This window comes from Paenarthrobacter sp. YIM B13468 (assembly GCF_042788025.1).
Lineage (GTDB): Bacteria > Actinomycetota > Actinomycetes > Actinomycetales > Micrococcaceae > Arthrobacter > Arthrobacter aromaticivorans.
Genome location: NZ_JBHZPI010000005.1, coordinates 57,672 through 115,342, shown reverse-complemented (window position 1 = coordinate 115,342; position 57,671 = coordinate 57,672). Strand labels below are relative to the sequence as shown.

Below are 57,671 nucleotides of genomic sequence, written 5' to 3'. Positions count from 1 at the left end.
TCACTGAGCACGCCAAATCCCCGGATAACTCCTTCGGGGCCAAAGGGCTGGGAGAGATTGGTCTGATTGCGGCAGGGGCGGCCGTAGCAGCGGCTATAGATGATGCCATTGCTGACGGCACACATACCGACCGCTTGCCCGTCACCCCGGAGCAGATTTTCACACGCTGTCAAGGTTTGAACAAAGCAGACCAATAACTTGTGTCTTCCGCCACTGGGACGGGATCGCGGCATTAACGAAACTGATCAGACAACAAGGTGGTTGTTCTCACACTCTAGGAAAGGTCGACTGATGACCAAGGTACGACACGTATTTGCATGGCGGGTTGCCGAAGGCAGTAGCCAGGATGAAATCGTAGAAATCCTCAACACGCTCCCCCCGCGTCTGAATTTCATTCAGGGATGGGAGATTGGAACGCACTCGGGTGACCCTGGAGACAACGGGGCCCCTTGGGATGGTGTTCTCATCTCTGATTTTGCGAACTGGGCAGATTTGGACACATACTCCACAGATCCCTTCCACCTTGAGGTGGTTGCGACCCTTATGCCGATGTTTGCTGACAGGGCAGTAGTTGATTATCAGATCGAGGAAGCCGTATGAGTAATAAGGCCAAGGTGACGGTCAGTAAAAGCCCTTGGGGCCCCAATGACGAGCGAGGAGCACTCAATCTGCTCAGCGATTCGGTTCGGGCGGACGTTCTGCAGCGTGCAAACCCTTCCCGGGTTTATGACCTGAGCGTCGACTACTTCGTTGGGATGCCCAGCTTCCAAGGAGCCGGGGACCCCAGCTACCAGATTTTCATGAGTCACACCCCACAAGGGACGTTAGTTGACAACCTTAACCATGTGGGTGACGACATCAACAGGCATGTGTGTTACTCCGGCGACGTCGTGTTCATGTACACACACACGGGCACGCACATTGACGCTCTCAATCACTTCGGAATTGACGGGGAAATCTACAACGGATACAAGCCTGAGGAGCATCTCGGAAGCCGGACCTGGACCAAAGCCGGCGCGGAAACCATTCCCCCAATCATCACGCGGGGCGTGTTGCTGGACATCGCTGGCCTGAAAGAGGTCGACTGCCTGCCTGACTCTTACGCCATTTCCGTAGAAGACATAAAAGCGGCTCTCGACAAGTCCGGGCTGACGCTCCAGGCCGGGGATGTTCCGTTTGTGCGCACAGGACGTATGCGCTTTTGGCCGGATGGAACCAAAACTCTCGGCAGCCCTCCTGGACTTAGCTTGGAGGCCGCGCGCTGGCTTACGGATCAAGAAATCTCGGCAATTGGTGCAGACCAGGAATGCGTCGAAGTGGGCCCGTCGCAGCACGAGGACAACTGGCTGCCAGGACACACGCACTTCCTGGCGGAGGCAGGTGTGCCGATGGTGGAACTTCTGAATCTTGAGGAACTGGCAGCCGACGGAGTGGATGAGTTCTGTCTTATCGCTGCTCCCATTCGTCTCCGAGGAGCCAGCGGCGCCCCGATGCGTCCGCTCGCCATGGCACTAAGGCCCAAAGCATGAGCGCAACTACTGAACGGATCGCCATTGTCGGCGGATCAATATCCGGCCTTACAGCTGCTTTGATGCTGAGGAACGCCGGCATCGAAGTCGACGTTTACGAGCGATCTCCGCAGCCTCTTTCGGGTTTCGGAACCGGCATCGTTGTCCAGCCAGAACTCGTTCGTTATCTTCTCGAACAGGGCATTGAGTTGGACTCCCTGAGTGTTCCCTCGTCGTCTATGGAGTATGTGGATGCGCTTACCGGAACCAATTTCGGGTCCGTCCCGGCGGAGTGGCGATTCACGAGTTACGACTCTGTGTATGGGGCTTTGTACAAGTTGTTCGGTCCGGATCGATACCACACCAGCAAGTGTCTTGTCGGGCTGGACCAAGACTCCGACTCGGTACGAATGCGCTTCTCGGACGGCACCGAAGCTGACGCGGACTGGCTGATCGCCGCGGACGGTGGAGCTTCGGTCGTCAGAAAGCGGCTTTTGGGGATTGAGCCCAAGTATGCCGGATACGTAACCTGGAGGGGTTTGCTCCAGCCGGGTGAAGTTTCGGACGAGGTGTGGGACTACTTCAATGGAAAGTTTACCTACGGACTGCTCGAAGACGGTCATCTCATCGCCTACCCCATCCCCGGGCGGGAGGAAGCGGAGTCAGCGCGCTTGAACTTCCAGTGGTATTGGAATGTTGCCGAGGGCAATGACATTGATGAACTCATGACGGACATCCGGGGCATTCGCCTTCCGACGTCCGTACATAACAACTCTCTGAACCCTCGGAGCCTTCGCCAGTTCCACAGCAGGGGAGAAGGTCTTTTCGCACCTTTCCGCGCCCTCGTTCTAAATGCGCCCTCTCCCTTCGTAACGGTTGTGGCGGATGCGACGGTAGACCACATGGTTCACGGCCGCATTGTGCTGATTGGAGATGCAGCTGTGACTCCTCGTCCACACGCTGCCGCTGGCGGCGCAAAAGCATGTGACGACGCACGAACAATCGCGGAAGTGTTTGCGAAAAGTGACGATTTGCCCGAGGCCCTCCAAATCTGGGAGTCACGGCAATTACGCCAAGGCAATGGCTATCTTCAGAAAGTACAGAAAATGGCGGCGGCTCTGCAGCACGGTGGGTCCTTTGAACCGGGGAACCCCGCCTTTGCCTTCGGTTTGCCCGAAGTAGACACAAATACCGTTCTCGATAATTTTTAAGGAATCCATTATGGAGATGACCAACTCATTCAATGTCCCCGTCCCGCCCGAGGAGGCATGGCCCGTACTGCTGGACCTCCAGCGAATTGCTCCCATGCTTCCCGGAGCATCCATCACTAGCGTCGACGGTGATGAGTACGAGGGGAAGGCTAAAATCAAGGTCGGTCCTATCACGGCCGAATATGTTGGTGTCGCTCGTTTTATAGAGGTAGATGAAAAAGGGCGGCGCGCAGTCATCGAGGCGCGAGCTAAGGATGCGCGCGGACAAGGCAACATGAAGGCGACTATCACCGCACGCCTTGAACCCGAAGCTAATGGATCCACCGTAATCGTGGAAACTGAGCTCGACATGACAGGGAAGATTGCGCAATTCGGGCGGGGCGTCATTAACGAGGCAGCGACGGCTATTCTCGGAGTTTTTGCTCAGCGACTCGCTGTAGAAATGGCGAATGGGAGTGGGCAGGCCACTGGCTCGCCTTCGGAACTCACCAAGAGCGAGTCAGGTACCGGCACGGATCTTCGACGCACACCCCAGGCAGAGCCGGAAGCATTGGACCTTATTAAACTTGCTAAGGAATCACGGGCAGGCAAGAAGGGCCCGTCGGTGGAGGCACCGAGCCAGAATGTGGGTCCGTGGCTTCCCGCTATCGTTTCCGTAGTAGCAGCCTTGATTGCGGTCTTTGCTGCGGGCGTTGCGACCGGACGGACCCGAAGGTCCTAGATCAGATGGATAAAAAGGAACAGGCACGGAATACAGGCCACCTCACAGTGGCTGCAGTGCAGTTAAATTTTGACTCTGCAGAACCGCTCCAGGACAGGGCTTCGCGAGTGGAGCGTCTGGTTTCCAGCGTTGAGGATGCAGATCTGATTGTGCTCCCTGAACTGTGGCTACATGGCGGATTTTCATATGACACTTGGCGCGCTGACGCCATATCGCTCAAAAGCGAGTTACTTGTTCGCCTATCCGAACTTGCTAAGCGCAAGAAGGCATGGTTGCACGCCGGATCATACATAGAAGCAGGTGAGGGCGAAGCCGCAGGGAGCATGTGGAATACCTCTGTTCTGTGCAACGATGCCGGCGTCGTGAAAGCGACCTACAGGAAGATCCACCGCTTCGGTTTTTCTGATGGGGAACCAAAGCTCATTGCGGCGGGCGACACGCCCATTGTTGTGGATGTTCAAACGGAAGCTGGTATGGCTGCAACAGGGCTCAGCACCTGCTACGACCTTCGCTTTCCGGAGTTGTATCGCCACCTGTCCACTGAGAATGTTCTACTCAACTTGATACCGGCGTGTTGGCCGCTTTCACGAGTGGAACATTGGAAGGTCCTGGGTCAGGCTCGAGCCATCGAGAACCAGTCATTTGTCGTGCAGTGCAACATGACAGGGGTCGATCAAGGTATTGATCTCGGTGGAAACAGCCAGATTGTCGATGCAAATGGACACATCATTGCACGAGCTGGGCGTGAAGAAACTGTTATTCAAGCCTCGCTCGATGTGGACGCGCTACAGGAATTCCGGCGCTCGTTCCCTGTTTTGAAGGATCAGCGGGCAGACATCTGGGACATCCGTGGCAAAGGCTTGAGAGAACGTCGGCTCTCCACGTTGGCCAAGGCTTCTTATGGACGTTAGTCCTTCCATGGTCTGAAGATGAGGTCTGGACTGCATCTTCTTTCGGCGCGCGCCGGAGGGTAACTCCCCAATGGCGCGCGCCGGGGTCAGGAGCCAAGCTGTGGAAAGGGTAAAATCAATATGCAAGGCGGACGAATGAGCAACCCAATAGTCAGTCCCCAAAGTCCCAGGGACATGGCAGCGCAACTTAGAGCGGTCAATTATTTGGCCGATGAGGGTCTATCCACCACTGCTTTCCTGGCTGTGGCCATGAAGCGACCTCTGCTGTTGGAGGGTGCGCCTGGAACCGGGAAAACCGCTTTGGCTGAGGCTCTGGCCAAAGCCCTTTCCATCCCGCTGATCCGCCTCCAGTGCTATGAAGGAATTGAATCCACTCAGGCGCTCTATGACTGGGATTTCTCACGCCAGATTCTCCATTTGCGCTCACTGGAGGCCGCAGGCTCGACAGTGAATCCGGACGAGCTGGAAAAGTCGCTCTACACTGAACGGTTCTTGCTGCCCAGGCCAATTCTTCGGGCCCTACAGGGAGGGCCTTCGGTCTTGCTGATCGACGAGGTCGATCGTGCCGATGATGAGTTCGAAGCCTTTCTTTTGGAAGTGCTGGCATCGAACCAAATCTCAATACCTGAGCTGGGCACTATCACAGCACGCGTTCCACCGTTGGTCATCCTCACTTCGAACCGCACGCGTGAGCTTCATGAGGCACTCAAACGCCGTTGTTACTACCACTGGATTGAACATCCTGGACCTGCCCGTGAACTGGAGATCATCAGGACCCGCCTTCCAAATGTGGACGAGGACCTGGCGCAAAAAGTTGTCGAGGTAGTCCAGTCATTGAGGAATCAAGGGCGGCTCAGACGATCCCCGGGCGTCGCCGAAGCTCTGGACTGGGCACAAGCGCTGAACCATCTCGGGGGCCTGGAGATCGATTCCGACACTGCCGCTTTGACCATTGGCGCGCTTTGCAAGGACCAAGATGACCGTGAAGTTGTTCTTGAATCCTTGAAATCCGTGTTCCCGACCTAACCGTGGTGGTCCGCAAATGAACTCACAAACCGGCTTAAGGGTGTTTTACGGTTTCATAGGTGCACTACGAGATGCTGGCATGACCATCGGTTCCGACCAAGCCCAACTGTACCTGCAGTCTCTAAGCGCGGTTGATCTTCAGCGCAGGGATGAGGTGTTTTGGACCGGCCGTGCAAGCCTGTGTCGGCGCCAGTCCGAATTCGAGACGTACGACCGTGTCTTTCGCATGTGGTTTTCAGCAGTTCTATCGCCTCCGCTGTCTTTTGAGGAATCGACAGTGGCGGGCCTGCCTGAAACAGCGGACGGGGAGAACGTTGATTCGGAAAATGATCAGCAAATAGCTCTGGCTAGCCGGGAAGAGGCACTCCAGCACCGGGATGTGGCCTTGATGTCCATCGAGGAGAAGCAGTATATGGCGCAGGCCTTCGCTGGCCTACCTATAAAGACTCCCAAGAGGCGATCCCGCTATGCGCGGACTCACCGCCACAAAAGCATAGATCCAATCCACACTGTCAGAGACCAACTGAGGAGGGGCGGAGAACCCAGTCCTCTGCGGTACAGGCGACGCACAGAGCGGCCCAGGAGGGTGGTACTGATTGTTGACGTATCAGGGTCCATGGAGGCCTACGCCGACAGTTTCCTCAGGTTCGGCCACCGGCTCCTGGCTCACGCACCCCACACAACGGAAGTGTTTACAATCGGAACCCGCCTGACCAGGGTTACACCTGCTTTACGACATCCGGACCCCGAGATTGCACTGATTGATGCTGGCCTAGTGGTGCCCGATTGGTCAGGTGGCACCCGTCTGGGGGAGGCAATGAAGGCCTTTATCAGGATATGGGGACAACACACGATGCTGAGGAGATCCGTGGTCGTGATTGCAAGTGATGGATGGGAACGCGGCGATCCGGCGGAGCTCGCAAGTCAGATCTCAAGGCTCCGGGGATTGGCCCATAGCATCATTTGGTCCAATCCCCATAGGGGGAAGCCTGGATACGCACCCATACAGGGTGGCATTAAGGCTGTTCTCCCTCACATCGACGCATTGGTCGCCGGACATACTCTGGCCGCTTTTAGAGAACTAGCAGATCGGATAGCACATGCGTGACGTCATAGACGCGGTAGCAGATTGGACAGAACGGGACGAGACTTTTGCCCTTGCCACCGTGGTCAGGACCTCCAAATCTGCACCTCGACCGCCAGGCGCGGCCATGGCTGTCGGCATTAACGGCGAAGCAGTCGGTTCTGTTTCCGGTGGCTGCGTCGAGGGCGCTGTTTACCACATCGCCCAAGACGTCATCGGGGACGGTACTCCGGTACTGCAGAGCTTTGGGTATAGCGACGACGATGCCCTGGCGGTCGGGTTGACATGTGGCGGAATAATTGACGTATTCGTCGAGCGCATCACTCCCGAAGAATTTCCGGAGCTGGCTGACGTCATCCATGACATCCGAAACGGCAATCCAGTGGCCATCGCAACGGTGGTGGAACATCCCCAGCGTGCAAGGATCGGAAGCCGACTTGTAATTTGGCCGTCCGAATCTTCCGGAACACATGGCAGTTCAGAACTTGACCACGCAGTCATCGACGATGCGAGAGGCCTCCTTGCCTCCGGTGAATCCGGGGTGCTGATGTATGGGCCGGAGGGCGAACGGATGGAAACGGGGGCAAAAGTATTTGTCGCCTCTTACCAACCGAAACCTCGGATGATCATTTTCGGCGCAATCGACTTTGCTGCCGCTGTAGCGCGGGCAGGGTCGATGATTGGCTTTCACGTAACAGTTTGTGATGCGCGCCTTGTGTTCGCCACGCCGGCAAGGTTTCCTGCCGCTGACGAGGTAGTAGTGTCATGGCCCCATGTTTATCTACAGGAGGAACTAAACAGAGGGACTATAGACAACCGAACCGTCATCTGCGTCCTGACACACGACCCAAAATTTGACGTGCCTGTCTTGGATATCGCCCTACGGCTCGAAGGTCCTGCAAAGCCGGCCTACATCGGCGCCATGGGCTCGCGCAAAACCCATGACGACCGAATTAGCCGTCTTCAGCAAGCCGGAGTTAGTCAGCGGCAGATCGCGGAACTGCACAGCCCGATCGGGCTTGACCTTGGCGGACGGACGCCCGAGGAAACGGCTGTGTCCATTGTGGCGGAAATTATCGCTGAACGCTGGACCGGCACTGGGCGTCCGTTGCGTCAGCTACCTGGCACTGTGCATTCGCACTCCCTTTAGTTGACTTGAGAATTCATGGTTGGAAATAAGCTGCAAGCCAAACCAATCGTTGCCCATAAGCGAAAGGACTACGTCGGTGCCTGAACGGACCATCGATCCGACAACTTCAACGGAATTCCAAGACAACGATCGCTGTGGCCTGGAAGAGCTTCGACAGGGCGAGCGAATCAATGCTTGGGAAGGAAACGTCTTGATCAGTGCCGGCGTGGTGGACCTTGCCGCACCCTCACTTGGGATTGTCTGGATCCAGCAGGATGGTCTGCGTGAGAGGAAACTTATCCTTTGCCAGAATTATGACCTCCACCGTGGACCCGCGGGCCAATGGGACCTATTTGTTGACGACGAACCAGTAACGGACTCTTCTTGGACGACGTAAATCCACGCAGAACAACGGGCGTGCTGCTCGCCGCTGGGTCGGGAACCCGTCTTGGTCGGGGACCAAAGGCCCTGCTATCGCTCCACGGACGCCCACTCGTAGAGATTATCGCCGCCAAATTGCTCGCGGGCGGCTGTCACGAAGTCTTGGTTGTTCTAGGATCAGACGCATTGGCAGTCAGAGAGAAAGCAAGCCTCGATCCCTACCGGACTTTAATCAACCCCGAATGGCGCTCCGGCATGGGCAGCTCCTACCTTTACGGCGAAAATGCTGCACGAGCTGAAGACCACCTGCTCTTAGCGCTGGTGGATCAACCAGGACTTACTGAAGGCATCGTGAGTCGACTGCTGGATGTCCATCGGCAGGGCCGGATAACCGCAGCAGCCTACCTGCATCCCCACCGTCGAGACGTACTTCTAAGAGGACACCCGATGGTAATTGATGCAGAGCTTAGAAAGGCTGTTAGCAGCACTGTCGTTGGTGATGCCGGTGCCAGAGCATATATTCGGGATAATCCCGGGCTTATTGACCTGGTTGATTGCAGTGATCAATCAACGGGAGAAGATATCGATACGGTAGAGGCGATGTATCGCCTTCTTCAGACCTGAAGCGTTCCGATTGCTTGGAACGTTTCGTGATTCAGGTACCCGTCCAAAACGCACGCAGATCCCGGGACTTCGCGATCGAGGTAACCGAGACGATGGGAAGACGGACTCGCTGATGTCATTGCTAATCAGGTTGGTTCGCATGGTCGAGAGCCTGTTTCACGATCAGGATGCGTGCTGTGCTAACTGCCACCATGGCCCGTACAACGTCGAGGCGCGATGGGGTTGGTTGGGCGCCATGACCGACCTTCCGCCGCCAACGTCGAAGCAGTGCACTCGCGAGGATCAGGAAGGAAACAGATGTCAGTGCATTAATGAGGGTCACCGGGGATATTTATGAGCCCATGTCAACTTCGGCGGCCGACAGGCCAGTGCCAAGTATGACTTCGGACGAAGCCCGTGGACAGTTCTGTGTGACATGACCGACGGGCCTGCACGAAGCCAGCTCCTGATCGTGAGTGTTTCAGCGCCGGCGCCACGAGCGTCCGCAACGTCCTCGGCAAACGAATGCAGTAGTGGTGATTCTAGGAGTACGCCGCCTGCACCGGGAACATATTGTTGGCCGCCTGATGACGAGCCTGCCCACAAGCAGGCCCTCGCGACCAACGCTGAGCCGCGAACTGCCGAAGCTTATATTCACTAGCGGTGTTTGCTTCTGCCCTTGCGATAGGGCGTCGGGAACCTCCATCGGTGCTACCGTCGTCACCGCGAATCAGTCAGTTTCCGGGATGCTGCAGAACCTGCAGGGCTCCGCTTCGCAGCCCAAAGTATCGACATCAGGGACAGGACGCATGTCCCGCTGGCGACCGGGCGAAACCAAAAGAGTGGATGCTGGGAGCTCGTTTAAACCGTATGGATTCATGGCTAGCCTTCCTTCGTATGCGCTCACTTTTTTGTGGGCGAGGTCTGGAGCGAGCGTGGAAAGCAATTGACATCTGGAAACTGCCTAAATGCCCTAGTAATGCCGCAGCATTTTCATGCTCTGTTGCCGGGCAGCTAGCCGCAGCCTTCTGTCGGCCCGCTCATTCATCGACAGTAGACGGTTCCCAGGCGGGCGTCATGATGGTAGTTGTCATAACGGAGCTCCTCCTTTATCTGATTCTGCTATGCAGGCTGACGGACAAGCAGATCCGTCATGGACGGCGTCTGGTCGCCGGTTCAGAGCGTTGTCTTAAATGATGTCGTCCGGGTTGGCCCTACATTATTTCCACGGCGTAGTTCACGCCGAGCCGCTCGTAGCTCAAGGTCTGTAGACCGGGAGACTCCTACTCATGGGACACGCTTGAGACTTGAGGTTGGGACAAGCAACCTCATGGTGCGCCTAGTTGCACAGGCTCGCCCCAGCCTCACCAAGGGCCCCCGGGGGCGGAGGGCCCGCCGACTGCTACAGGCCACAGCAGCTCAAGTGTTCAGTTGTCCAAATAGGGCTAAATATTGTTACTGCTGAACAGTTAACGGGTGCCCTACGTCAACCGTAATGTGTATCACATTATCAATGGCGGACGTTCAACGGCCAACGATCGTCTATTCGCAGCGGCCCCGCAGAGGGAACCTTCCTCATCCGGGGCCAGTCTCTGACCTTTAGTAGGGAATGTTGGCCGCATTCCCAGAATCTGAGGGGGCTCCGGCTAGGCAAAACCAGTCGTGTTGTCCTACTCCGTATCTGAGGCAGACACAGCCAAAGCAACCGCAAATCAAGCAAGACCGCTTCCTTGGCGGTGGCAACAAGCATCAACCTATTCAGATCGTCGAACCGCATTCGACTTTATAGCTTGAGCGTCGGCGCTAATTGCCCGATCGACTCGAAAGGCATACCGAATTGAAAACTTCTCCTGATGAATCTGGAGTATCAACAGGTGCTTCAGCCCCGGTGACTGAAGACATCGCCGACGCTGACCTGCAGCTGGGACACCTGTCTGGAGCGCAGGTCATGGGGCTTTCTGTCGCCTCGTTTATTCCGGCAGTAGGCCTCTCGGCCGTGCCTGCATTTCTTGCCGCCTACTCCGGGCGGTCATCCTGGCTTGCCATGGCAGCATCCGTCTTGGCATTTACGATCATTGGCCTATTTGTGAGTGTCTTTGCACGACGATTTATTGGGACTGGTTCCCTGTATTCGTACATTCGGCATGTTTTCGGCACGTGGAGCCCGCTGGTCATCGCTGCGGCCATGATTCCGGGATACCTAGTCGCAATCATGACGCTGGTGCTCTCGGTGGGGCTGTATGTTGGCAGCTTCTTGGTATCTGTCGGTGTAACAGACGCAGCAGGCCCTGGCATTCAGCTGGTGATTGTTGTCGTGGCCACCTTGATTGCCATGGCCATTGCCTTCCGTGGGATCGATGTATCGGTTCGGACCAGTGTAATTCTCACGATTGTCTCCGTTCCTGTCATGGTGATCATCACCATCGCGACGGCTCTCCACGGGAATTTGGATCTGGCTGGGCAGTTTAGTCTCAGTGACTTTACGCCCAACAGCTTCCTTCAAGGTGTAGCTATTGGATCGGCATTCTTTATCGGATTTGAGAGCACCGCCGCCCTCGGCGCGGAAACGCGCAACCCCACTCGCGCCATCCCTCGCGCCATTATGGTGATCCCTGTGGTCTTGGGGCTGGTGTACCTCGCTGCAACAGTGATTCAAGTACCCACTCTCGTCGACGCCGCCGACAAACTTGCGCTGGGAATTTCTCCAAACGCCGTGCTTGCGGAAGCCGCAGGCGTGGGCTTCCTTTCCAACGTCAGCGATCTGGTTCTCGCCGTTGCCGTGTTTGCAAGCCTCATTGGCTTCTTCAACTACGGATCACGTGTGGTTGTCAGCGCTGCAGCAGACGGCCTCATGCCATCGGTTCTGACAAAGGTCAGTAAGCGTTATAAAAGTCCGGTAGCGGCGATCGCGTTCATCGGAATTCCTTCACTGATCGCGCCTGCCCTGCTGATCTGGGCCACATCGTCAACGCCCCTGGAAATCTACGGCTACATGGCGACGCTGTTGGTCTACTTCTGGGTGATCCCATACTTCCTGATCTGCATCGGCGGCGCTGTTCTGCTGAACCGAAGCAAAGCCCGGAAGTCCGTCATTATCAATCTCGGGGCAGCCCTGGCGGCTATCACGGTCCTTTGGTTGTTCGTCAATGGAATCTTGAATCCGGGACCCGCTCCGCTGGATGCTCTGCCTTACGTCATGGTGGGCACTTTCGTGGTGTTCCTGATCGGCTTCGCTGTATCAGTTCGATCCGCACGGAACACGCGAACCATTCAGTAGGCCTTGATTAGCTGCGTGCTCCGGCAACGCCGCATATGGACAAGCTGAACCCGGCACTGCCTGACATCAGGCACTGCCGGGTTCACCCTAATTCCCTTGCAGTACTAGGCGGATGGTTGAAGCCTTCTGACGTATCGCCACGCCTTCAGTCTGGAACGCCTTCTCACTGTGTGCGCATGACTCAACGGCAACCTTCTGGCGGTGATACCCGGTCGATGAAACCCGTGGGGAGCTCAGGATTCAGCTACAAGGTTAGACGCGAGTATGAAAAGAAGACATGTTTTATAAATCTTGAGTATCGAATGACCCATCGTCCACACGTAATGTTGTGGCAGGACGCAGATGTGGATGTCGACGTAGACGCCCGAGGCACTTTCAAGTCCTTCCTTCCCATTGGGAAGACGTCCATTGTCACGATGTCACCCACTTAGGAGTTCCCCATGGAACACGCACAACCCCACCAAGTCGTACTCTCACTTAGTTGTGAGGACACCATCGGCATCGTTCACGCCGTCTCAGGGTTTCTGGCAGCCCACGGCTGTAACATTCTCGCCAGTCAGCAGTTCGACGACGCTCCAGAGAACCGATTCTTTATGCGGGTACAAGCAACTTGTCCTTCTGCTATATCTATTGGAGATCTGAAGAGCGCATTCCAGGCAACTGCCGCCACATATGGCATGTCGTGGACGTTGGTCGATGCCGCTTATCGGCCCCGGGTAGCACTCCTGGTCTCCAAGGCGGAGCACTGCCTCAACGATTTGCTCTTCCGCTGGCGAACCGGACAACTCAAGGTGGACTTCCCCTTCATCGCGTCCAATCACACAACGCTTCAACCGGTCGCAGAGGCCAACGGTATTCCGTTCATCCACATCCCCGTGACCCCCGAAAACAAACACGAGGCTGAGGCGAAGCTGCTTGCCCTCATAGGGGAGCATCGGGTGGATCTAACCGTCCTCGCTCGCTACATGCAAGTCCTCAGCGTCGACCTGTGCCGGGAACTCGTCGGCAAGGCCATCAACATCCACCACTCATTCCTGCCAGGATTTAAGGGCGCCAAACCCTACCATCAAGCATTTGAACGTGGAGTCAAGTTGGTGGGCGCCACAGCCCACTACGTGACGGCGGAACTGGATGAAGGACCAATCATCGAGCAGGAGGTTCTTCGTGTCGGGCACGACTTCAGCCCTGCCCAACTCGCCGTGACAGGCCAAGACGCCGAACGATTGGCTCTATCCAGGGCGGTCCAGTGGCATGCAGAACAGCGGGTTCTGCTTAACGGTCAGCGGACCGTCGTATTCAACTAACCACGTTCTAACTGTGTCCACGAGGCACCCACCTGAGCAGAAACGAGGTCCAAAAATGGACAGGCTTGTTGACCGTGCCATCAGTGCCGGAGTATTTACCGATTCATCGCGAGACTCGTTACCGTCCCGAGTCCGAACCGTTGTCGTCGGCGGAGGTATCGTCGGTGCGAGCATCGCGTACCATCTCGCCGCCGCGGGGGAGACTGACACGTTGCTGTTGGAAAGCAACGTTCTGGGCAGCGGAACTTCTTGGCATGCAGCCGGTCTGGTCACTGGCGCCCGGGGCTCAACGACCATGACAAAACTGGCAAAGTATGGTTTGGAATTCTATCGAGACCTCGAGCAAATCTCGGGTATCGATGTTTCATTTCAGCCCTCCGGATCACTGAGCATCGCCCGCACTCCCGGACGCGTCGATGAAATCCTTTACGCGAAGGACGTCGCCGAACAGCAGGGCATCCGAACCGAATGGCTCTCAGAGGAGCGTTATAAGGAGGTTTGGCCCCTGGCGAGCCACGACGGAGTTTTGGGAGCACTGCTGCTCCCTGACGATGGTCACATCAATCCCGGCCACGCGACGATAGCTTTCGCGAAGCTTGCTCACGGACTCGGAATCCAGATTCGAGAGAACGTAGTTGTTCAGGAAGTACTCTGCGAGGGGGAACGGGTAGTAGGCGTGCTGACGGACCAAGGGACTGTTCAGTGTGAACGGGTGATCCTGGCCTGCGGTCTTTGGACTCGTGATCTCGCCGCAAGAGCAGGCGTTGTAGTCCCCTTATTCGCCGCCGAGCACATCCATGTGCGGACGAATGAAATTAGTGGAGCCTCGCCGGAACTGCCCGTATATAGAGACTTGGACAATAGCTATTACATCCGACACGAAGCCGGGCGGCTTCTGGTTGGCGCGTTCGAGCCCGACGGACTTCCGCGCTCATCCGAGGAGATCTCGGGGGAAGGATTCGCCGAATTCGATCCCGACTGGGATCATTTTGCTCCGATTCGGAGAAAGGCCGAAAACGTCGTGCCTGCACTCTCGAAGGCTGGATATGACCGATTCCTGAATGCTCCCGAAAGTTTCACCCCGGACGCGAACTTTGCCGTCGGGGAGACCTCTGAGGTGGCCAACCTGTTCGTGGCCGCAGGATTCAATTCACAAGGAATCATCTTCGCCCCCGGAGTCGGCAAAGAAATGGCAGAGTGGGTTATTACGGGAACGCCCGGTTTTGACTCTTCCTCCGTTGATGTTCAGCGCTTTTCGCGTCATCAAAATAACCGGAGATACCTAAGAGCTCGTACGAAGGAAGGCCTCGGCCGGCTATACGGGATGCACTGGCCCAATCTCCAGATGGAGACAGCCCGAAACGTCCGTCGCACACCACTGCACAGCCGGCTAATGGAGCTGGGGGCCTGTTTCGGTGAGGTCAACGGCGGTGAACGGGCGAACTGGTACGGCGAACCGGGCTCGAGGCCGGTTTACGACTACAGCTACGGACGACCGGCCTGGTTCGACCGAGTCGCAGAGGAACACAAGGCAGCCCGTGAGGGAGTCGTTCTCTTTGACCTCAGCCCGTTCGCCAAGTTCGAGGTAGTCGGGCCGGATGCGCTGGAAGTGTGCCAGCGGGCAGCGACCGCCAACGTCGATGTGGAGAACGACAAGTCCGTTTACACCCTATTCCTCAATGACCGTGCTGGGATTGAACTTGACGGAACCATTACACGCCTCGCTCACGACCGTTTTCTCGTCGTTACGCCTTCATTCACCCAACAAAAAACGCACGCATACCTGAACCGAACCGCACGAGGCAAAGCAGCCTCAATCTTCGATTGCACGGCATCGCTGGCGACAATTGGTGTCATGGGACCAAAGTGCAGAGAACTCCTCAGTAGGGTTTCGCCCGAAGACTGGTCTGACGAAGCCCAGGGATATACGCATGGCCGCAGGGTCGAGATAGCCGACGGCTATGCCTACAGCTTGCGGGTCAGTTTCGTGGGGGAGTTGGGCTACGAGTTGTACCCGAGTGCTGACTTGGCCGTAAATGTCTTTGACGCGCTATGGGAAGCCGGCCAAGACCTTGGCATCAAGATGGCCGGATATCACGCCTTGGATTCGCTACGCAGCGAGAAAGGGTTCCGGCACCTGGGGCACGATATTGGCCCCATCGACGATCCCTATTCCGCGGCCCTGCGCTTTACTGTTGCACTGGACAAGCCAGGCGGCTTCGTTGGTAGGGACGCGCTGCTCAAACTCGATCCGGCAGCCCCGGCTCACCGGACGGTGTATGTCGCGCTGGACGACCCCGATCCCGTATTCGTCCACGATGAGACGGTTTACTGCAACGGAATTCCCGTTGGGCGTATGACGAGCGGAAGCTACGGACACACGCTGGGCAGGGCGGTCGGTATTGCCGCTATCGATCCAGACGCTGACCTCTCGGGCGTTTTTGAGGTTCGGTGCAAAGGCGTGACCTACGGTGCCAAGGTTTCACGGCGTCCATTCTATGATCCTCAGGGCCTACGGCTCCGGGGCTAGTGGTATTGCGGTTTGCCCATTGAGGCCCGACGGCCCAATAGGGCAAAGACTGTGTGGAGAGTTGCGGAACCCAGGATCAAGGAAAGGAATGTTGGGTGACAAACAGATTGCTGCAAGATAAAACCATCACAGAAAATGCCTGCCAGGTGTTGGATGGCAGGGCCACGGCCCGCACCATCAAGGCAGAGCTCACGCGGCGAGTGGCGGCGATCACTGCCCAAGGCGCTTCCGTTGGATTGGGAACCGTCTTGGTCGGTGACGATCCAGCCAGTCGATCCTACGTGGCGGGAAAACACCGGGACTGTGCTGAGGTGGGAATCAAGTCAGTCCGACGTGATTTGCCGTCAACGATCTCACAAGCGGAACTGGAAGCTGTTCTCGAAGAACTTAATTCGGACTCAAGCACGACTGGCTACATAGTGCAGCTCCCCCTCCCGTCTCACCTAGATCAAAATGCTGTACTCGAGAAGATTGCACCTTGGAAGGACGCCGACGGGCTCCACCCGACGAATCTTGGGAAGCTCGTCCTCAACGTCGGCGATGAACTCAGGTCTCCTCTTCCCTGCACTCCGCACGCCGTCGTGGAACTGTTGTCCCGTCACGGGATCCGGCTCAACGGATCCGAAGTTCTGGTCATCGGTCGTGGACTCACAGTCGGGCGTCCTCTTGGGCTCCTACTAACACGGCGAGACATCAACGCGACGGTGACGTTAGCCCATACAGGATCAGCCGATCTTCCCCGATTGATGAGACGCGCCGATGTAGTTGTAGCTGCGGCCGGCGTGTCAGGCATCGTCCAAGCCGATCACTTGAAACCAGGGGCGATCGTGCTGGACGTTGGTGTTTCGCGAGCAGTTGATGAAGCCGGAAGATCTATCCTCGAAGGTGACGTGGCCCTCGATGTCGGCAGGGTGGCTAGTTGGGTTGCACCCAACCCCGGTGGGGTAGGACCTATGACACGAGCGATGCTTCTCTTCAACGTAGTGCAAGCCGCTGAGCGAAATCTTCAGCAATCCACTTCAGCGCCCTCGGTCGTGGTCCCTTTATCTCCGCAGTCTTCTTGAGGTGGAGCATCCGAGCCGCACGCAGCGGCCGCTTCGAGATGGCTGACAGTGTTCCGTCGACGGCGGCTGTTGTGCGGGTATAGAGAAGGCACCGATGGGCCGGGATCATCGTCCCTTTTTAGGGATTCCGAAGTGAGCTGCATTCCGTGCTCAAGGCTGCAATCCATCACTAGGGGTGGTGCCGGGCGGTCATTTTGGCTAGTCGCCGCCTCTGGATTGACCACAATATGCCCTACCCGGCTATGACCGTCAGCGTGACGTATCATGCATGGGCATGGGTGGCGCCACAATAATGGCAATACTTTCTGTAGCCTTGTTTGATGAGCCCTCATAGGGCAAACGGGACTCGGCTTACTGTTCATGATCGCCGACTTCGTTGTCGTGAGGCCGGTTCCCACAGGGTCAAAATGGACAAAGGAAGACAATCGTCTGGGGATCTTCTCAAAGATCGCTGATTTTGCTCATGGCGTTGGATACTGGCCAGGGCCGGAGGGGTACCCATCCACGAATTAGCCGTAGCGGCAATGCGCTAACGTTTTGGGTGCCCGCTGACTCCTCCCACCATCTAGATGATGATGTGGTGGTTCACAGTCCCTAGCAAGGATTTCGTAGGTGCCCGGCTAGTGGAGCGAGGATGCCGAATAGGAGGGCCACGCTTGGTAGGCAAGCCAGTAGGCCGATAGGTCAGCCGACGATCCTACGTCCCGGCCAGTTATGTCCCTAATCCTGGCGAGCCTGTAAGACAGTGTCTGCCGGTGAATACTAAGGGCCTCGGCGGTTTCGTTCCATCGCCGATCGTTCGCGATGAAGGTAAACAGGGTCTCCCGAAGCGTGGAAGATTTGGGGTCATTATGGGCGAGGCTGCCGAGTACTTGCTCGACGATGGCCGAGGCTTCCTTTCGAGAGCGCGTAAGGAGTGAAATTGGGACGCCGGCAAAATCGTTCCACTGCTTGCTTGACCCTGCGGACGAAAGGACCTTGAACGCTTCTTCGGCCGCGTATTTGGCGTCCCGAACGTCGACATACGTAGAGGACGCTGCAGCCCGGATGCCCATCCTGTTCAATAGCTCACGAACATCGTCATGTTTGTGTTCAGGCATTAGAAGGAGAAACGAGCTTCGGCCAAAACCTGCTAGTACTGGGAGCGCGGCGATTGAAACTCCGCGGAGCGCTTTTGCCCCATCCTCCCTGGCGATCGCGACGCATTGATATCCACGTGCATTGGCGCCGGCTCCCAGAATAGTTTCGACGCCCTCGGGCAAGTGTTCGTCCAAGACCGACTCGAGCATCTCCGCGGCTCGCTCGGACCGACGACGAATAGAACGAAGTCGCTGGCTTACGGCGACGTCGATGACTTGCAAAATATGAATCAGTAGAAAGCTACTCAGTTCTTCGCCCGGGTGTTCAGAAACCCTTAGCTTCGCTTCGGTGTCGCCTGGCAAGGCGTAGAGGCGGCTAGATGTGGCCATTTCGGCTCCGGCGGGCTTGGAACCTTCCAAGATTACCAAGCCCGTTTGAATGTCGACGACGCTGAGGCCTACTTGAAACAGTGTCTGAAGGTCCTCCATCATCCGGAGCGGATCATCACGGGCGTACGTAGAGAGTTGGTACAACTTGCTGAGCTTGAGCACCTGCATGGTTTGAGTCGTGGCTGTTGCCGCTGCGATGGTCCGCCCGATTGCTGCAAAAGGTGTGGTTGAGCTAGTTAGTAAAACGGGAAATGCGCGAGCATCCGCTTCATCTATTAGGTCTTGAGTGATAGCAGGCAGGCTTGGATGGTCTCCCAGCGCAACTCCGGCCAAGCCCGCCTTATCGAGTTCAGCTATGAAGTCTCTCTGTTCCCTTCCCAGGTTCGGAACACAAAGCCCGACTGTCATGAGCAACTCATGAGGACCGAGCCACTTATGGGGATCGCTGAGTTCGCAGCTGTGTGCCCATAAGACTTGCCTGCCAAGTCCCGCCGTTCCAGCGAGGACCTTGGTTCCCAAGCTCTGCGTAGTCACAAGGTCATTGACCGTCAATACAGACTGTTCCATACGCCAATTCTATGACAGATGAACTAAAAAGAATCATTTTTCTATTATCTGTACGATACTCAGGTCGTTTGGTTGCACGTAAATTGAAGCGAACTAAACGATCATCGAAGGAGATGACTCATGGGCGCAATCAACTTGTTCACAAACGTCTTTCCCCTCCCCGTAGAAGAGCGGGGAGCCGGTTTTGTCCCTACTGAGATGCCCTTCAATTGCGCTCGGCTGGTGCGACGATGAGCCGCCTCTGCGAGGGCTCGCGTGTGGCCGTACTGGGCGCCGGCCTCGCCGGCTTGGCGGCCGCTACGCAACTGAAGTCGGATGGCTTCGACGTGACCGTGTTCGAAGCGCGCAACCGCGCGGGGGGACGGGTCTGGTCGGAGGCCGTCACGTCAGCTGCGCGAGACGAACCATGCATCATTGAACGCGGGGCAGAGTTTGTGCTCAATGGCTACACTACGATGCGGCGTCTCATGGATCTGACCGGTCTTTCCCTCGTGGATACGGAAATGAGCTACTACGTTCGCCAACTCTCCGACACCCCTGACATAACCACTGACGATATCGTCGGTGCCGGACGGACAGCAGCTGAGATTGCACGTACTTTCGACCATCCACCATCAGCTGAAGCGGTACTGCGGCGGCTTGATGTAGACGGGCGATTGGTCGACGCCCTGAGGGGTCGAATCGAGATCTCCACGGCAGTGGCTGCGGACCAAGTCAGCGCTAAGACACTGGAACACATTGCCTCGTTCGAACCCCTTCCCAGTTGGCGGGTAGGTGGCGGAAACCAGCGCCTTCCCGTTGCCTTGGCAAATCGCCTTGGAAACGCGGTGCGTTATAAAGAGCGGGTGCGAGCCGTCCGCGAAATGAGCGATGGCCTCGCAGTGGATTCCACCGGACAAAGCGAGATCTTCGACGCCGTTATAGTAGCCCTACCCTTGGCAATGATTCGAGAATCATCCAATGTTTCACTGCCCTTGCCCGACTGGAAGTGGACAGCTCTGGAACGGGTACTCCAAGGGGATGCCGCGAAACTCCATCTGCCCCTCCTGTCGGTACCATCGAGCAGCGCCGTCATGTCTACAAACGACCGGTTTTGGACATGGACGGCAGCTGATGACTCGGGCGCCATAACACCTGTACTCAATTCCTTCATGGGCTCACCTGCCGCGTTGGACAGAGGTTCAGGAGAGCACGGTGACTTTGAAGCATGGATTGCACGCGCCCGGAGTATCCGACCGGACCTGCAATTCAGTGATGATGCCGCCGTCACAACAATATGGAGAAACGACCCCCTGGCACGCGGCGCGTATTCGGCATTCGCCCCAGGAGGAGGAACGAAGGACGCCGATGTACTGGAGATGCCAGTGGGCAATATCTTTTTCGCGGGGGAGTACGCCGACCCAGATTTCACCGGGCTCATGGAGGGGGCTCTGCGCAGCGGAGAGAGAGCAGCAGACCGGCTTCGGCGGGCCGCGCGGAACATCGCCCACGAGGTAAGGAGTGCGCCATGAGTGCCGTAACAACAACAGTGATTGGCTCCGCACGGTGGCCCCACCCAGAGCCCATCAGCCCGGAGCGGGTCATTTCTGGACAGCCAATGGCAAGCACTCTGGTGCTGGATGACGAGGGTTCTTCACAGTCGGGGCTTTGGAAAGTTGAGCCCGGGGAGTTCACAACGAAGCTCATAGGTTATAAAGAGTTCATCCACGTTATCAGTGGACAAGCGAAACTAGTCCACGACAGCGGGGAGGTTTATAGTCTCGGGCCTGGGGTCGTATTGGCACTGCCCGAGGGTTGGTCTGGACGATGGCTCATCGAGACAACGCTTGTGAAGTCATACACAATTGTGCGTTCAACGTAACACGTCGGGGACGCATATTAGCAAGTCAAGAATTTGTCCAAAGAAACCACAGCGCATACCCGCTGTCGAAGACGCAGCCGGAAAGCCAAACACCCGCCGGCGTCCAACCGGTCAGATGGAGCCGACAGCGGCAAAGGTGACAGGGAAGGAAACATAATGAGGGCCTACTTCGCCGCAACGCTGTTTTTGGTAACAGCAGGCGCCCTCTTCGTAGTAACGGCGACGAATACACTCATTTTCGCTGTTGGGCTGGCACTGATAACCATCGGGGCCGGTGGATTCTCTGCCGGGCTAGTGACGCGTGGACTTTAATGGCTTCCATGAAGTGTTGCTCCGCTCCAGGTCCCACCGGGAGTGAGGTAAAAGCCCAGCGCTTACAAGACTCCCTCGCCAAGGCCCCCTGACCGCCGGGACCACCCGCTCTCGCAACGGCGTGTGGTCCCGGCCATTCAAGGGTGGGATAGAAAGTATCGCTTTCGTTTGGGGGCCGCCATCAACCGGCTGTGGGGTGATACGCAGGTAGACCTTCGCGGAGCGCTTTGACCCTCCGGTACGGTGACAAGGGGATTCTTCATGAGGAGGAAGATGGAACGCGAAACCATTCCCGAACAATTGACTAACGCGCGCCCGGACCTCGACATAAGTCCAGTGAGCATCATCAGCCGGCTTATCAGGGGTAGCCGCTTGGCATCCATAGATTTGCAAAAAAACCTGAGCCCTTATGATCTGGAAGTATGGGAGTTTGACGTTTTGGCAAGGCTCCGGACATCGGGGCCAGAAGCACGGCTTTCACCCGGGAGGCTGGCCACTCTGTGCATGATCAGCGCTTCGGCCATGACAAACCGGCTAGACCGTCTTGTTGCTCGTTCGTTGGTTCAACGGAAGTCTGATCCCCAGAGCCGCCGACAGCTGCTAATTAGCCTTACGGATGACGGAGTCGCCTTGGTGGATACCCTAGCCGAGCACCATGCGGCGAACCAGGAGAACATGCTTCAAGGTTTGACCTCGGCTGAGCGGATAGAACTGGCCAATCTTTTGGACAAGTTCCTGGCGACGAACAACAAGGGTCTATGCGACTGATTGCCCACCCTCTGCTTTTGCCTTAAGCGGCCTCATCTTGACAGATACTCGCTGTCAGAGGCGCGAATCCAGCTATTCCTCGCATACGAGGGGGCGCGTTCTCACGCCTGGAGCCCAAAGTGGGCAAGCAGCCGCTCTTGGGCGAACACAGCGGAGGGTGCTCCATCCTTCGTCTGTCCCCGGGGGCGTTGCACCGTCTTTTTGAGACTCACCGATTATGCTCCGGCGTGCCGCTCGATGATCAGCCCGCGCCGCACATCTTTAGTACTTTCGTACAAGTACCTATCGTCGGTTGTGCAAGTATCCAGTTCAGCCGGCAGCGAGGTTGTCGTTAGTGTGTGGCATATCCAAAGTTTGGGTTCAGGTGCAACCGTAGCTGGCCCCTGGGTCGTCGTCCCTTGCAACGCGGGGGGCTTGGACACCGCCAAAAACGAGGGAGTCAAAATGACCAGGATTGCTATAGTCACAGGTAGCACCCGACCTGGCCGCATCAATGACCAGGTCGCGCAGTGGGTTTTGGAGCAGACAAAGCCACGGGCCGAAGCTGATTTCGAAGTTGTAGATATTGCTGACTTTCGACTCCCCCTTCTAGACGAACCCTATCCGGCTGCCCAGCAGAAGTACCAGAACAACCACACCAAGCTCTTTTCCGAGAAGATTGCGCAGTTCGACGGCTATATATTCATCGTTGCCGAGTACAACCATTCCGTGACGGGCGCCCTCAAGAATGCTCTGGACTATCTAAACGTTGAGTTCAACAACAAGGCAGCCGGCTTTGTTTCTTACGGCTCAAAGGGCGGCGCCCGAGCCGTTGAGCACCTACGTGTCATCGCATCCGAACTACAACTCGCGCATGTCCGAAACCAAGTAATGTTCTCGATTTTCTCGGACGTTGAGAATTTTGAGACATTCAATCCTGCCGGACAGTCGGCCTCAGATCTCGGCGCAATGCTGGATCAGCTAATTCCTTGGACACGGGCAATGGAGTATGTCCGCAATGAAGTGCTGGTTTCTGTAACGTAGTTCATCTCAAGCGCCCCTTGTGGCAGATGAATCTGACGGAAGTTAACCCTGATATGGAAGGCCTTGGGAAGGGAGCCTCTTCGGAAGGCGGCCATTCTGTACGCTAGCCACATAGGCGTACTCCCCAACAGGCTTGATTTTCGGACTCCCACTAATCGTATTGTTGAGCTGCGGCCCTCGATACCATTTCGATATTTCCACGTAGACCTAGCATGCTGGGTGAAGAACGATGAATTGAGTAATAATGCGCCTAGGACGGATACTTACCGCGGGAGGGCCTCAATACGTAGTCTTACAAGACGGCGTCTGGCGCCACATAGAAGATCCGTTTGCAAGAGTCCTGTCGTATACGGGGCAGACTACCCCGGCGCAAGGAGCCAAGTTGCTCGCGCCGGTGGCCCCTACTGTCATTGTCGGCGTGGGCCACAACGAGAGTAAGGGCCACCATTTGCCCATCCAAGCCTGGCACAAGTCCGTGCGGACTCTAGCAAATCCGGATGATGAGATTCAAATGACCCGAGGCGTTGGAGTAGTCAACGTAGAGGGAGAGCTTGCGGTTGTGATTGGCAAACGTGCGACGCAGCTCACGTCCGAAAACGTCAGGGAGCATGTTCTGGGCTATACCATCGCAAATGATGTTACAAACGCTGACCGAGCAATGACAGATGAACGACTCTTCCAAGCCAAAAGTGGGGAAAATTACACACCCTTGGGACCTTGGATCGAAACGGAGGTCGGCGACCCCGAAAACCTCAGTATGACGGTTACCCTAAATCAACAGGTCCAGGCCCGCTCCGGAACCCATAATCTGCCCTCGAGCGTGCTCGCCTGTCTGACGTATGTCACTCGATGGGTCTCCCTCGATGCCGGTGATATCGTGATGACCGGCGCGCCGGGAACCGTCCTTGCCGTCAGCCCCGGGGACCATGTAGACATCAGTATCAGTGGAATAGGAACCTTGACCAATTCGGTGATCTAGAGCTTTCGATCCGAAGTAAAAGGAACACTATCCATGGTGTGGCCCCTGGGAGTTGGACGCTCGCACTGGCGTGGTCGCCGCGGAATTCGGCGATCGAACCGGCAGCTCAGGAAGCTGCAACGGGTCCGGGCAACGCTGCGACGGCTCTTTGCCCGATAGCTCAAACGAGACTTGGGGCCGACGCCCACGGGTGCCGTGCAGAGACATGCCTTTGAGGCTTCTACATCGCGGCCCCATCTTCCTTACGGCTAGACCCCGGCATCCTACCGCAGCCTGCCTTGCGGTGGTTATGCTCAGACATGAAGGGCCCTTGACTCGCCATGGTATGCCGAGGCCTGAACCATTGGCCCCACGAAGCTTACATCCCCAACACCTGCGTCCATTCTGGACGCGGCTGCGACCATAGCTTAGGCATGCACCATATGAGGATTCGCCGGACACCAGCTCCGTGTTGCAATGATCGGCGTGAATAGTCCTGGCGAACGGTTGGCTGGCGGAACCGGAGACGAGCGGGGCCTTCTCTTCGAAGGTCAGCTCCGCGACGGGTGGGTACATGGAAACTCCTTCTTGCAGACCTCGGAGTGAGGCCTGTTGGTGGGCATCAATGTTTCAGATCCTTGCAGTTGCAAGGGCGTTCTTGAGGTCGTTCTCAAGTTCGGTCGATACGCCCGGCACGTGCTCCAGAACTACATTCAGCGACATTGCTGCGGCTTCGGGGGCGGCTGCATCGAGCGGGAGGCCGGGGAAGTAGCGGTGCAGTATGCTCATGACCGTCTCCCATGTGGCCTCGTTTCTCGCCAGATCCCTGATGGGCGAGTCCATGGTCACCTCACTGGCCACACCGTAGTCGACGGGCCCGGGGTACCGCCAACTGTGGCGGCCCTCGCCAACGGTGAGTTCTCCTTCCTGGGGATGGAAGGGGAGCACAACGTCCGCTAGTGTGCCGTGGGGAATAGTGGCCTCGACGCTGATTTCGCCGCCATGGATTTTCCAGGAGACTTCGATCCGCCCACGGACGGTGTCGTGTGAAGTGCAGGCCCAGTTGAGTCCTCCCCCGGGTTGCGGTGCGATGCGGATCCGCTTGTATCCGGGCTCGGTGCGTTGTAGCCCGCCAACGACCCGGTGCAGCCAGTCGGCGACGGCACCGAGTGCGTAGTGGTTCAGGGAGGTCATTCCGGTGGCGTTGATGGTGCCGTCGGGGAGGACGGAGTCCCATCGTTCCCAGATGGTGGTGGCCCCCATCGTTACCGGATAAAGGAAGGAAGGACATTCTTCTTCGAGGAGGAGCCGATAGGCGGTGTCGGTGTGACCGGTGCTGCTGAGTGCGTCGGTAACTAGTGGTGTTCCGGCGAACCCGGTTGAAATCCGGTATCCACGTTGTGCGACGATTTCCGCGAGCCGGTCGCCGGCCTTGTGCAGTTGCTCATGATCGAGGATGTCAAGGGTGATGGCCAGAGCGTAGGATGTCGCCGTCTCGGTGACCAGACGGCCCGCGGAGGTGACATATTCGTGACGGAACGCCTGGAGTACACGCCCCGCGAGGGCATCGAACTCTGCGGCGTCCTGGTCATGGCCGAGCAGTTTCGCAGTGGCTGCCATTTCGCGGGTCGATTTGCACAGGAACGCCGAAGCGACCAGATGGCGGTCGGTCTTCGCTGCGGCAGGGTTGCTTGCTGGCGCGTCTGGGTCCAGCCAATCGCCGAACTGGAACCCTGAGCTCCACAACCCTGCATCGTCAAGCAACGCGGCGACTTGCCTGATGAAATTGGTCATCGATGAGTAACTTCTGCGGAGGATGTCGGGGTCGCCGTATTCCTGGTAGAGCGTCCACGGGAGGCTGACGGCCACGTCACTCCACAAAGCGGTAGGTGTGGAGGGCTGAGACAGTGCGTCCGGGACCACCCAGGGGACGAAGCCTTTTTCTGTTTGTTCCGCGGCAAGGTCCTGGAGCCAGGAACCGAGGACGCCGCGGACGTCGTAGAGGTAGGCGGCGGTGGGGGCGAACGCGTTGATGTCACCTGTCCAGCCGAGCCGTTCGTCGCGTTGTGGACAGTCAGTGGGCACGCCAACGAAGTTGTCCCGCATCGACCAGATGACGTTGGAGTGCAATTGGTTCACGAGAGGGTTTGAGGTTTCAAACCAGCCAGTGCGGTCCATATCGCTGTGGACGACGACGGCGCTAATCGAGTCAGCGGCGAGCTGGCCGGGCCATCCGTCGATTTGGGCGTAACGGAAGCCATGGAACGTGAAGCGGGGCTCCCACGTCTCGGCTGTACCGCCACGCAGGATGTACCGGTCGGTCGCTTCGGCGGTGCGGTTAGTTTCGGTTTCCAGCTCTCCTCCGGGGGTTAGGATCTCCGCATGGCGGATCGTGATTTCACGCCCTGCCTCTCCAGTGACGGTAAGACGCACCCATCCGGAGATGTTCTGGCCGAAGTCAGCAATGACCTCGCCGGAGGGACTGGTTTGGACCGAGACGGGGGTGAGTTCTTCGATCCGGCGGATCGGCGGAGCGGTCGGTGGCTGAAGGGTGTTCAGGTCCCAGTCAAGACGAAGGGCGGAGGCCCACCCGTTGTCATCGAAACCGGGTTCACTCCACCCGGCCGGCTCACGCCGCGCGTCATAGGTCTCGCCGTCGTAGATGCTGTTCGCCAGTACTGCTCCCGTGCCGACGTGGAAGGTCTCGTCGGTGCCGATGACCACGGTGTGGTCACCGTAGTCCAGCTCAAGTTGAAGGAACAGTGCTGGCTGCTCGGCGTAAAGTTGGCGTTGCCATTCCCACCCGAGCCGGCCGACAGCCCAGCCCTCGCCCACGATCGCACCAACTGCGTTACGCCCAGGGTGAATATCGCGGGTGACGTCGATGGTTGTGACGATCACGCGATGGCGGTAGGAGGTCCACCCGGGGGAGAGCACTTCGTCTCCCACCCTGGAGCCGTTGACGTAGGGCTCAACGATGCCAAGGGCGGTCACCGAAAGCGTCGCTCGGACCAACCCTTCTTCGGCCACGAACTCTCGACGAAAATATGGTGCCTGATTGGACAGGGTGACAGGCGCTGAAATGAAGGAACCGCCCCGAGTGGTGAATTGCGATGCGGGCGTCTCTGTCAATGCGGTGGTGCTCATGCGATGGAGACCGTGTCTTTCTCTGCTTCAGTGTCGAATTCATCGTGACGGTCGCGGGTTAGGAACACCTTCCACGCGGTTCCACAGCCGAGGGCGATGACGATGGCCAGGAAGAGGTAGAAGATGTTCGGGCTGAGGGCGACCACGAGAGGAGTCACGGTGGCCAGCGCCGCGGCGAAGAGTCGTGCGACTGCGATGATGGTGCCTTGGGCGGTGGTGCGCAGCAGGGTGGGGAATTGTTCCTGGGTCCAGACCTTCATGATTCCCTCGGAAGCGAAGGAACTGCCCACGAGCCCAATGAGCCCGGCGATGATCGCGGTCATCAGGCTTATGCCGAAGACGACGTAAACCAACTGGGAGACAACCCAGCAAATTGCACCGATCTTGAAGTAGGTGAATCGCTTCGAGGAATCAGCGACCTTCATGAACCAGAGCGCACCGACGATGCCCAGAGGAATGAAGGGCAGGCCGATCAGGGTCGCTGTTTGCAGGTCTACGCCGCCGGCGTTGACCAGCAGGTAGGAGCCGAATTGGCCGCCGGTGTTCGCGGCCAGGTTGGTGAGGGCATAGAAGCCAAGCAGTGCTAGGAACGGGGTGCGGTATGAGCCGCGCAGCAGGTCCTTGACTGAAGCACGGTCTGCACGGACGGTCTTGATCCCTCGGCGGCGCTCATCGCGGGCGGTCAGCCAGGTGGTGGACTCGGGAATGGTTAAGCGGCCGAACAGGACCAGGACAGCTACTCCGGCGATGTGGAAGAAGAGGATCTGCGCGCCCAATTGCCCCAGGCTGGCGACTCCTGCGCTCAGGAATGAACATGCGATGATGCCCGCTGCCCACAACAAGTGGGAAAATCCGATGAGCTTTCCGCGGTTTTCATCCGATGCGGCCTCGGAGATCGTAGACAACGAGACGGGCAGGTCCGCTCCGCTGCCCAGACCCAGCAGCAGGGCCGCGATCATGATCATTGGGAAGGAACCAGCGAACGCCAAACCCAGCGCAGACCCAATGATGAGGACCATCGTGAGAGTGAAGACCGGTCTGCGTCCGAAGCGGTCACCCATTCGTCCGCCGATGATGGCACCGAAAGCAATGCCGAGCGTGAGACCGCCGGATGCCAGTCCGATCTCGCCGGGGGTCAAGCCTAGGACTGCTTGGTAGAGAACCATGGCGGTTCCGAAACTGACGATCGCAGCGGCGTCGATGTACGAGGCCATTCCCGAGACAACCGCTGTCCACCAAGGGCGGGTAGTGCGACCCGAAGTGAGATGAGACACGAGCTTCTCCTTTGAAGATGAGGGATCCGAAGACCGATATGTGCCGCGGGATTGAAACGAATCATTTTTGCGACTCATGTCACTGTAGATGATGATTGTCTTGAAGACAATCATTTTCTTTCAACTTCCCTGTGTGCATAATGAGTTCATGGCTAGAAGACCGCAAGAGAGCGTGGATCTACGGGACGTTGAGGCTAGTTCGGCGCCCCTTTTGAACGGCAAGGGTGTCGATTTCTCGGTCGCTTTGCAGGCGCTTGTCACCGCTATGAATTCCACCGCGGTCCGTGAGGGCATCATGGTACAAAGCGGATTCCCCTTGCCCGAGGATATGCCGGCGTTCTTGTTGCTGAACCAGCTGATCTACCGTTCGACCGCACGTCCGACGGACATGGCAGACGCCATTGGGACGGGCAGGTCGAACGTCAGCAAAATAGTTAGGCGGCTTGAGGTAGCCGGGCTGGTTGGACGCATGCCGGACCCCGAGGACGGCAGGCAAAGCGTGGTGGGGCTTACCCCCGCTGGTCGGGAAGTCGCCAAGCGCATTGTCGATGTTTCAAGCAGCGCCTATGAAGCAATCTTCCAGGACTGGAGCGACACCGACTTCGAACAACTTCAAGCCCTCGTCGTCCGACTCGTGGCAAGCATCGATGACCGACTCGACCACGCCATCGAACGCACGTCAGGGGTCAAGATCCCCAGGCCGACCGGCCCCTTTGCCGAGCACCACGTGATGGCTCCTCTCGGCTGAAGGCGGCAGGACAATTCGCCAGTCGACGGACCTGCCTTAGCGTCGCGACATGCCGGAGGCGTACGCCTTCTGCGGCTGGTAGGCGGCAGGTCCGCAGCCAACGAAGACGGATCCGAGGCCTGGATCGATGCAAGCCCATAGCGAAGCATAGTGTTTGTACAGAAGCTCGCTTACGGGCTCCTTGAGCCGAATCAAGGCCAAGTGCATGAATCTACGCCACAACCACGCTGGGATGGAGCGCGGTAGAACATGAGCAATACTTGGCTAAAGTATCGATTTGGGGTAGTGGCTACTTGAAGCCGCAAACGACCCAGGAGCAAGGATCGGTCTCGACCTTAGTCACGACTTTTTGGACCCCGCCGGCGCTGGACCGGCTCGGCCGTCCCTTTCCGGCAAGAGAGTCTTCATCCGGCCCCTCAGGCACCGGGCTGCTGCGCAGCGGCGATGTCTTCCCGCTGCAACTCCCTGATCCGGGAGCGTTCGAATTCGACGAATTCGCCCATAACGGACAGCATGCGGAGCGCGACGTGGAGTCCTCGCCTTGGAGACCAAGTACTCTCAGACAAACTCGACTCGTACGTCTTTGCGTGGGGCGCTGGACCAGGGCACACGGGTCGTCCAGGTTGAGGGCGGGACGGTCCATGCTGTGCACGACCACGGTGTCCCTTCCGATGCTTTGTCGGTACAGGCTTGGTCACGAATCTGACCGTCGAGTTGGCGTTTCTCGTTCTGGTCCAGGGTGTTGACCCATAGTGGCCGGTGCGCTGTCCGCTCACCCCGGCCTTCAACCTTCCGCCCGTGAGGTTGAGTTCTCGGCTTGTCGTATAAGGGAGTCAAGATCTGCCGCAGTCGTTGTCGGGTAGCGGTGCACTTCACCTAAACATCTGCTATGCGGGTGGGGTTCTCGGGACAGGACTAGATGCCGTTTGTCCCTTGCGGCGCGGTCCATTTGATGGCTGCCTCTGTCTCAGTATGCGGGGTGGGGCGACTCTATTGCATGGGTCGAGCCTGGAGGTTGTTGAATCAGCGACGCGGTTACTGAGAGAGTTCCGACACCCCAGCGCAGCATCTGCGCATGATAGCACGGCCATCCTACTTCCGGCTTCAAACTTGGGTACAAATTCCGGATTCAAAACGTATATAAGTCAGATTGTCGTCGACGGAGTCGCCCACTTAGATGGAACCTGCGAGTGACGTTCACAACAGACTAAGACTGGCCTCAGCGTCGAGGCATCCGCAGGAATGGTGGCCGCACAGCAGCTCTACCGGCTCGCCCCAAACCAAAAACCAGGAGCATTCCCCATGTCCGAAATAAATATACAGAAGCCTGAGATCGGCGTGGACCTTCCGCCAAATAAGGATTCCCAACTAAAAGGAAGTATCGGCTTTGTAAACCTCATCTTCACCGTCTTGGCCTACAACGGCCCGATGGTGAACTTCATCGGGTTCCTGCCCGTTGCCATCCTCCTGGGCAACGGAATCGGCACGCCGGTGATGTTGCTCGTTTGCGGCGTTGTCGCTGCGCTCTTCGCCGCCGGCCTGGTCGCCATGGGGCTTCGCCTACCGAGACCAGGTGGTTACTACTCTTATGTTTCCGCCGGATTGGGAAAGATCGCTGGGCTCGGTACAGGATTTGCAGCCATCGTCTGCTACTTCGCAGCCAATATTGCCGGGTATGTCCTCGGTGGGATAGCCGCGGAGAACCTTGTACACGGTGCCCTCAATGGTCCGGACCTCCCATGGTGGCTGTACGGCAGCGTCATGTTTATCATCGTCTCGATACTTGGATATCTGAACATCCATTTTTCGGCGAAGATCCTGACAGTCTTCCTCGCGTTCGAGTTGCTTCTTATGGTGATCTATAACGTCTCCGTCATAGCGCAGGGAGGCGCAGAGGGTCTGGGTCTCGACAGCTTCAAACCTGAGAACATTTTCAGCGGTGACATCGGCATCGCCTTCATGTTCGGAATTGGCATTTACGGTGGCTTCGAGGCGACCGTCATCTTCCGGGACGAGGTTAAGCGCCCTGAAAAGACGATTCCGCGCGCGACGTTCGCGGTGGTCGGAATCCTGGCCGTCCTCTACGCGCTCACGGCGTGGGTTTTCATTAACGCCTATGGGCCGAGCGCTATTATGGGCGTCCTCACCGACAACGTCGTGGAGGCGTCCGGCGCAAGCGTTCAGCACTTTACCGGCACCGCCGCCTACTATGCGGCTACTTCACTCCTGATTACAAGCTGCTTCGCCCTTTCTCTGGCAAGCCACAACATCGTCGCCCGCTACCTGTTCAATTTGGGTGCTGACGGAGCGCTGTTCAAGTCGTTGGCGCGTGTGCACCACCGGCATGGCTCACCGCACCGGGCTTCCGTCGTGCTCAGCATAATGGCAGTCGTCGGGATCGCCCTTTTCAGTGGAACCGACGGCGGGACGGCGTACGCACGTTTGGCAGGCATCTACTCGTTCGGGTTCGCAATCCTGATTGCATTCGCTGCCCTTGCCATTAGTGTCTTCCTTTTCCGAGACAAGAAAGGCCGCAAGGCGGTGTGGCCGGCCATTGGAAGCGGTGTCGCGTTCGTATTTTTCGCCACAGCGCTAGTTCTCTCCGTACTCAACTTCGGATTGCTCACCAGTACCGAAGGCTGGCTCACCTGGGCACTGCTGGCCTTGATTCTTGTTATCGTCGCTACCGGAATGGTGATGGCCGCGGTCTACCGCAGCCGTCGACCTGAGGTGTATGCCAGAATCGGCCGAGAGGACGCCGGCGACCTGGTTCCTGCTTCGGAAAGTTAATCGCTCTGTCTAAGCTGGGCGCCGGAAGCGGACGAAACATCCCCTGGATGCGTCTGACTTGTTCGCGGCTCATCCAGGCACTTGAGGGCCGCCGGTGACCCCACTGCAGAGTGGTCTGACTGACGGCCGTGCGCTGGATCCTTGTGACTAATCGTCATAGGTCGCAGTCGTAGTTAGTCAATCACCGGACTCTTAGACCACGTGCATCATTTGCGCGTGGTCTAAGAGTCTCGACCGCGGTTATGCGGCTTTGAAGAACATCCCATCCCGACAGCGTTACGGGATACATCCAGAAGGAGCCTCACATGCACCTCTCCAAGTTCGTCGCCAGGGAAAGTTTCGCCGTCCGCATTGGAGAGGAGGGTTGCCGCACCTCCGGAACGCTAGACGACCTGTTCCCCGACTGGGGCGTGACAGAGCGGCTTGGCATCGTCTTGAGCAAACCGTATGGGGCAATTGAGGCGAGCCTGGCGTTGCTTGCCATGACGCCGTTGTTCTATGGATTGGTTCCTGAGCGTGCGACGGCCAAGCCGCAGTATCCGCCGATCTTTCTATTTCACGTCGGCCAGATGCACGGCAGCCACATCATGCTTGACGTGGTTCCCCATCGCTACGAGGTGCTTGTCGAGAATGACCCCTACTCTGTACTCGCCGCCGTAAAGGACTATGGGATCACGCGGTTGATGGTCCCCGACGAACACACAGAACGTGATCTCTCCTATGTAGAGCGGGCTCCGCTGGGCTGGACGGATCTCCGTTACCTTAGGGAAAACTTGCGCTCGGTCTATGCCTATGGCCAGGAGAACGGCCTTGCTCACTCCTCGACTATTGAGATCACCTCGACCGATCCGCGTTTGGAGGAATCCGTGATCCAAGTTCTCAAGCCCGAGGAAAGCATAAAGGTCTTCACTGATGCGACCGAGGAATCATTAGCTGAGAAGATGATCGGAGAGACCAGCTTGGAAGACCTCGAAACCCTCACGCCCATCCTAGTGGAGCGGATGAATGAGGTCCGAGTCGAAGAAAGGGCGCGGTTGCTCGCCTATCGGGCAAAGCGTCGAAATCCAAAGGGCAACACTACACAGGCTTATCGGGAACTGAGCGTTGACGGCGGTCTAAGCCGACTGGTGCCATAGCTTGCCAGCGGAGCCGATGACGTGGCCTGCCTACTATTGATTCCACTCTAGGCGAATCTTCCATTCTGAATACCGCAAGCGACAGCCAGGAGCAGCGGGAACGATTTTGAACTGGAATTTCTTGAAAAAGACTGCCCAATCCGGGGAGCAAGGAGAACAGAGCCATGAAGTCCCTCTAACACACTGGACCAGAGAGACTGATTGATAGGGGCTGTCTTTGTCTCAACGAATGATCACCTTCTCGAAAAAGAGAATGCTAACTGTCAGCAAGATGAAGGAGCAGGAAATTGGCGACCCCAAAAATAATCACCCCACTCGGTATTGATGGCGATGTTTATTACCCTGGCGACCGTGATTTTGATGCGATCGCAAGGATTTGGGACGGTCGCCACTCGCAGCGACCGTCGGTAGTCGCTCGCTGCATGAGCGTGGAAGACGTTCAGAAAGCCATTCGTTACGCACGCGAAAACGACCTGGAAATATCGGTCCGGTCCGGCGGCCACAATCCGAATGGTTATGCGACTAACGACGGCGGCATCGTTTTGGACCTTAGGCTGATGGATAGCATCAACATTGACGCGGCCGCGCGTCGGGCGCGGGTGGGTGGTGGGGTGATTGCCGGGGGCCTCGTCCAAGAGGCGGCCAGGCACGGTCTGGCGGCTGTAACCGGCATGCACCCCAAAGTAGGGTTCTGCGGTCTGGCGCTCAATGGCGGCGTTGGCTTTCTCACTCCAATGTACGGTCTCGCCAGTGACAACATCCTGGGAGCGACTTTGGTGACGGCTACTGGAGACCTTATCCACTGCTCGGAGGATGAACGGCCTGAATTGTTTTGGGCAGTCAGAGGTGCAGGCCCCAACTTTGGTGTCGTCACAGAGGTCGAGATCGCCCTGCATGAGCTCCCCGGGCAGATGCTTGCCGGATTCATGAAGTGGGAGCCGGCTGTCGATGAGCTCGCCGGACTCTTGGCCTCCATCCTCGATGCGCTCAACGCAATGGCGGGTCATCTCTACCCCAGCGTTTTCGTCAGCCTGGACGAAAACAGGACACCTGCCATTACGGTCTGCGTGGGGCACCTCGGAAAGCTCGATGTCGCCGAACGGGACATCGAACGGCTTCGCGGCCTGGGTCGACCGGTTTCAGATTCGGTTGTCGTCCGCTCGTATGACGAAGTAGTCGTTCTCAACGCTGAGGTGGGTAGCTTCGAGGACGGGATGTCAAATCTTTGGATCGACCGGGAGATCGCAGTGTCGAACGGTCGTTTCGCTCAAGCGGTTGCGGCGAATCTGGATAAGTTCATTACCGACCCCTCAAATGGAAGCTCCGTCAAACTGGAGATCGAAGGAAGGCCTTTCCCAAACCCGAAGGGGACCCCGGCCCGGCACCGCGATGCAATGGGCGTGCTGGCCGTCGCAGAATGGAACGGGACGAGCCCTGAAGCTGCAAAGTACCCCGAGGGGGCACGAGAACTGGATGCGGCGCTCCTTCGTGCCGGTGCCACGACTTCTAAATTCGGCCTCCTGAATAACAATTCAGAGGTCACACCAGAGATGGTCACCGAAGTCTATACGCCAAAAGTTTACCGCCGCCTTGCGGCAGTCAAACGCGAATACGACCCTGAGAACCGCTTCCGCCGCAACTACAACATAGATCCCTGGACAACCTGACCCCTCCCAGTCCTTGGGCTATTCAACGCCCTGGTGACTTGCGAGGCGCAGCAAGGACCAAAAGTCGGCGGTTCCAGCGGACGCTCAACAACGGGACTAAGCGCATCGGAGGCCTCCTTCGTGTGGATTCATCGTTGCCAAAGGAATTTGTCGGTGTTGAACGGGGGTCCTGCTGTCTTGGTCATTCCTCAATGCTGCCCGACCAGCGAGACGTTTCATTTATTCCAAGTGGCGTTAAGTCTGTGTTTTGGGAGCTTGTGGCAGACGGCAGACAGGGGCGAGCACGGCTGCTGCCAGGTTCATGCCTGTGTGCACAACTGCAAATGCTGAAGTCTCCGCAGCCGTGCGCGGTCTTCAGGCCGTTCTTGTTCCCGGTTTCCTCGCCCGGAGACAAAGCCAGCTGAGAAAAGCCAACGACCGCACTGCCCCGCATGCCCGGTCTGCCTCGCTTCGCGCTGTCGGCTAGCAGGCAGGATCTACGCGCCAGAAAACTCACCGGAACCGCTAGGCGTAGCAACACAAGCTGCTCGCCATTTTTATCAATTCACGACAATCGCGAACAGGCTGCTGGGCCCCATAGTTATCCGTGTCACTCAAGACGGCTCAGTCCGGGCGTCTTCAATTCGACGAAAAGGAAAAGGAGAATGGTGAGCTATGGCGGAAAGCATGGGTAGCGCCAATAAAACTATGCGAAAGCGGTTGAAGTGGACAGATGGCTTCGCCCTAACTATTGGGGTTATGACGACAGGTATCTTCACCTCCGTCGGATACACAATGGGTACGGTAGGCCTCTGGGGCATGATCGCTGTATGGGTCAGTGCTGCGCTGATCGGGTTGCTTCAGGTCATGCTGTTCACTGAAATGGCGCTGATGTTTCCGAACAAGACTGGTGGTATTGGCGTGTTCGCCCACGAGGCCTGGCGGAAGTACTTTGCACCAATTGGTCCCTTTTGCGTCTACGGGTATTGGATGGCTTGGTCGCTCGCGCTGTCAGCGGTCGGGTTGACCTTTGGCAATCTTGTGAAGGCGCAGTGGTTTCCCGATACCGGAACCTTTTTTACGATTTTTGGTATTGACATTGGCGCTCAACATTTTATTGCCGCAGGTGCAATCATTTTGGTATGGATGCTAAATGTCTTGGGGGTCAAGCCTACGGTTCGCGTTTTGTGGATCCTCAACATCGGGGTTGTGTTTGTGCTGCTCGTGTTTGTGGTTATGCCGTTCGTGACCGGGCAATGGAGCGCAGACAGCTTCACGTTCCATTTCTCGGGGGCATGGGGCGGCTGGAAGCTTGCGATAGCTTTGATGTATCTGGCTGCTTGGAGCGTATACGGCACCGAAATCATTGCGACTTTCGCCCCTGAGTTCGGCGATACCAAGCGGGACGTGCCCAAGGCGACCTCGTTCAACGGATTCACAATGGTTGCCATCTATATCCTGGTGCCTATCGGTGCGGCTGGCACGCTCGGAGAGAACGCTATCGCCAGTGACCCCATTGGCTACGCCGTGTTGGCTTTCCAGCACTTGGTCGGGCCGGCATCGGGGTTTGTCACTCTAGTTGTCTGTGCATCGATGTTTGCCTCAATGACAGCCTCCAGCGGTGGTGCAGGCCGAGCACTATTCGGTCTGGCACGAGAGGGAATGACTCTCAAGCAGTTGGATCATCTGAGCAAGCGAAGCGGGATGCCGGTGCGTCAGATGACATTGGACATGGTGGTCAATGTAGCGATGGTGTTCTTCCTCGGTTCAACCCTCGCGGTTCTATTTGCCAGCAACTTCGGATACCTAGTTTGCACAACGTTCGCCGTAGCCGGGTTCGTCTTGCTGCGCAAAGACCGGCCGAACTGGCCAAGGCCTTTCAAATTGCGATCTTACTGGGTGGGCATAGCCGTGGTCCTTACCATCGTTGATGCCGTTATAGCGTTGGTCGGCTTCCTTAACCCGGATCTGGGCGGTTACGGGGACGCAAGCTCGATCTTCATCGCTTTAGTCCTGCTTTCTTTCGGCCCGATCACCTACGTCATCAGGAAGAAGTTCCAGGATCGTGTAAAGCTGGTGCTCCGGGAGTGGGTTCCGGCTCACCCAGACGAAGAGAGTCCCTCGTTTGAAGGCCAAGCGAAAGGTGAGGCGGCCCCCGAGGGGGCAGCTGTGGAACCACGCTGACCAACGGGTGAAGTTATTAGCAAGTGCCGCATAGTTGATGCACGCGCAGGCTGCGTCTCTTCCACGGGAGCATCGCTTGCAAAATTCGTAAGTCGCCTTCCATGGTTGTCGTGACCAGCCCTGCAAAGGGCGTGGACTAGCCTCGGCTCTTAAGGAGCGCCGTCGCTAATCGCATGTTAGAAACGAGGAGGGTGCTCTGAGCCGCGACATTGTGGTTATCCAAACCATAATTTGCCGAGCGCAAGAGCACCCTTTCGGTTTCTAATCTCGCGAGCTTTTCCCTGTCTTATCATGACCCGCGCCGAACACTCGCAACGTGCGTCAGACACAAACCTCTCGGATGAACCTGTTCGCCCCTGGCTTCCTGGACATCTTGGCTTCGAACCAGGCGTTGGGCCGCCCAGATACGAGCATCAGATCAGCCAAGGATAAGCCCTGCCGTGATGCCGGAGTGCAACCCCCTCCAGGTGCTATCCCCGGTCAAACTGAAGCGCCGTCACTGGACGTTAAGTAAAGGTGGAAGAGAATGATCGGTCCCCTGGATGCCTTAGTAACCGCGGACTTGCTCCCCCAGAGCCTGCGAAGGGTTCACCCGTGTCGTACTGAAACTGATGGAGGAATAGATGGAGCAGTCGTCCCTGAAAAGTAAGACGGCAGCCGGAGCGGCGTTGCTTGTTGCTTTGAGCGCATGCGCTCCCGCCGACGTCGACCGGCAGTCTGTGTACGGAACAAAGTCAATCGAAATGGCCAGGGTTGTCGTGATTGGTGACTCGCTGAGTACGGGGCTGGGGACATCCCCACAACAGGCTTGGCCGGAACTCCTTAAGTTGGTACCCGTTCCCGACAAGCGTGCGGTTGAGATTACCAATGCTGCCGAGAACGGCAGCGGCTACGTAGCCACGGGTGTTGATGGCGACACGTTCCGCGAGGAAGTCCAAGCGGCAGTCACACCTTCAACCGACGTGATCTTGTTCTTCGGGTCAGACAACGACGCGGGGACAGATCCTGAGGTGCTCAAGGCGGCGGCCGCGTCGACGTTCTACGCCGCGTCCTCCCTTGCTCCCAAGGCTCGTCTCGTCGCGATCGGTCCACTGGCCGGGAGCGAGGGGCCGGATCAGGTGTTGGCCGATGTGTGTCGTTCGGTTGCTTCTGCCGCGCGCGACAAAGGGGTGAAATTCATTGATCCCATAGCGGAGCACTGGCTCGGTGGACGAGCCGATGTGCTGCTCGGACCAGACGGCGAGCATCCCAGCGCCAAGGGACAAAGGTTCCTGCGAGACAGAATAGGGCGAATTCTTAGCGTCGCCTTAACCGACTGATAGGCTCACCGCCCTAGTGATCTCCCAGGCGCAGCTGGCGGAACCTTTGCGGAAGTTCTCGCGCGAGTAGCCGTTTCGATGTATGTGCGCGCCGTGCCTCACGGCTGCCGCTAGGCAGGGTCGGCGAAAGTTTCGCCGGTTGCGAAGTCGCTCCTCAAACGCCTCGATGGTCATCTTGTCAGACCATGTCACTCGGTCATAAGTGAAGATGCGCATGTAAGCCTGCAGTTTGCCCACATGGAGTGTGGCGGTCGGAGCCACTTCGAGCCTGTTGGGGTCACTGTTATCGCCGGAGCCAGCCCACTGCGGTAGATCCAGCTCGGTGCAGCCGATCTCTCTGAGGCGCTCGATGTCAAGGCTAGGATTATAAGAGCAGTATCCGAACCACATATCGTCCCGCGTCCACTCTCGGTTACGGAGCAGGACTGAGCTCCCCCGACCCCCGCTCGATGAGTTCGGACGGGACAACGTAGGTTTCGGGTGCCCTGTCATCCCCGTCAATCCTGGCCAGCAACCGTTCTGCGGCGACCTTGCCGATCCGCTCCGGATGCTGTGCGATGACTGTGACGCCGGGGTCCATCATGTCTGCCAGGGCAAAGTCGTCGAACCCGACCAACGCTACCTTGCGGCTGAGCCGCAGTTCTTTGAGAGCGCGGATAACCCCGAAGGTGATGAAGTGCTGGCTGGAGAAAAACGCCGTGGGCGGTTCGTTCCCGCCGAGCAGTTCCAGGGCTGCCTGCCTGGCTGATTCTTCATTGTGAAGTCCTTCCCGGACGGGAATCCTGTATGTGTAGAGGCCGGCCCGCTCCAGTTCCCCTGTGAAACCGCGGCGGCGTTCACCTTGAATATCCGCCCGGTCGCCGAGATAGGCCAACCTGGTATGCCCATGTGCCAAGAGGTGCGAGGCAGCATGCGCCGCGGCGACGGCATTGTTCGTCACCACGGCGTCAGCATCGATACCTAACGGCTCCCGTTCAATGAACACCATAGGCAGGGCCCGGGAATGTTCCGGAATCGTGTGAATCTGGCTCCTCGCAATGGGGGTCAGCACCAGGCCGTCCACGCGCCGCCCCAAAAACGCCGCCACCAGTGCCTTCTCACGGTCCGGATCATCGTCCATACTTGCCGCGAATACGGCGATACCGCGTGGTGTCAAGGCGTTCTCGATGGCGCGGTGCAGCCTACTGCTAAAGGGGTTGGCAACCCTGGGAAGGAGCAACCCGATGGAGAGGGTTTGCCGCCCGGGCCGCCGCAGGCTGCCTGCAACCATATCCAGTTGGTAGTTCAGCCGCAGCGACGCGTCAAGGACCCGCTGCCGGGTGGCCTCAGAAACGTCTGGCTCATCGTTCATCACGCGGGACACCGTTTTGATACCCACTCCGGCGACCTTCGCCACATGCCTCATGGTCGGCCGGCCTGGGGTCGTTCCGGCCGGGTGAGCCCGCAACATCACTGTCTAACTCCATCGCCAGGCCGGGGAGATGTATCTCAGGGTTAGCGGGCGAACACCTGTTTGCCCTCCGCGCGTTCAATCATTTCCCGGCCGTGCGGTCCTCCGCGGAAATCCAGAGTATCGAACCGTCGGGCATGACAGCCTCTACGACGCCGTTCCGCAGCACCTTGCCGTGCAAGGGTATTTGCAGATATTGACCTAAGGCCCGGTGCCAGTCTGGTTGTAGGTGCAGGTCCACGGCGATTCTCTTCATTTCTGTCCGGCTGCGTAAGGTCCTGTTTATGAACTGCCAAGGTGGTGATCGCGAGTGCCCTTTGGCTGACGGTGGGGCACCGTGGCGTTGCGATAGGTGATGATCCGGGTGATCATCCGGCGCCCCACCGAGATTAGAGCCCTTCCCGCAGGCTCACTGACCGCTGATCCTTGCCCTTGTACTCGCTGAGCGGGCGGATGAGGGAGTTTGAGGCCACTTGCTCGATGATGTGTGCGGTCCAGCCCGTAATGCGGCTGGCAACGAAGATCGGTGTGAAGGTGGGTGTATCGAAGCCCATGAGGTGGTACGTGGGGCCGGCCGGGTAGTCGAGGTTGGGCTTGATGGCCTTGGCCTCATCCATCGCCTGTTCCAACCCGTTGTACAGCCCCAGGATCTCGGGCCGTCCATAATGGGCGATCATTTTGTCCAGGGCGGCCTTCATAGTCGGGACGCGGGAGTCGCCGTGCTTATAGACGCGGTGGCCGAATCCCATGACCTTCTTTTTCTGGGCCAATGCATTTCCCATCCAGGCCTTGGACCGCGTCGCAGCCTCCTCGAGGGGCTCCTCCTGCCGGATGCCAATCTCGTCAAAGGTGTGCATGACGGCCTCGTTGGCTCCGCCGTGCAATGGGCCTTTGAGTGCACCGATCGCTGCGGTCACGGCGGAGTGGAGATCTGAGAGCGTGGAAGTGACGACACGAGCGGTAAACGTAGAGGCGTTGAACGAGTGTTCGGCGTAGAGGATCATCGAGACGTCGAACGCTTCGACCACCTCATCCGCCGGCTCCTCACCAAAGGTCATCCACAGGAAATTCGCGGAGTAGTCCAGATCATCCCGTCGTTCAATAATTTCTTGGCCACGGCGTCGACGCTGGTCGTAGGCCACGACTGCGGGCATGGCGGCCCACAGGTCTATGGCCTTCCTCATGTTGGCTTCCGGTGATGAGTCCTCGGCAAGTTCGTGCCGAGCACCCAGCACTGAGGCGGCCGTGCGGCAAATATCCATGGGGTGTGCCGTGCTGGGCAGGGCGTCAATGACTGCTTTCACGGCTGGGTCGAGGGCACGGCCGGCGCGTTCAAGGGCCACCAAGGCCGCCAGTTCCTCTTTGCTGGGAAGTTCGCCGTTCCACAGGAGGTAGGCCACTTCTTCGAAGCTGCATTCCGCGGCCAGTTCCTGGACGGGGTACCCGCGATAGAGGAGGGAGTTCGTATCTGCGTTCACCTTCGAAATTGCGGTGTAATCCACTACGACGCCGGCAAGGCCCTTGCGGATATCCGGTGCGTGGACCGTTGTTGGCTCGGTTGTCATCATGACTCCTTCGTCGCAGTGCGCAGGGACGGAATTTCGAAGTTGTAAACCCCGGAATCGAACTTGTTGTATGCCTCGTAGTCCACCAGTTCGTATAGGCGCGCGCGGGTGAGCATCTGGGAAACGCGGACCTCCTGGCTGCCCAGGCTCCTCAGCGTGTCCAGGACCTGTTCGGCGGCACCCATCGCACTGCGGAGCAGAGTAACGGGGTAGATCACCATGTTCACGCCGACGCCTTGGAGCTGGTCCGTGGTGAACAAGTCGCTTTTGCCGAATTCGGTCATGTTGGCCAGGATGGGCACGTCCACGGCGTCGCGGATGGCCTGGAATTCGGCGAGGTCGCGCATGGGTTCGGGGAAGATCGCGTCGGCGCCGGCGTCCACCAACGCCTTGGCGCGGTTTTTGGCTGCGTTGAGTCCGTCGGTGGCGCGGATGCCGGTGCGGGCCATGATGAGGAAGTTGGGGTCCCGGCGGGCATCTGCGGCGGCGCGGATGCGTTTGGTTGCGGTGTCGAGGTCGACGACGTTCTTACCGTCGAGGTGGCCGCAGCGTTTGGGGTTGAACTGGTCCTCGATGTGCAGCCCGGCCAGGCCGGCGTTTTCGAGTTCCTGGACGGTGCGGGCGACGTTCATGGGTTCGCCGAAGCCGGTGTCGGCGTCCACGATGGCGGGCAGGTCGGTCATCCGGGCGATCTGCCCGGACCGGGTCGCGACCTCCGTCAATGTGGTGAGGCCGATGTCGGGCAGGCCGAGGTCGTTGGCCACCACGGCGCCGGAGATGTAGACACCTTCGAAGCCCTTCTCCTGGATCAGCCGGGCGGAGAGGGGGTTGAACGCGCCCGGGAACTGGGCAATGGTCCCGGAGTTGAGGAGTTCGCGGAACCGGATCCGTTTCTGCTCGGCGGTGGTGGTGGAGTACAGCACGGCTAGAACAGTCCCTTCGGTGCCGCGCCCAGGTCGATGATGCCGGGTCCCGTCCTGCAGGGCGACGGTGAAGATGTAGGGGATGGAGTGGTCCAGGGTTTCGCGGGATGCGGTGGGGGAGTATTTCTGGGGGTCGTTGGCGCCGGAGCCGATGACGTAGTGGGTGTGGTGGCTGGTTTTGATCAGCACGGACTTCACATTCGCCGGGTCGGTGGCCTCGGGGTGTTCGCGGTGGAGTTTGCGGGCGAGGTCGATCCACGCCTGGGCCTGGTATTCGGCGGAGTGTTCCTTGGTGTAGGTGTCCAGGATGGCCCGCTTGGCCTCACCCGGAGTGGGAAGCGGAACCATGTAGGAGGCGTCGGGTCCGTCGAGCAGCCAGGCGATGACGCCGTCTTCGCCCTCGTAGATCGGTACGGGGGAGGTCTGGCCGCGCATCGCCCGGTCCGCTGATTCGACGGCCATCTTCCCGGCGAAGGCCGGGGCGTGGGCCTTCCAGGTGGAGATCTCGCCCTTGCGCGACTGCCGCGTGGCGGTGGTGGTGTGCAGGGCCTGCCCGACGGACTGGAAGATGGTTTCGACGTCGAGCCCCAGGAGGGTGCCGATGCCGGCGGCGGCGGAGGGGCCGAGGTGGGCGACGTGGTCGATCTTGTGCTTGTGCAGGCAGATCGCTTTCACCAAATTCACCTGGATCTCGTACCGGTGGCGATGCCCCGGACGAGGTCTTTGCCACTGGAGCCAACATGCTGGGCGACGGCCAGGATCGGGGGATGTTGTCCCCGGGGTGGGAGTAGTCCGCGGCGAGGAAGGTGTCGTGGTAGTCCAGTTCACGGACGGCTACGCCGTTGGCCCAGGCCGCCCATTCGGGGGAGACGCGTTCGCCGATGCCGAAGACCTTCGCGCCCTTCCCGCCGGTACTGGGGCCATGGGCCAGGGCCTGGGCGCGGGCCGCCACGATCGGGGCCCGGTTCAGCGAAGCGACGGCCACCGAAGCGTTATCGATGATCCGGTTGATCACCATCTCCGTCACCTCAGGTGTCACCTCGACCGGGTCCGCGGCAGCCACTGCAATCTTGTGCGCCAGCTGGTCTTCTCGGGGCAGGTTCTCTTCGCTCTTGTACACGCGGACGTGGTGTTCCTGAACCATGGGGCTCCTTCTAACGGGGATGGGGGCGGTCGCTTTGATATGAGAAAGACTCGATGGTGACAGCAGAAGCCCGGATTGTGTCTGGCATAGTGGCGTGTTCGTCGGCCGAAACTGTTACCGAGACTAAAAGGCGGAGATCCCGGTCACAGCTCTCCCCACAATTAGCGAGTTGACTTCGTAGCTTCCCTCGTAGGCGTAAATCGCTTCGGCGTCCGCAAATATCTTTGCTATCTCGTACTCGGTTGTTATCCCGTTGCCACCAAGAATGTTTCGAGCTAAGGCGACCGATTCGCGCATACGGGCCGTACACGAGGCTTTAGCCATTGCGGCCTGCTCCATGTGCAGCCCGCCTGTTGTCTGCATCCGCGCAAGCTGGATCATCAGCGCCAGCGACATACTGGCATTTCCCAGTATTCGAGACAGCGGTTCTTGAACGAGCTGAAAGGACGCGATCGGGCGGCCGAACTGATTGCGGGTCATTGCATACTTCCGAGCAACATCGAATGCGGCCAGTTGCTGTCCGACACTTTGCCACCCGACCCAAACGCGGGAGTTAAGCAGCAGCTGGTTGGCTGCCTTGAACCCGGTCGCACCCGGCAGACGATTGGACTCGGGTACGCGAACATTCTGGAAACGGATGTGTGCGTTCTGTACAGCGCGTAGGGCGATTTTGTTCTCAATGGCTGTGGCTGTGAAGCCGGGAGTTCCGCGCTCAACGACGAACCCTTTGATCTGCCCGTCGGCTACGTCACGTGCCCATACTAGAAGATAGTCACCGTTGGTGCCGTTGCCGATCCATCGCTTCTCCCCGTTGAGGATCCAGCCGTCGCCCTCCCAACGTGCGCTTGTCTCCAGGGCTCGTGAGATGTCTGACCCGTGATCCGGTTCGGTCAGAGCGAAGCCGCCAATCTTCCGCAATGCCAGGAGGTCTGGCACGAATCGGGCGATTTGCTCCTCGGAGCCTAAATCCTGGATCGATCGAGTGAATAGTTCGTGGTGTACACCGAAGAGAGTAGAGATCGAGGTGTCCGCCCTAGCAATTTCCATATGGACAAGGCCGTTAAGCAGGTGTCCGGTGTTCGGGCCAAAGCGGGTGATGTTCTGGTTTGCCAGCTTGGGAAGCAGTTCGTAGGGGAACTCGGCCCGGTTCCAATAGGCAGTAGCAGCTGGGCGAATTTCAGACTGGAAGAACGAGCGTACAGATTCGTACTCGGCGAGTTCCTCAGGTGAGAGCAACGAACCGATAGATAAGAAGTCGGCGTCAGCGTAGGGAGGGGTCACGTCGGCTGTGACTGCTTCAAGCTGCGCCGCGAACACCCCCGCACGCGGTTCTGCCTGGCGGGGAACGTTGGGCACCTCCAACCCGTGTACTGTGCTCGCAACGCGGTCGGCCATTACCGCCCCTTCCAGACTGGTTCGCGCTTTTCTGCGAAGGCAAGAGCACCCTCGCGGGCATCTTCTGAGCTGAAAATGATCCGCATTTCTTTTTCGTTCAGTTCCCATGGTGCTGGTTCCAGGCTGCCCTGTTGGACAGTGAGTTGGATGAGTCTTTTGCTTGCGGTCACGGAAAGAGGCGCATTGGCGGCAATGACTCCGGCAAGTTCGAGTGCTGCATCCAAGAGCTGGCCGCACGGCACAACGTCGTTCACGAGCCCAAAACGGGCTGCCTCCCCCGCAGTCATGGGTTGACCCGTTAGGGCCAAGCGTTTGGCGATCTTTTCAGGCAACTGCTGAGCGCTGCGCTGAAGGCCACCCGCGGCGGCGAAAAGACCTCGCGTGACTTCCGGAAGACCGAAGATTGCATCCTCGGTGGCCAGGATCAGATCACAAAAAAGAGCGAGTTCCAGTCCACCGCCGACGGCAGGGCCGTTAACTGCGGCGATAAGAGGCTTGTCCACTTGATGCTGGGCGAACCCGCCGAATCCCCACTCAGGGTGCCCCGTTGGGATCATGGGTTCACCGGCGGCAAGGGCTCTGAGATCCTGACCGGCACAAAAGGCTTTGCCGTTTCCCGTAATGACGCCTACCCGCAGCTCAGGATCGCCCGTGAGCTCGTCAAGGGCACGACCCATTGCTGCTCCGAGCTCGCCATTGATGGCATTTCGGGCCTGTGGACGGTTCAAGGTGATCAGGAAGACGTGTCCTCGCCGCTCTGTGAGGAGAACGGCCGTGGGTTCCTCGTTGTTTTCGAAGTTCTGCAATCGGGATGTGGCTGGATGGGGCATAGTGCTTCCGTTCGAACCAGTTCGCACCAGGTATCGGTACGTGACTAGCTGTGAGTACTGGTGAAGGTTTAAGACCGCCATGGGGACGATTACCGTTATCCAAGCGGTTTTGAGCTGAGACGTGGGCCGGGCTTCACTTTGAAGAAGGGGCAGCCTTTGGGCGAACCTTTTTATCAGCGGATCAGCCACTATCTATCAGGAGGGATAGTGGCGGAGGCCAGCATTTCAGAAGCTGGGTTCGACGCTTATTTGGGGCCCATCCGGATTGCGCCGTCAAGGCGGATGGTTTCTCCATTGAGCATTGGATTTTCTATGATGTGAGCCACGAGTGCTGCGTATTCCGAGGCTTTGCCAAGTCGGGAGGGATGCGGGACCTGCCGGCCCAGTGATGCCTGGGCGTCCTGTGGCAGAGTTGCCATCATCGGGGTCTCAAAGATGCCGGGGGCCACCGTCATCACGCGGATGAGATGGCTGGCCAACTCGCGGGCCAGGGGCAATGTCATTGCTGCAACCCCTCCCTTAGAGGCAGAGTAGGCGGGTTGGCCTATCTGTCCGTCGAAGGCGGCCACCGACGCCGTATTGATGATGACACCTCGTTCGCCTTCGATGGCTTCTATGGATGTCATCTTGCTGGCTGCGATGCGCACCATGTTGAAGGTTCCCACCAGATTGATACGAACCACCCGCTCGAATTCTTCCAGAGGCAAGACTCCGGAACGTCCCAGCACTTTTCCGGGAGTGGCAATTCCCGCGCAATTTACAGCGACCCTCAGCGGGCCGAGACTCGCAGCGAAGTCGACCGCAGAGACGACTTCTTCGACAGATGTTACATCTGCCGGCATGAAGTGTGCCCCGCGTCCAAGAGTCTTCGCGGCGACCTCGCCGTCGGATGAGGGAAGGTCGACCAGAACGACTTGCATTCCTTCCTGGTGCAAGGCGGCAGCGGTAGCCAGTCCGAGTCCGGAAGCTCCGCCTGTAACGAGGGCAACTGCGTCCTTAATCTGCATGAACGTCTCCTTTGTTTCCGGTTGGCTAGTCTTAGCTGGAGGTAAGGCTTGTTGAAGGCGCACGCAGTATTAAAGCGTTGCCCTGCCCGCCGCCCCCGCAGAGGGCGGCGACACCGGTGCCACCACCGCGACGTTGCAGCTCAAGGGCGAGATGCAACGTGATCCGGGCGCCAGACATTCCAATAGGGTGCCCCAGCGCGATGGCACCACCATTGATGTTGACCTTGTCGGGGTCGATGCCCAGCTCTTGCGTGGATGCTATTCCCACGGCGGCAAAGGCCTCATTAATTTCAATTACGTCCAATTCGGCAGGTGAGATTCCGGCCGCCTCGCACGCCTTGGAAATCGCGTGTGTGGGCTGAAGCAGCAGGCCCGAGTCCGGGCCCGCAACCATCCCGAACTCTCCGATCTCTGCCAGCCACTCGAGCCCTTCGGCTTCAGCGACCTGCTTGCTCATCAGAACTACGGCGCAAGCGCCGTCGTTAATTGATGAGGCGTTCCCTGCTGTGACGGTTCCACCTACGCAAAATGCCGGCGCCAATCTTGACAGGGTGTCGCTGGTCGTGTCAGGGCGAATGCCTGCATCGCAGCGCACCCAGGCGCGTTCTCCCTTGCGGCCCGTGAACTGCAGAGGGACCACTTCCTCGTCAAACAGGCCGCTGTTCCATGCCCGCGCAGCGCGTAGGTGCAATCGGACAGCGAAGTCATCCTGGCATACGCGGGAGATAGCATTGTCGGCCTCCGTGAGGAGCCCCATTGGCTGGTCAGTAAAAACGTCGTGAAGGCCGTCGAAGGCCAGGTGATCCACGGCCGTAGCATTTCCGTACTTGTAGCCGCGTCTGGCAGCCGGTAAAAGATGGGGTGCCTGGCTCATTGACTCCATGCCACCGGCGACTACGACGTCAAACGCGCCGGAGCGGATGAGTTGGTCCGCCAAAATAATCGCTTCGAGTCCGGACAAACACACTTTGTTTATGTTCACAGCGGGTGCTTCCATTGGGATCCCCGCTTTGACGGCCGCTTGGCGCGCCGGCATCTGTCCCGCCCCGGCTTTTAGAACCTGCCTCATAATGACGTACTTCACCCGAGCTGGCTCAATTTTGGCTTTGCTAAGCGCAGCGCGGATAGCGACACCACCCAGCTCGGCCGCGGAGAAATCACGAAGGGAGCCGAGCAGGCGCCCGATGGGGGTTCGGGCTCCGGCGACAATGACAGACGTCGGCATAAGAAACCTTTCGGTCAGCTGGGAAGGGCAAGTGCTCAGTCTCGTTGCGGGAACTATCCCGCCTGTCGGGTATCCGGCTACATAAGCCGTCGACTCATAGAACTGTATACAGTACTGAGTTACGCTATACAGTACTGTTTTCCGTCTCCGTCGGCAAGGGAGGACCTCATGAGAATCGATGGGAAGCCCACTGCGGCAGTGGGGGCCGCCGGCGGTTTGCCCGGGCGGATAGAAAACAATCATGCCGGTCCTGGAGGTGGTTGCATTAGGAGATAAATGGATTTATCGTCGTAGGGGGTGCTAAAGCTGGCCCAACAGAGAGGGTTCGTGGTCGCCGGCATCTCCTCGCCGGCGGAGTGTCCCTTGGAGTCCCCTTTGTGAAGCATCCGAAGTCTTCGCTTGCAGTGTCGATCTCAGACGCGAAGCGCCAATCTCAGACAGGAAAGCTGATGACGTCGACGTCAAATTGCTCTGCCGGCGTTACGCGCAAGGTTCCTCTGCGTAACGCCGGCAGTGGCCGCGGCGGGGAATTTGAAGGCGTAAACAGGTTCAGCTCGATAGGGGCGGACATGACTCGTCACAGAGTCGGATTAGCGGCTGTCTGCGGTTTTTATCCTGCTCAGGCCTCCGACGGCAACACACCGCCACATCCGTGGCGGTAATTTCCGCGTCCTGCAGAACGGACCACACGACTACACGCACCGGGTCATGCTCAAGAATCAGTGGGGTTATATCCCACGACCGCCGACCGGTTGAACTAGGAGGTAACACTTGGCCGAGGCTTACATCATCGATGCCCTTCGCACCCCTGTAGGACGCCGGGGCAGGGGCCTGGCCGGAGTCCATCCGCTCGACCTCGCAGCCGCGCCCTTGGCCCAGCTTGTCGATCGACAGGGGATCGAGTCGTCAGCGTACGACGAGGTGATTTTGGGGTGCATAGATCAAATAGGCCCCCAAGCGATGGATATCGCGAGGAATGCCTGGCTTGCGGCAGGGCTTTCGGAAGCGGTTCCCGGAACCACCGTGGAACGCCAGTGCGGATCGGGCCAACAGGCCGTCTCCTACGCTGCCCAGGCCGTGAAGTCCGGCAGCAGGCAGCTGGTGATTGCCGGCGGTGTTCAGTCCATGTCCAGCATTCCACTCACGTTCGCTAACCAGGCCGCAGAACGCTTCGGCTTTCCTGATCCATTCGTCGGCTCCGGATTCTGGGCACGCCGCTATGGCAGCGAAAGCATTTCGCAGTTTCGTGGGGCCGAAATGATGGCTCAGAAATGGAATCTTTGTCGGGATGAACTCGAAGATTTTGCAGTCGCATCTCACGAGAAAGCACTTGTCGCCCAGCAGCAGGGGCGATTCGATCGGGAAATCTTCCCGCTTGCTGGTTTGAGTGCCGATGAGGGACCCCGACAACCCGATCTGAGCAAGATGCGGTCCCTGCCTGCAATCACCGCCGGGGGGTTGCACACCGCGGCGACCGCTTCCCAAATGTCGGACGGCGCCGCCATGCTCCTCATCGCCTCGCGTCAGGCCGTTAACCGCTATGGCCTGAGGCCGCGGGCCAGGATTCACCACGCTTCAGCCCGGGGTGATGACCCCGTCATGATGCTATCCGCGCCAATTGCTGCCACCCGCCACGCACTGCAGCAAGCAGGTATGAGCCTCAACGAGATGGACCTTATCGAGATAAACGAGGCCTTCGCCGCGGTCGTTCTGGCGTGGCAGAAAGAAACCGGAGCGGACATGAAAAAAGTCAATGTCAATGGTGGAGCGATCGCCATGGGTCACCCGATCGGGGCGACGGGCGCCAGACTGATGACCACCATGCTGCACGAACTTGAGCGCACCGGCGCACGATGGGGCCTTCAAACCATGTGCGAAGGTGGCGGGCAAGCAAACGTCACCATCATCGAATGCCTTTGAATAACCGCTTCCCAACTCGTGAAAGGACCTGCATCCAATGAACGCTTCAAGTGCACCCGGCTACACAGCTGAGGAACTTGTGTCCCTTGCATCTGCCCACTCGGACACAGTCGGCAAGCTGCTCCAGAGGTCCGTCGCCCGCAATGGCAGCCAGATTGCCCTGGTCTTTGAGGAGCGAACCTGGACCTACACCGAACTCGGCGCTGCAGTGCATAGGGTAGCTCACCGCCTCATGGACGCCGACCTTCCGCGCGGTGCGCGCGTGGCGGCCTACGGTGCAAACTCTGATTTGTACGTGATCCTTTACCTCGCTTGCGCCGAAGCAGGACTGGTTCATGTACCGGTGAATTTTGCGCTCAAGGGCGACGAATTGACGTACGTTTTGGAAGACTCCGGGGCAAGCCTCGTGGTAGCCGATGACGGGCTGTTATCGCTGGTCGATCAAGTCCGTAGCAGCGGAAAGACACCAACTGTTGAAGACGTCTGGCCAATGTTTTCAGCCAGTGCCGGAAGCGGCCTGTCTCTTTTGGACACGGCATTGGAGTCTCCAGCTCACGATATCCCTGCCAATCGACCGGCATCGGGAAGTGATCTCGTTCAGTTGCTCTACACCTCGGGCACCACTTCTGCCCCTAAAGGGGCAATGATGACCCATTCCGCATTGCTTGCAGAGTATCTGTCCGCCATTGTGGCGATGGACCTCTCTGCGCAGGACCGGCCGCTCATAGCAATGCCCCTGTATCATTCGGCTGCCATGCATGCGTTTATGCTTCCGTACCTTTCTCTGGGGGCAACCATTCGCCTGATATCGAAGCCGGATGTCGGACAGATCCTCCGCCTCGTAGAAGAGGAGCGTATCGGCTCCCTTTTTCTTGCCCCGACTGTCTGGGTCCCCCTTGCGAAGCACGGGGAACTCGAAACCAGGGATCTTTCCTCCCTCACCAAAGCCCAGTACGGTGCCTCCATCATGCCTGTCACTGTGCTCCAGCGACTGCGGGAGCGCTATCCAGCCATTGGGTTCTACAACTGCTTTGGGCAGTCCGAGCTCGGGCCGCTGTGCACGGTGCTGCGCCCGGAGGATCACGATGCACGCCCTGCCTCCTGCGGCCGCCCTGTGTTCCATGTCGAGGCGAGAGTAATGACCTTGGACGGGCTGGCTGCAAGTCCTGGTGAGCCTGGTGAGATCCAGTACCGCTCGCCCCAGCTTTTCCTCGGCTACTGGAACAAGCCGGAAGCAACGGCCGAGGCTTTCGTAGACGGATGGTTCCGATCCGGAGATCAGGTCACGAGGGATGGGGAAGGGTACATCCAGGTCGTAGACAGAATAAAGGACGTCATCAATACCGGTGGTGTTCTGGTCGCGCCCCGGGAGGTCGAGAACTGCATTTATGAACTGGAAGAGGTCGCCGAGGTAGCCGTTGTAGGCCTCCCCCATGAACATTGGGGGGAGGCGATAACCGCCGTCGTTGTTCTCAGGGAAGGAGCGTCCCTGACAGCCGAGGCCGTTCGCACACATGTAAAAGAGCGGATCGCGGACTATAAAGTGCCAAAGCGGGTCGATTTCGTCGCTGAACTGCCACGTAACCAGTCAGGCAAGCTCCTGAAACGACAGTTGCGTTCTGAACGGGTTACCCAAAGTTCAGGAGCCCAGGCATGAATGACCGACCGTCTGCAGCTTTCGTCCTTGACCGGCCCCTGGGCACTGACTACTTAAGTGCCTTGGAATCCATCCCAGCTGACGACCAGGCTCACTGGGACCGGGCCCGCCAGTATTCCGCCGAATTGCTGCCGAGGATCGACCAGCACTGGGAGGACGCCGACTATCCACTGGACCTTGTTCGCCGTATGGGTGAACTAGATCTGCTCACGGATGGATTGCAAATCCCGGGCCACGAGGCTATGTCTCCCCTGGCAGCGGGTTTGGTAGCTATGGAGATCTCCAGAGCGGATGGATCGATGGCGGCGGCAGCTGCAGTGCAGGGTGGCCTGGTTCTTCGCAGCCTTGTGCTGTTCGGCAGTCCGGAACAGCACGAACGCTATCTTGAGCCTGTGGCTCGCGCTTATGTACTGGGAGGGTTCGCGCTCACAGAGCCGGATCACGGCTCCGATTCCGTGTCCCTCGAAACCACCGCCCGGCCCGAGGGTAGCGGCTGGGTAATCAATGGGAACAAAAAATGGATCGGCAACGGCGCCACTGGCGGCATCACCATCGTATGGGCGCGCGACGAGGCAGACCGGCAAATCAAGGGATTCATCGTTGAGCAGTCGACGCCCGGGTATTCCGCTGAGGTTATTCGGGGCAAAGGTGCGCTTCGGGCAATCCACCAGGCCGAAATTTCACTGAACGAGGTCCGGGTGGGCGCGGAGGATCTGCTTCCTGGCGCATGCTCGTTCAAGGACGTCTCCCGTGCGCTCATCGAAACCCGAGTTAACGTGGGTTGGTCCGCCCTCGGCCATGGTACTGCGATGTTCGAGGCCGCGTTGTCCTACGCGAAGCAGCGAAAGCAGTTCGGTAAACCGATCGGCGCACATCAGATGGTTCAGGAACGCCTGGCCAAGATGCTGGCCGAACTGACCAACATGCAGTTGCAGTGCCGTGCTGTCAGTGAGCTGCAAGCAAATGGACGAATGACTTCCACACAGGCATCCATGCTCAAGTACCACAACACCCGGGCGGCGCGCCGAATCGCGTTAATTGCACGCGACATGCTGGGCGGAAACGGGATTCTGCTCGAAAACCACGTCATACGGCACCTGACCGATGTCGAAGCCCTTCACACGTACGAAGGAACCGAATCGGTTCAGGCACTCATCCTTGGGCGCGATCTCACCGGCATCAGCGCGTTCGCCTAGATCCAACCCAAGTTACGCCAGTGAACGCCCGGCCCTGGGCACCGCCGCCAGACCGGCGCTCCTTCGGGCAGCTGCGAAAGTGTTGGTCGGCTTGGCGTTAGGGGCATGGACATCGGCATCCACGCCCTGCGAGCAAAACCACACTGCTCGATCATTCTCTTGGCTGCGCTCGAAGGAAGTCCTTAGATCGCAGATCTGGCGCTCCGCTGTTCTGCGCACCGCTCTTGGCCCCAACCTGAAACCGCCCACCGGAATAGACGATGAGCCCGCAGGCTTGATCCATCCGAATCCCCAGATTCTGCCTGCAGCCTGAGGAGCCTCTAGAGGCCGATGCCGGCGGTCAGGATCGAAGCCAGTTCCCGGTAGGCACTTGCGTCATCCAGACCTATTTGGTCCCGGACGGCGCCCTGCTGGATTCGAACCATCATGGTAGAAACCAGATCCGCGGCAAAGGCAGCATTCACGTGCCGGAAATCGCCCTTAGCAACACCTTCGTCAATAAGCTCCTGGACCCTCCGTGCCGCAATCCTGCTGTTCTGCTCGTACACTTCGCGCGCCGGAGGGAAAGTGTCGAGATCGCTCATGAAGTCAGCTGACGCTGTCGACAAGGCATGGCCGACCGCTGACAGGTACGCGCTGATGCGCTCACGCGACCCCGCTGTGGAGGCAAGCCTGTCTTCTACGATTTGTGTATTGCGCCGGAAAAAGTGGACGGTAGCGGCCCGGACGAGCTGCTCTTTGCTGCCTGCCAGAGTGTAAAGAGTAGATTTGGAGCATTTCAGTCGCCTGGCGATCTCATCGAGGGTCAGGTGACGAAAGCCGGCGCCTAGAAACAAGTCGACCAGGTCGTCGAACAGTTCTGTGCGGCGGGGGGTGGCGAAGCTGATGTCGCGGGTCTGCTGCATACTTCTTATGGTACTGGCGGACTCCCAGGAGTCCGCCAGACGCGGGCCTCCCATTGCCCGGGTACGCGCGTCTTGGCTTGATTGGGGTGAGTCGGATTCAGCTGACCCTGAAGCCCCTCAATGGCACCGCCCACCAGTGACTCAATCCAGGCGATCACCGAAGCCCCAGTACCCCCAGTACGATAGGTGAGCTGGCGTTGCTGCAGCACCCCGGCAATTGCCCGCATGACGAAGCGCACCGCGAGGTGCTCTAAGACCACGGTTGAAATGACGCTGACCTATTCTCACTCTCTCGTGGTTCAGCTTGGTCTGTTGAGCTGTGGACGCTCTTGGCGCGGACTCTGAGTCAGAATAAGCCCTAAGGATTTCCAGCTGTTGCATTATTCAAAGCATCTACGGGAACCCGACGATACCATTGGGGTCTGTCACCTTGTGGGGATATCTCACCGACAACTTGGTGCCAACCGAAGGAAGAAGAACTTGACTCGTCCCACGCTCTCTGACGTAGCTAAACGGGCAGGCATGTCCACAGCTGCGGCATCCCTGATCCTGAATGACCGGCCCAGTCGGCTTTCTGCTGAGGCAGCAGAAAGGGTAAGAAGGGCCGCCGATGAGCTCGGGTACCGGCCGAACCTTGCGGCACGCAGCCTTCGGACAAGAAGCCAAAGCATCGGATTCGTGTCCGATTACATCACGACATCCGGAGTAGGCGGACAGTTAATTCACGGGGCAATGCTGGAGGCTCGCAAGACTGGCCACGTAGTGCTGATCATTGAAACGGAACACGATTCCTTCATCCCACAGGCTCTCGGTTCCTCAGTAATGCAGCACCTTGAACCTATTGATGAGTCCGTGGCGGTCAACGCTTTGCTGGACCGCCTGTCGGAAGGAATTATTTATGCGGCCATCCGCTCCCAACCGGTAGTGGTTCCCGAGGCGGCCAAGAGTGTTCCCGTGGTCCTGCTCAACGTCACCAGCTCCGACGATCTGGCTTGCAGCGTCCTTCCGGATGAATATTCCGGGGGCCGGTCAGTGGCTGAACTCCTCGCCGACAACGGTTTCAAGGACAAGATCGCGCTGATTGGAAGCACCGAGGCGAGAATCACAGATGCTTCCGCCACAGCTACTGTGACGCGGCGTCTCAAGGGGATATTTTCCGTGATGGGTGAGCGAGAGATGTCTTTCTCCGCGCAAGTGGATTGCCCTGTTTGGGACACACCGTCGGGGTATGCCGCCGTCAGCGGCTTGTTGGAATCCAAGTTGCCGTTCGATGCACTGCTCTGCCTTAACGACCGACTTGCCTTTGGTGCGTACCAGGCTTTGGCAGAAGCTGGGTTGAGTGTGCCGAAGGACGTTTCCGTCGTCTCCTTTGACGACGACCCTCTCGCCAGCCACCTTCGACCACAGCTCACTACCTGTGCTCTGCCATTCGAAGAAATGGGCCAACTGGCAGTTCGACTGCTATTGGATCCGGAAGCAGAGAAAAGGGAATACCTGGTGGAGATGCCATTGCGCCAGCGGGATTCCGTGTGCAAAAAGAAGAGCTAGAAAACATCGTCCGGCGAAGACCTGCATCGTGTGCCAGGCTGCCAGGATATGGTCAGCTCCGTTGGCGCTCTGAAGGGGTGGAGACCCGGGCGGTCGCAGCCAAAGAACTGTTCAATTAAGTGCAAGCGCAAGGGCCTGGATAGGGTTACCGCGCCCATCTCGGGCTGGCAGATCATCAACGAAGTGAACCTTGCGGGGTACGCATGGGCTAGCGAGCTGGGTCCTAACCAGCTTTGGGGCTTAACAACCATGTCTTCGCTGCCGTCTAACCCCATCGGTGAGAACCTCATAAGCTTCGAGAACATCGCCACAGAGTCGTCCGGGGGGCCAATGACGGCGCATTCTTGGACGGACGGGTGACCGGCGAGGATGCTCTCTACAGCGAAGGGGTCGATCCGGTATCCGGCAATGATGATCACGCCGTCGCCGCGGGAGGAGAAGTAGTAGTTTCCGTCTTCCTCGATTTTTCCTGCGTCTCCGGTGAGATACCACCGCCCGTCCAGGTTGAGTCGTTCAGCTATTTTTCCGGGCACTTTTGCAGCCCTTGACCACATCAGGGGACCTTCAGCAACATCAACTGCGACGCGGCCGATTTCACCGGGTCCGGCCGGTTCATCGATATTGTCCTGTAGAACCGCAAAGCTCCAGCCGGGGATAGGGCGACCAATGGAGCCCGACTGGAGGTCAGTCCGGATGTCGTCGTGCCAGGCGTTGAAGATCATCATCCCGTGCTCGGTTTGCCCGTAGTGGTCCCGCACGGGATTACCGAAAGTTTCTTCAGCCCAGGTGATCACTTCTGGTGTCAGTGGTTCCCCAGCAAAGAATGCCGGCGCAAGCGGATGTTTCTCGCCCCGCCTTCGAACTTTCGATCGCATGATCCGGTATGCGGTTGGCGCGGCCGCGGAGTTGGTGACGCCCGCGACTGGCAGGAGCTCTCCTCGACTCCTGACCGGGCCGCTGATGATCCGGTCGATGAACCTTTGGCCATTCGACCCGTGCTGCGGCATACCTTACGTTCGCCGTCGCCAAACTACTTTGGAGTTCGACGCCGCCATACGGGTTACGCGGTGACGCCGCGGTGGTCGGCGGCATGGGTTCTTAGTGCGCCGATAACTTGATCCCGCCATGCCACTGCCTCCGGGAGCAGCTTCGTGAACTGGGAGGAGCCGTGGATGTGGCCTTTCCCGAGCGAGAAGGTCGCTTGCACCCCGGCTTCCTGGAGCCGCTGTGCGTAGCGGGACCCGTCCATCTGCAGTGGGTCGAACTCGGAGCTGATAATGAACGCGGGCGGGAGGTTGGACAAATCCTCAGCCAGCAGCGGTGATACGTAGGGATTGTTGGCTTCTTCTGGGGCCCGCAGGTAGCCGGTGACACACAGGTCGATTTCAGACTTCGGCAATGGGTAGTCGCCACCGCCATACTGCTCCACGCTCGGGCTGCCCAATGTCAGATCCAAAGCGGGGACTTCGAGGACCTGGAAGCTGATCCTTGGCCCGTTTTCGTTCCGAGCTTTCAAGGCAATGGCGGCGGCGAGGTTTCCGCCTGCCGAGCCTCCGCCGATGGTGACGTATTCCGGGTCGCCGTCGTAGTCTGCTGCATGCTCAATGGTCCAGAGCAGCGCGGCGTAAGAATCTTCCATTGGAATGGGGAACTTGAATTCCGGAGCTAAGCGGTACTCGACTGCCACAGTGACGTACCCTGCAAGGGCAGTACGTTCCCTGCAAGCGTTGTCGACGAAGATCTCCTCGATGGTTCCCGCCATCCATCCACCACCATGATAAAAAACGTGCATCGGGTGTGGGCCAGGGGAGGCCGGCTGGTAGATACGGACTTTGATCTCGCCGCCGTCAACCGGCACCATTGCCGTGTGAACTGAGCCCACATCAAGAGGCTCGAGTGCGACAAGTGCAGCGAGGGCGTCGGCGCCCTCGAGTCCGGCTTGCCGAACGGACGGGAGGTCGGCCAGATCGACTAGTCCGGTGGAGGGCATGCTGTTCAGGAGGGCCTGGAGTGCTGGAATGACGGGCATATCACTGACGCTTTCTTGGAAGACGGTGCGGGGAGAGGTGCGGAGATTGGCTGCTATGTCACTGGCGGGTTAGCTGCGAGGTCGCGGTCGGTTTCCTGCTCGTGCTGAAACTCGTTGGCGATGCGGCCTCCGCGGAATCCGGCCCACGCAACCATAATGCCCAGGACGGCGGCAATGGCCGAGGCAATATAAATCAGGCTCGGGGAGAACGCAATGACTGCAGGAATGATGGCCGAGGTACCGGCGGCCATCAGACGGCCAAAGGTGAAGACGAAACCCTGAGCAGTGGAACGAAGCATCGTGGGAAACGCTTCATTCCCCCAAACCCGGGCGATGGGTTCGCCGCAACTGGTCTGCCCAATGGAGCCGATCAGGAGCGCACCCAGGATTGTCACTAGGGTGAAGCCAAAGAAGACCGGGAGCAGCAGACCGACGACAGTGATGGCCCCACCGATGAGGAACAAAGGCATCCGGAGGTGAGTGTCAACGTACTTCATGAAAAGGAATAATGCGATGAAGGCCAGGGGGAACAGCAATATTGTGAAGGGTACGACCTCAGTGACTGCCAGGCCAGCTACATTCACTGCCACATAGGTTGTGAAGGAGCCCAAGACGGTGCTGGCGGACAGCACCAGGGCGTAGAAGAGTGACAGGATGATGAACGGGCGGCGGAACGGAGGCTGCAGCAGGTCACGAATTCGTGCTTTGTCTGCCCGGACGGTGTGAATACCGAGACGACGTTCGTCGCGGGAGCGCAGCCACAGCGGCGACTCGGGAACCGTGAGTCGCAGGACCAGTCCGATGAAGGCGACTACGACGATCAGGCCGTAGAGGATTTGCCCGCTAAGCCGTCCCATCCCGCCGGTCGCGGTAGTGATGAGTACAACGGTCAGAGATGCAGCGATCCACATCACCTGCGTGAAGAC

General features: G+C 58.4%; 47 protein-coding genes and 1 pseudogene (2 of these 48 cut by a window edge). 31 read left to right on the top strand and 17 right to left on the bottom strand.

Features of this window, described 5'->3' with window-relative positions:
- The 11 genes from kdhC to nboR all read left to right on the top strand — a co-directional run.
- Positions 1 to 197 carry the end of a 6-hydroxypseudooxynicotine dehydrogenase complex subunit gamma gene (kdhC, locus tag ACFX4T_RS06850; RefSeq protein ID WP_377651237.1) on the top strand. Its footprint begins 2,188 nt before the window's first position, so only the last 197 of its 2,385 coding nucleotides appear in the window; its start codon lies off the left edge, out of view; the stop codon is at positions 195 to 197.
- Positions 198 to 291: 94 nt separating this feature from the next.
- Positions 292 to 600, top strand: a complete 309-nt coding sequence (locus ACFX4T_RS06845) for a Dabb family protein (RefSeq protein WP_377651236.1) — start codon at positions 292 to 294, stop codon at positions 598 to 600.
- Positions 597 to 1,529, top strand: a complete 933-nt coding sequence (locus ACFX4T_RS06840) for a cyclase family protein (protein WP_377651235.1) — start codon at positions 597 to 599, stop codon at positions 1,527 to 1,529. Before ACFX4T_RS06845 ends, ACFX4T_RS06840 begins: the two co-directional genes overlap by 4 nt.
- Positions 1,526 to 2,719, top strand: coding sequence for an FAD-dependent monooxygenase (locus ACFX4T_RS06835; RefSeq protein WP_377651234.1), 1,194 nt, complete (start codon positions 1,526 to 1,528; stop codon positions 2,717 to 2,719). The genes ACFX4T_RS06840 and ACFX4T_RS06835 overlap by 4 nt, the downstream gene beginning before the upstream one ends.
- 10 nt (positions 2,720 to 2,729) lie before the next feature.
- Positions 2,730 to 3,440 (top strand): SRPBCC family protein, encoded by a 711-nt coding sequence (locus ACFX4T_RS06830; protein ID WP_377651233.1) that lies wholly within the window; start codon positions 2,730 to 2,732, stop codon positions 3,438 to 3,440.
- Positions 3,441 to 3,445: 5 nt separating this feature from the next.
- Positions 3,446 to 4,351, top strand: coding sequence for a nitrilase-related carbon-nitrogen hydrolase (locus ACFX4T_RS06825; protein WP_377651232.1), 906 nt, complete (start codon positions 3,446 to 3,448; stop codon positions 4,349 to 4,351).
- A 135-nt stretch (positions 4,352 to 4,486) separates the two neighbouring features.
- Positions 4,487 to 5,377, top strand: a complete 891-nt coding sequence (locus tag ACFX4T_RS06820) for an AAA family ATPase (RefSeq protein ID WP_377651231.1) — start codon at positions 4,487 to 4,489, stop codon at positions 5,375 to 5,377.
- A gap of 16 nt (positions 5,378 to 5,393) precedes the next feature.
- Positions 5,394 to 6,485, top strand: coding sequence for a VWA domain-containing protein (locus ACFX4T_RS06815; protein ID WP_377651230.1), 1,092 nt, complete (start codon positions 5,394 to 5,396; stop codon positions 6,483 to 6,485).
- Positions 6,478 to 7,611: an XdhC family protein gene (locus tag ACFX4T_RS06810; RefSeq protein WP_377651229.1), complete on the top strand. Its 1,134-nt coding sequence runs from the start codon at positions 6,478 to 6,480 to the stop codon at positions 7,609 to 7,611. The genes ACFX4T_RS06815 and ACFX4T_RS06810 overlap by 8 nt, the downstream gene beginning before the upstream one ends.
- 76 nt (positions 7,612 to 7,687) lie before the next feature.
- Complete coding sequence (locus tag ACFX4T_RS06805; RefSeq protein ID WP_377651227.1) at positions 7,688 to 7,987, top strand: hypothetical protein; 300 nt, start codon at positions 7,688 to 7,690, stop codon at positions 7,985 to 7,987.
- Between the two features lie 20 nt (positions 7,988 to 8,007).
- Positions 8,008 to 8,595 carry a nicotine blue oxidoreductase gene (gene nboR / locus ACFX4T_RS06800; protein ID WP_377651346.1) on the top strand — a complete coding sequence of 196 codons (588 nt, stop codon included), beginning with the start codon at positions 8,008 to 8,010 and terminating at the stop codon, positions 8,593 to 8,595.
- Positions 8,596 to 8,716: 121 nt separating this feature from the next.
- Here the strand turns inward: nboR and ACFX4T_RS06795 are convergent, their stop codons facing one another.
- Positions 8,717 to 8,917, bottom strand: coding sequence for a hypothetical protein (locus ACFX4T_RS06795; protein ID WP_377651226.1), 201 nt, complete (start codon positions 8,915 to 8,917; stop codon positions 8,717 to 8,719).
- 1,545 nt (positions 8,918 to 10,462) lie between these two features.
- On the opposite strand from ACFX4T_RS06795, the gene ACFX4T_RS06790 reads away from it, so the two are divergent.
- The 4 genes from ACFX4T_RS06790 to ACFX4T_RS06775 all read left to right on the top strand — a co-directional run bounded on the left by ACFX4T_RS06790 (position 10,463) and on the right by ACFX4T_RS06775 (position 16,749).
- Positions 10,463 to 11,851, top strand: coding sequence for an APC family permease (locus tag ACFX4T_RS06790; protein WP_377651225.1), 1,389 nt, complete (start codon positions 10,463 to 10,465; stop codon positions 11,849 to 11,851).
- A gap of 440 nt (positions 11,852 to 12,291) precedes the next feature.
- Complete coding sequence (gene purU, locus ACFX4T_RS06785; RefSeq protein WP_377651224.1) at positions 12,292 to 13,155, top strand: formyltetrahydrofolate deformylase; 864 nt, start codon at positions 12,292 to 12,294, stop codon at positions 13,153 to 13,155.
- A 55-nt stretch (positions 13,156 to 13,210) separates the two neighbouring features.
- On the top strand, positions 13,211 to 15,685 hold the full coding sequence (locus tag ACFX4T_RS06780; RefSeq protein ID WP_377651223.1) for an FAD-dependent oxidoreductase: 2,475 nt from the start codon (positions 13,211 to 13,213) through the stop codon (positions 15,683 to 15,685).
- A 125-nt stretch (positions 15,686 to 15,810) separates the two neighbouring features.
- Positions 15,811 to 16,749, top strand: coding sequence for a bifunctional methylenetetrahydrofolate dehydrogenase/methenyltetrahydrofolate cyclohydrolase (locus ACFX4T_RS06775; RefSeq protein ID WP_377651345.1), 939 nt, complete (start codon positions 15,811 to 15,813; stop codon positions 16,747 to 16,749).
- A gap of 620 nt (positions 16,750 to 17,369) precedes the next feature.
- Here ACFX4T_RS06775 and pmfR read toward each other — a convergent pair.
- On the bottom strand, positions 17,370 to 18,785 hold the full coding sequence (pmfR, locus tag ACFX4T_RS06770) for a transcciptional activator PmfR (protein WP_377651222.1): 1,416 nt from the start codon (positions 18,783 to 18,785) through the stop codon (positions 17,370 to 17,372).
- A 230-nt stretch (positions 18,786 to 19,015) separates the two neighbouring features.
- Between pmfR and ACFX4T_RS06765 the strand changes: the two genes are divergently transcribed.
- The 6 genes from ACFX4T_RS06765 to ACFX4T_RS06740 all read left to right on the top strand — a co-directional run bounded on the left by ACFX4T_RS06765 (position 19,016) and on the right by ACFX4T_RS06740 (position 23,728).
- Positions 19,016 to 20,296, top strand: coding sequence for a flavin monoamine oxidase family protein (locus ACFX4T_RS06765; protein WP_377651221.1), 1,281 nt, complete (start codon positions 19,016 to 19,018; stop codon positions 20,294 to 20,296).
- On the top strand, positions 20,293 to 20,646 hold the full coding sequence (locus tag ACFX4T_RS06760) for a cupin domain-containing protein (protein ID WP_377651220.1): 354 nt from the start codon (positions 20,293 to 20,295) through the stop codon (positions 20,644 to 20,646). Before ACFX4T_RS06765 ends, ACFX4T_RS06760 begins: the two co-directional genes overlap by 4 nt.
- Positions 20,647 to 20,802: 156 nt before the next feature.
- On the top strand, positions 20,803 to 20,958 hold the full coding sequence (locus ACFX4T_RS06755; RefSeq protein ID WP_377651219.1) for a hypothetical protein: 156 nt from the start codon (positions 20,803 to 20,805) through the stop codon (positions 20,956 to 20,958).
- Between the two features lie 273 nt (positions 20,959 to 21,231).
- Positions 21,232 to 21,726, top strand: a complete 495-nt coding sequence (locus tag ACFX4T_RS06750; protein WP_377651218.1) for a MarR family winged helix-turn-helix transcriptional regulator — start codon at positions 21,232 to 21,234, stop codon at positions 21,724 to 21,726.
- Positions 21,727 to 22,170: 444 nt separating this feature from the next.
- Positions 22,171 to 22,749, top strand: coding sequence for an NADPH-dependent FMN reductase (locus ACFX4T_RS06745; RefSeq protein WP_377651217.1), 579 nt, complete (start codon positions 22,171 to 22,173; stop codon positions 22,747 to 22,749).
- A gap of 244 nt (positions 22,750 to 22,993) precedes the next feature.
- Positions 22,994 to 23,728 (top strand): fumarylacetoacetate hydrolase family protein, encoded by a 735-nt coding sequence (locus ACFX4T_RS06740; protein ID WP_377651216.1) that lies wholly within the window; start codon positions 22,994 to 22,996, stop codon positions 23,726 to 23,728.
- A 609-nt stretch (positions 23,729 to 24,337) separates the two neighbouring features.
- Here the strand turns inward: ACFX4T_RS06740 and ACFX4T_RS06735 are convergent.
- Together ACFX4T_RS06735 and ACFX4T_RS06730 are read right to left on the bottom strand one after the other, a co-directional pair.
- The gene (locus tag ACFX4T_RS06735; RefSeq protein WP_377651215.1) at positions 24,338 to 26,854 is read right to left on the bottom strand and encodes a glycoside hydrolase family 78 protein; all 2,517 of its coding nucleotides are present in this window, start codon (positions 26,852 to 26,854) and stop codon (positions 24,338 to 24,340) included.
- Positions 26,851 to 28,128, bottom strand: coding sequence for an MFS transporter (locus ACFX4T_RS06730; protein WP_377651214.1), 1,278 nt, complete (start codon positions 28,126 to 28,128; stop codon positions 26,851 to 26,853). The genes ACFX4T_RS06735 and ACFX4T_RS06730 overlap by 4 nt, the downstream gene beginning before the upstream one ends.
- A gap of 148 nt (positions 28,129 to 28,276) precedes the next feature.
- On the opposite strand from ACFX4T_RS06730, the gene ACFX4T_RS06725 reads away from it, so the two are divergent.
- Positions 28,277 to 28,876 (top strand): MarR family winged helix-turn-helix transcriptional regulator, encoded by a 600-nt coding sequence (locus ACFX4T_RS06725; RefSeq protein ID WP_377651213.1) that lies wholly within the window; start codon positions 28,277 to 28,279, stop codon positions 28,874 to 28,876.
- A gap of 416 nt (positions 28,877 to 29,292) precedes the next feature.
- Here ACFX4T_RS06725 and ACFX4T_RS06720 read toward each other — a convergent pair whose 3' ends face one another.
- Positions 29,293 to 29,442: a hypothetical protein gene (locus ACFX4T_RS06720; RefSeq protein WP_377651212.1), complete on the bottom strand. Its 150-nt coding sequence runs from the start codon at positions 29,440 to 29,442 to the stop codon at positions 29,293 to 29,295.
- A 736-nt stretch (positions 29,443 to 30,178) separates the two neighbouring features.
- Between ACFX4T_RS06720 and ACFX4T_RS06715 the strand changes: the two genes are divergently transcribed.
- The 5 genes from ACFX4T_RS06715 (at position 30,179) to ACFX4T_RS06695 (ending at position 37,951) form a co-directional block, all read left to right on the top strand.
- On the top strand, positions 30,179 to 31,666 hold the full coding sequence (locus tag ACFX4T_RS06715; RefSeq protein WP_377651211.1) for an APC family permease: 1,488 nt from the start codon (positions 30,179 to 30,181) through the stop codon (positions 31,664 to 31,666).
- Positions 31,667 to 31,971: 305 nt separating this feature from the next.
- Entirely contained in the window at positions 31,972 to 32,802 is an 831-nt protein-coding gene (locus ACFX4T_RS06710) for a hypothetical protein (RefSeq protein WP_377651210.1), read from the top strand.
- Between the two features lie 287 nt (positions 32,803 to 33,089).
- The gene (locus ACFX4T_RS06705; protein ID WP_377651209.1) at positions 33,090 to 34,469 is read left to right on the top strand and encodes an FAD-binding oxidoreductase; all 1,380 of its coding nucleotides are present in this window, start codon (positions 33,090 to 33,092) and stop codon (positions 34,467 to 34,469) included.
- Between the two features lie 654 nt (positions 34,470 to 35,123).
- On the top strand, positions 35,124 to 36,632 hold the full coding sequence (locus ACFX4T_RS06700) for an APC family permease (RefSeq protein WP_377651208.1): 1,509 nt from the start codon (positions 35,124 to 35,126) through the stop codon (positions 36,630 to 36,632).
- Positions 36,633 to 37,255: 623 nt separating this feature from the next.
- On the top strand, positions 37,256 to 37,951 hold the full coding sequence (locus ACFX4T_RS06695; RefSeq protein ID WP_377651207.1) for an SGNH/GDSL hydrolase family protein: 696 nt from the start codon (positions 37,256 to 37,258) through the stop codon (positions 37,949 to 37,951).
- Between the two features lie 412 nt (positions 37,952 to 38,363).
- Here the strand turns inward: ACFX4T_RS06695 and ACFX4T_RS06690 are convergent, their stop codons facing one another.
- The 8 genes and pseudogenes from ACFX4T_RS06690 to ACFX4T_RS06655 form a co-directional block, all read right to left on the bottom strand.
- Positions 38,364 to 39,356 carry a LacI family DNA-binding transcriptional regulator gene (locus ACFX4T_RS06690; RefSeq protein ID WP_377651206.1) on the bottom strand — a complete coding sequence of 331 codons (993 nt, stop codon included), beginning with the start codon at positions 39,354 to 39,356 and terminating at the stop codon, positions 38,364 to 38,366.
- A 434-nt stretch (positions 39,357 to 39,790) separates the two neighbouring features.
- A complete protein-coding gene (locus ACFX4T_RS06685; protein ID WP_377651344.1) occupies positions 39,791 to 40,966 on the bottom strand; it encodes a bifunctional 2-methylcitrate synthase/citrate synthase in 1,176 nt (391 codons plus the stop codon).
- Positions 40,966 to 41,889, bottom strand: coding sequence for a methylisocitrate lyase (gene prpB, locus ACFX4T_RS06680; protein ID WP_377651343.1), 924 nt, complete (start codon positions 41,887 to 41,889; stop codon positions 40,966 to 40,968). The genes ACFX4T_RS06685 and prpB overlap by 1 nt, the downstream gene beginning before the upstream one ends.
- A gap of 36 nt (positions 41,890 to 41,925) precedes the next feature.
- Positions 41,926 to 43,033, bottom strand: a pseudogene (locus ACFX4T_RS06675) (MmgE/PrpD family protein); the annotation flags it as partial.
- A gap of 123 nt (positions 43,034 to 43,156) precedes the next feature.
- Positions 43,157 to 44,314 (bottom strand): acyl-CoA dehydrogenase family protein, encoded by a 1,158-nt coding sequence (locus tag ACFX4T_RS06670; RefSeq protein WP_377651205.1) that lies wholly within the window; start codon positions 44,312 to 44,314, stop codon positions 43,157 to 43,159.
- 113 nt (positions 44,315 to 44,427) lie between these two features.
- Positions 44,428 to 45,258, bottom strand: coding sequence for a crotonase/enoyl-CoA hydratase family protein (locus ACFX4T_RS06665; RefSeq protein ID WP_377651204.1), 831 nt, complete (start codon positions 45,256 to 45,258; stop codon positions 44,428 to 44,430).
- A 245-nt stretch (positions 45,259 to 45,503) separates the two neighbouring features.
- Positions 45,504 to 46,265, bottom strand: a complete 762-nt coding sequence (locus ACFX4T_RS06660; RefSeq protein ID WP_377651203.1) for an SDR family NAD(P)-dependent oxidoreductase — start codon at positions 46,263 to 46,265, stop codon at positions 45,504 to 45,506.
- Between the two features lie 31 nt (positions 46,266 to 46,296).
- Positions 46,297 to 47,490, bottom strand: coding sequence for an acetyl-CoA C-acetyltransferase (locus tag ACFX4T_RS06655; protein ID WP_377651202.1), 1,194 nt, complete (start codon positions 47,488 to 47,490; stop codon positions 46,297 to 46,299).
- Positions 47,491 to 48,261: 771 nt separating this feature from the next.
- Here ACFX4T_RS06655 and ACFX4T_RS06650 point away from each other — a divergent pair.
- Genes ACFX4T_RS06650 through ACFX4T_RS06640 form a run of 3 tightly spaced genes read left to right on the top strand, consistent with a single transcriptional unit; the run spans position 48,262 to position 52,263 of the window.
- Entirely contained in the window at positions 48,262 to 49,410 is a 1,149-nt protein-coding gene (locus ACFX4T_RS06650) for an acetyl-CoA C-acetyltransferase (RefSeq protein ID WP_377651201.1), read from the top strand.
- Positions 49,411 to 49,447: 37 nt separating this feature from the next.
- On the top strand, positions 49,448 to 51,067 hold the full coding sequence (locus ACFX4T_RS06645; protein WP_377651200.1) for a fatty acyl-CoA synthetase: 1,620 nt from the start codon (positions 49,448 to 49,450) through the stop codon (positions 51,065 to 51,067).
- A complete protein-coding gene (locus ACFX4T_RS06640; RefSeq protein WP_377651199.1) occupies positions 51,064 to 52,263 on the top strand; it encodes an acyl-CoA dehydrogenase family protein in 1,200 nt (399 codons plus the stop codon). Before ACFX4T_RS06645 ends, ACFX4T_RS06640 begins: the two co-directional genes overlap by 4 nt.
- A 320-nt stretch (positions 52,264 to 52,583) precedes the next feature.
- Here the strand turns inward: ACFX4T_RS06640 and ACFX4T_RS06635 are convergent, their stop codons facing one another.
- Positions 52,584 to 53,168: a TetR/AcrR family transcriptional regulator gene (locus tag ACFX4T_RS06635; RefSeq protein WP_377651198.1), complete on the bottom strand. Its 585-nt coding sequence runs from the start codon at positions 53,166 to 53,168 to the stop codon at positions 52,584 to 52,586.
- 480 nt (positions 53,169 to 53,648) lie between these two features.
- Here ACFX4T_RS06635 and ACFX4T_RS06630 point away from each other — a divergent pair, with 480 nt between their 5' ends.
- Positions 53,649 to 54,716: a LacI family DNA-binding transcriptional regulator gene (locus ACFX4T_RS06630; protein WP_377651197.1), complete on the top strand. Its 1,068-nt coding sequence runs from the start codon at positions 53,649 to 53,651 to the stop codon at positions 54,714 to 54,716.
- Here the strand turns inward: ACFX4T_RS06630 and ACFX4T_RS06625 are convergent.
- The 3 genes from ACFX4T_RS06625 to ACFX4T_RS06615 all read right to left on the bottom strand — a co-directional run.
- Positions 54,713 to 55,591 carry an AMP-binding protein gene (locus tag ACFX4T_RS06625; RefSeq protein WP_377651342.1) on the bottom strand — a complete coding sequence of 293 codons (879 nt, stop codon included), beginning with the start codon at positions 55,589 to 55,591 and terminating at the stop codon, positions 54,713 to 54,715. The two genes, ACFX4T_RS06630 and ACFX4T_RS06625, sit on opposite strands and share 4 nt — an antisense overlap.
- 185 nt (positions 55,592 to 55,776) lie before the next feature.
- The gene (locus tag ACFX4T_RS06620; RefSeq protein WP_377651196.1) at positions 55,777 to 56,745 is read right to left on the bottom strand and encodes an alpha/beta hydrolase; all 969 of its coding nucleotides are present in this window, start codon (positions 56,743 to 56,745) and stop codon (positions 55,777 to 55,779) included.
- 53 nt (positions 56,746 to 56,798) lie between these two features.
- Positions 56,799 to 57,671 carry the 3' portion of an MFS transporter gene (locus ACFX4T_RS06615; RefSeq protein ID WP_377651195.1) on the bottom strand. The gene runs 462 nt beyond the window's last position, so only the last 873 of its 1,335 coding nucleotides appear in the window; its start codon lies off the right edge, out of view; its stop codon occupies positions 56,799 to 56,801.

Coding starts and splice junctions, on each gene's coding strand:
- ACFX4T_RS06685 (WP_377651344.1), bottom strand. CDS start 40,966: ATGACAACCGAGCCAACAACGGTCCACGCACCGGATATCCGCAAGGGC.
- ACFX4T_RS06725 (WP_377651213.1), top strand. CDS start 28,277: ATGGCTAGAAGACCGCAAGAGAGCGTGGATCTACGGGACGTTGAGGCT.
- pmfR (WP_377651222.1), bottom strand. CDS start 18,785: ATGGAACAGTCTGTATTGACGGTCAATGACCTTGTGACTACGCAGAGC.
- ACFX4T_RS06830 (WP_377651233.1), top strand. CDS start 2,730: ATGGAGATGACCAACTCATTCAATGTCCCCGTCCCGCCCGAGGAGGCA.
- ACFX4T_RS06660 (WP_377651203.1), bottom strand. CDS start 46,265: ATGCAGATTAAGGACGCAGTTGCCCTCGTTACAGGCGGAGCTTCCGGA.
- ACFX4T_RS06665 (WP_377651204.1), bottom strand. CDS start 45,258: ATGCCCCATCCAGCCACATCCCGATTGCAGAACTTCGAAAACAACGAG.
- ACFX4T_RS06810 (WP_377651229.1), top strand. CDS start 6,478: ATGCGTGACGTCATAGACGCGGTAGCAGATTGGACAGAACGGGACGAG.
- ACFX4T_RS06760 (WP_377651220.1), top strand. CDS start 20,293: ATGAGTGCCGTAACAACAACAGTGATTGGCTCCGCACGGTGGCCCCAC.
- ACFX4T_RS06625 (WP_377651342.1), bottom strand. CDS start 55,591: ATGCGATCGAAAGTTCGAAGGCGGGGCGAGAAACATCCGCTTGCGCCG.
- ACFX4T_RS06815 (WP_377651230.1), top strand. CDS start 5,394: ATGAACTCACAAACCGGCTTAAGGGTGTTTTACGGTTTCATAGGTGCA.
- ACFX4T_RS06750 (WP_377651218.1), top strand. CDS start 21,232: ATGGAACGCGAAACCATTCCCGAACAATTGACTAACGCGCGCCCGGAC.
- ACFX4T_RS06825 (WP_377651232.1), top strand. CDS start 3,446: ATGGATAAAAAGGAACAGGCACGGAATACAGGCCACCTCACAGTGGCT.
- ACFX4T_RS06690 (WP_377651206.1), bottom strand. CDS start 39,356: ATGAGGCATGTGGCGAAGGTCGCCGGAGTGGGTATCAAAACGGTGTCC.
- ACFX4T_RS06740 (WP_377651216.1), top strand. CDS start 22,994: ATGCGCCTAGGACGGATACTTACCGCGGGAGGGCCTCAATACGTAGTC.
- ACFX4T_RS06645 (WP_377651200.1), top strand. CDS start 49,448: ATGAACGCTTCAAGTGCACCCGGCTACACAGCTGAGGAACTTGTGTCC.
- ACFX4T_RS06695 (WP_377651207.1), top strand. CDS start 37,256: ATGGAGCAGTCGTCCCTGAAAAGTAAGACGGCAGCCGGAGCGGCGTTG.
- ACFX4T_RS06640 (WP_377651199.1), top strand. CDS start 51,064: ATGAATGACCGACCGTCTGCAGCTTTCGTCCTTGACCGGCCCCTGGGC.
- ACFX4T_RS06715 (WP_377651211.1), top strand. CDS start 30,179: ATGTCCGAAATAAATATACAGAAGCCTGAGATCGGCGTGGACCTTCCG.
- ACFX4T_RS06710 (WP_377651210.1), top strand. CDS start 31,972: ATGCACCTCTCCAAGTTCGTCGCCAGGGAAAGTTTCGCCGTCCGCATT.
- ACFX4T_RS06820 (WP_377651231.1), top strand. CDS start 4,487: ATGAGCAACCCAATAGTCAGTCCCCAAAGTCCCAGGGACATGGCAGCG.
- ACFX4T_RS06620 (WP_377651196.1), bottom strand. CDS start 56,745: ATGCCCGTCATTCCAGCACTCCAGGCCCTCCTGAACAGCATGCCCTCC.
- ACFX4T_RS06655 (WP_377651202.1), bottom strand. CDS start 47,490: ATGCCGACGTCTGTCATTGTCGCCGGAGCCCGAACCCCCATCGGGCGC.
- ACFX4T_RS06745 (WP_377651217.1), top strand. CDS start 22,171: ATGACCAGGATTGCTATAGTCACAGGTAGCACCCGACCTGGCCGCATC.
- ACFX4T_RS06840 (WP_377651235.1), top strand. CDS start 597: ATGAGTAATAAGGCCAAGGTGACGGTCAGTAAAAGCCCTTGGGGCCCC.
- ACFX4T_RS06755 (WP_377651219.1), top strand. CDS start 20,803: ATGAGGGCCTACTTCGCCGCAACGCTGTTTTTGGTAACAGCAGGCGCC.
- ACFX4T_RS06635 (WP_377651198.1), bottom strand. CDS start 53,168: ATGCAGCAGACCCGCGACATCAGCTTCGCCACCCCCCGCCGCACAGAA.
- ACFX4T_RS06700 (WP_377651208.1), top strand. CDS start 35,124: ATGGCGGAAAGCATGGGTAGCGCCAATAAAACTATGCGAAAGCGGTTG.
- ACFX4T_RS06765 (WP_377651221.1), top strand. CDS start 19,016: ATGAGCCGCCTCTGCGAGGGCTCGCGTGTGGCCGTACTGGGCGCCGGC.
- ACFX4T_RS06835 (WP_377651234.1), top strand. CDS start 1,526: ATGAGCGCAACTACTGAACGGATCGCCATTGTCGGCGGATCAATATCC.
- ACFX4T_RS06735 (WP_377651215.1), bottom strand. CDS start 26,854: ATGAGCACCACCGCATTGACAGAGACGCCCGCATCGCAATTCACCACT.
- ACFX4T_RS06780 (WP_377651223.1), top strand. CDS start 13,211: ATGGACAGGCTTGTTGACCGTGCCATCAGTGCCGGAGTATTTACCGAT.
- purU (WP_377651224.1), top strand. CDS start 12,292: ATGGAACACGCACAACCCCACCAAGTCGTACTCTCACTTAGTTGTGAG.
- ACFX4T_RS06845 (WP_377651236.1), top strand. CDS start 292: ATGACCAAGGTACGACACGTATTTGCATGGCGGGTTGCCGAAGGCAGT.